General features: G+C 67.1%; 48 protein-coding genes and 2 pseudogenes (1 of these 50 only partly in view). 23 read left to right on the forward strand and 27 right to left on the reverse strand.

What is annotated here, in order from left to right; translation table 11 throughout:
• Nucleotides 1–106: pseudogene (locus tag AC0Z6F_RS11920) on the forward strand (IS110-like element ISStma4 family transposase); the annotation flags it as partial.
• Nucleotides 107–137: 31 nt separating this feature from the next.
• Here AC0Z6F_RS11920 and AC0Z6F_RS11925 read toward each other — a convergent pair.
• The 4 genes from AC0Z6F_RS11925 to AC0Z6F_RS11940 form a co-directional block, all read right to left on the reverse strand.
• Nucleotides 138–2,246, reverse strand: coding sequence for a phosphocholine-specific phospholipase C (locus tag AC0Z6F_RS11925; protein WP_485618598.1), 2,109 nt, complete (start codon nt 2,244–2,246; stop codon nt 138–140).
• Nucleotides 2,247–2,254: 8 nt separating this feature from the next.
• On the reverse strand, nt 2,255–4,633 hold the full coding sequence (locus AC0Z6F_RS11930) for a TonB-dependent receptor domain-containing protein (RefSeq protein ID WP_485618596.1): 2,379 nt from the start codon (nt 4,631–4,633) through the stop codon (nt 2,255–2,257).
• 118 nt (nt 4,634–4,751) lie between these two features.
• The gene (locus AC0Z6F_RS11935; protein ID WP_012510683.1) at nt 4,752–5,678 is read right to left on the reverse strand and encodes a c-type cytochrome; all 927 of its coding nucleotides are present in this window, start codon (nt 5,676–5,678) and stop codon (nt 4,752–4,754) included.
• Complete coding sequence (locus AC0Z6F_RS11940; protein WP_485618594.1) at nt 5,675–7,021, reverse strand: c-type cytochrome; 1,347 nt, start codon at nt 7,019–7,021, stop codon at nt 5,675–5,677. Before AC0Z6F_RS11940 ends, AC0Z6F_RS11935 begins: the two co-directional genes overlap by 4 nt.
• Nucleotides 7,022–7,206: 185 nt before the next feature.
• Between AC0Z6F_RS11940 and AC0Z6F_RS11945 the strand changes: the two genes are divergently transcribed.
• Nucleotides 7,207–8,325, forward strand: a complete 1,119-nt coding sequence (locus AC0Z6F_RS11945) for an alpha/beta fold hydrolase (protein WP_065723155.1) — start codon at nt 7,207–7,209, stop codon at nt 8,323–8,325.
• Nucleotides 8,326–8,406: 81 nt separating this feature from the next.
• On the opposite strand, the gene AC0Z6F_RS11950 is transcribed toward AC0Z6F_RS11945, so the two are convergent.
• Nucleotides 8,407–9,546, reverse strand: a complete 1,140-nt coding sequence (locus tag AC0Z6F_RS11950) for an MFS transporter (RefSeq protein WP_485618600.1) — start codon at nt 9,544–9,546, stop codon at nt 8,407–8,409.
• A 184-nt stretch (nt 9,547–9,730) separates the two neighbouring features.
• On the opposite strand from AC0Z6F_RS11950, the gene AC0Z6F_RS11955 reads away from it, so the two are divergent.
• Nucleotides 9,731–10,426, forward strand: coding sequence for an alpha/beta hydrolase (locus AC0Z6F_RS11955; RefSeq protein WP_012510687.1), 696 nt, complete (start codon nt 9,731–9,733; stop codon nt 10,424–10,426).
• 147 nt (nt 10,427–10,573) lie between these two features.
• Complete coding sequence (locus AC0Z6F_RS11960; protein ID WP_448122793.1) at nt 10,574–12,772, forward strand: TonB-dependent siderophore receptor; 2,199 nt, start codon at nt 10,574–10,576, stop codon at nt 12,770–12,772.
• A 114-nt stretch (nt 12,773–12,886) separates the two neighbouring features.
• On the opposite strand, the gene AC0Z6F_RS11965 is transcribed toward AC0Z6F_RS11960, so the two are convergent.
• Complete coding sequence (locus tag AC0Z6F_RS11965) at nt 12,887–13,588, reverse strand: pirin family protein (protein WP_065723158.1); 702 nt, start codon at nt 13,586–13,588, stop codon at nt 12,887–12,889.
• A gap of 140 nt (nt 13,589–13,728) precedes the next feature.
• Here AC0Z6F_RS11965 and AC0Z6F_RS11970 point away from each other — a divergent pair, with 140 nt between their 5' ends.
• A complete protein-coding gene (locus AC0Z6F_RS11970) occupies nt 13,729–14,649 on the forward strand; it encodes a LysR family transcriptional regulator (RefSeq protein ID WP_485618590.1) in 921 nt (306 codons plus the stop codon).
• A gap of 529 nt (nt 14,650–15,178) precedes the next feature.
• Here AC0Z6F_RS11970 and AC0Z6F_RS11975 read toward each other — a convergent pair.
• Together AC0Z6F_RS11975 and AC0Z6F_RS11980 are read right to left on the reverse strand one after the other, a co-directional pair.
• The gene (locus tag AC0Z6F_RS11975; RefSeq protein WP_006384687.1) at nt 15,179–16,003 is read right to left on the reverse strand and encodes a helix-turn-helix transcriptional regulator; all 825 of its coding nucleotides are present in this window, start codon (nt 16,001–16,003) and stop codon (nt 15,179–15,181) included.
• Nucleotides 16,000–16,704, reverse strand: a complete 705-nt coding sequence (locus AC0Z6F_RS11980; RefSeq protein ID WP_006384686.1) for a VIT1/CCC1 transporter family protein — start codon at nt 16,702–16,704, stop codon at nt 16,000–16,002. Before AC0Z6F_RS11980 ends, AC0Z6F_RS11975 begins: the two co-directional genes overlap by 4 nt.
• Before the next feature lie 152 nt (nt 16,705–16,856).
• Between AC0Z6F_RS11980 and AC0Z6F_RS11985 the strand changes: the two genes are divergently transcribed.
• Nucleotides 16,857–18,221: a glutamate--cysteine ligase gene (locus AC0Z6F_RS11985; RefSeq protein WP_032972191.1), complete on the forward strand. Its 1,365-nt coding sequence runs from the start codon at nt 16,857–16,859 to the stop codon at nt 18,219–18,221.
• Between the two features lie 45 nt (nt 18,222–18,266).
• Here the strand turns inward: AC0Z6F_RS11985 and AC0Z6F_RS11990 are convergent, their stop codons facing one another.
• From AC0Z6F_RS11990 to AC0Z6F_RS12000, 3 genes are all read right to left on the reverse strand, one after another.
• The gene (locus AC0Z6F_RS11990; protein ID WP_032972196.1) at nt 18,267–18,863 is read right to left on the reverse strand and encodes a GrpB family protein; all 597 of its coding nucleotides are present in this window, start codon (nt 18,861–18,863) and stop codon (nt 18,267–18,269) included.
• A gap of 31 nt (nt 18,864–18,894) precedes the next feature.
• On the reverse strand, nt 18,895–20,151 hold the full coding sequence (locus AC0Z6F_RS11995; RefSeq protein WP_006384683.1) for an NnrS family protein: 1,257 nt from the start codon (nt 20,149–20,151) through the stop codon (nt 18,895–18,897).
• Nucleotides 20,152–20,267: 116 nt separating this feature from the next.
• Nucleotides 20,268–21,326: an NAD(P)-dependent alcohol dehydrogenase gene (locus tag AC0Z6F_RS12000; RefSeq protein ID WP_006384682.1), complete on the reverse strand. Its 1,059-nt coding sequence runs from the start codon at nt 21,324–21,326 to the stop codon at nt 20,268–20,270.
• Between the two features lie 106 nt (nt 21,327–21,432).
• On the opposite strand from AC0Z6F_RS12000, the gene AC0Z6F_RS12005 reads away from it, so the two are divergent.
• Entirely contained in the window at nt 21,433–22,317 is an 885-nt protein-coding gene (locus AC0Z6F_RS12005; RefSeq protein WP_006384681.1) for a LysR family transcriptional regulator, read from the forward strand.
• A 72-nt stretch (nt 22,318–22,389) separates the two neighbouring features.
• On the opposite strand, the gene AC0Z6F_RS12010 is transcribed toward AC0Z6F_RS12005, so the two are convergent.
• Nucleotides 22,390–23,052 carry a TetR/AcrR family transcriptional regulator gene (locus AC0Z6F_RS12010; RefSeq protein ID WP_032972190.1) on the reverse strand — a complete coding sequence of 221 codons (663 nt, stop codon included), beginning with the start codon at nt 23,050–23,052 and terminating at the stop codon, nt 22,390–22,392.
• 75 nt (nt 23,053–23,127) lie between these two features.
• On the opposite strand from AC0Z6F_RS12010, the gene AC0Z6F_RS12015 reads away from it, so the two are divergent.
• The gene (locus AC0Z6F_RS12015; protein WP_006384679.1) at nt 23,128–23,823 is read left to right on the forward strand and encodes a DAPG hydrolase family protein; all 696 of its coding nucleotides are present in this window, start codon (nt 23,128–23,130) and stop codon (nt 23,821–23,823) included.
• Between the two features lie 12 nt (nt 23,824–23,835).
• Here AC0Z6F_RS12015 and AC0Z6F_RS12020 read toward each other — a convergent pair whose 3' ends face one another.
• Complete coding sequence (locus AC0Z6F_RS12020; RefSeq protein ID WP_032972188.1) at nt 23,836–24,252, reverse strand: VOC family protein; 417 nt, start codon at nt 24,250–24,252, stop codon at nt 23,836–23,838.
• 74 nt (nt 24,253–24,326) lie between these two features.
• Nucleotides 24,327–25,430, reverse strand: a complete 1,104-nt coding sequence (locus AC0Z6F_RS12025) for an alkene reductase (RefSeq protein WP_485616902.1) — start codon at nt 25,428–25,430, stop codon at nt 24,327–24,329.
• Between the two features lie 128 nt (nt 25,431–25,558).
• Between AC0Z6F_RS12025 and AC0Z6F_RS12030 the strand changes: the two genes are divergently transcribed.
• Nucleotides 25,559–26,464: a LysR family transcriptional regulator gene (locus tag AC0Z6F_RS12030; RefSeq protein ID WP_485616903.1), complete on the forward strand. Its 906-nt coding sequence runs from the start codon at nt 25,559–25,561 to the stop codon at nt 26,462–26,464.
• Nucleotides 26,465–26,512: 48 nt separating this feature from the next.
• Here the strand turns inward: AC0Z6F_RS12030 and AC0Z6F_RS12035 are convergent, their stop codons facing one another.
• Nucleotides 26,513–29,605, reverse strand: coding sequence for a TonB-dependent receptor domain-containing protein (locus AC0Z6F_RS12035; RefSeq protein ID WP_485616904.1), 3,093 nt, complete (start codon nt 29,603–29,605; stop codon nt 26,513–26,515).
• Nucleotides 29,606–29,817: 212 nt separating this feature from the next.
• On the opposite strand from AC0Z6F_RS12035, the gene frmR reads away from it, so the two are divergent.
• The 5 genes and pseudogenes from frmR to AC0Z6F_RS12060 all read left to right on the forward strand — a co-directional run bounded on the left by frmR (nt 29,818) and on the right by AC0Z6F_RS12060 (nt 34,146).
• Nucleotides 29,818–30,093 carry a formaldehyde-responsive transcriptional repressor FrmR gene (gene frmR, locus AC0Z6F_RS12040; protein WP_005411009.1) on the forward strand — a complete coding sequence of 92 codons (276 nt, stop codon included), beginning with the start codon at nt 29,818–29,820 and terminating at the stop codon, nt 30,091–30,093.
• A 66-nt stretch (nt 30,094–30,159) separates the two neighbouring features.
• The gene (locus AC0Z6F_RS12045) at nt 30,160–31,269 is read left to right on the forward strand and encodes an S-(hydroxymethyl)glutathione dehydrogenase/class III alcohol dehydrogenase (RefSeq protein WP_012512082.1); all 1,110 of its coding nucleotides are present in this window, start codon (nt 30,160–30,162) and stop codon (nt 31,267–31,269) included.
• An 8-nt stretch (nt 31,270–31,277) separates the two neighbouring features.
• A pseudogene (locus tag AC0Z6F_RS12050) lies at nt 31,278–31,634 on the forward strand (YqcC family protein); the annotation flags it as partial.
• A 49-nt stretch (nt 31,635–31,683) separates the two neighbouring features.
• Entirely contained in the window at nt 31,684–32,514 is an 831-nt protein-coding gene (gene fghA, locus AC0Z6F_RS12055; protein WP_485616908.1) for an S-formylglutathione hydrolase, read from the forward strand.
• 186 nt (nt 32,515–32,700) lie between these two features.
• Complete coding sequence (locus tag AC0Z6F_RS12060; RefSeq protein WP_012512079.1) at nt 32,701–34,146, forward strand: GGDEF domain-containing protein; 1,446 nt, start codon at nt 32,701–32,703, stop codon at nt 34,144–34,146.
• Nucleotides 34,147–34,200: 54 nt separating this feature from the next.
• On the opposite strand, the gene AC0Z6F_RS12065 is transcribed toward AC0Z6F_RS12060, so the two are convergent.
• Entirely contained in the window at nt 34,201–34,671 is a 471-nt protein-coding gene (locus AC0Z6F_RS12065; RefSeq protein ID WP_012512078.1) for a hypothetical protein, read from the reverse strand.
• 5 nt (nt 34,672–34,676) lie between these two features.
• On the reverse strand, nt 34,677–35,123 hold the full coding sequence (locus AC0Z6F_RS12070; RefSeq protein WP_012512077.1) for a universal stress protein: 447 nt from the start codon (nt 35,121–35,123) through the stop codon (nt 34,677–34,679).
• Nucleotides 35,124–35,264: 141 nt separating this feature from the next.
• On the opposite strand from AC0Z6F_RS12070, the gene AC0Z6F_RS12075 reads away from it, so the two are divergent.
• The 4 genes from AC0Z6F_RS12075 (at nt 35,265) to AC0Z6F_RS12090 (ending at nt 40,379) form a co-directional block, all read left to right on the forward strand.
• Entirely contained in the window at nt 35,265–36,182 is a 918-nt protein-coding gene (locus tag AC0Z6F_RS12075) for a LysR family transcriptional regulator (protein WP_485616910.1), read from the forward strand.
• Between the two features lie 154 nt (nt 36,183–36,336).
• Nucleotides 36,337–37,866 (forward strand): MFS transporter, encoded by a 1,530-nt coding sequence (locus tag AC0Z6F_RS12080; protein ID WP_100435252.1) that lies wholly within the window; start codon nt 36,337–36,339, stop codon nt 37,864–37,866.
• Nucleotides 37,867–37,887: 21 nt separating this feature from the next.
• A complete protein-coding gene (locus AC0Z6F_RS12085) occupies nt 37,888–38,970 on the forward strand; it encodes an HlyD family secretion protein (protein ID WP_485616912.1) in 1,083 nt (360 codons plus the stop codon).
• Complete coding sequence (locus tag AC0Z6F_RS12090; protein WP_485616913.1) at nt 38,967–40,379, forward strand: efflux transporter outer membrane subunit; 1,413 nt, start codon at nt 38,967–38,969, stop codon at nt 40,377–40,379. The genes AC0Z6F_RS12085 and AC0Z6F_RS12090 overlap by 4 nt, the downstream gene beginning before the upstream one ends.
• A gap of 210 nt (nt 40,380–40,589) precedes the next feature.
• Here AC0Z6F_RS12090 and AC0Z6F_RS12095 read toward each other — a convergent pair whose 3' ends face one another.
• From AC0Z6F_RS12095 to AC0Z6F_RS12115, 5 genes are all read right to left on the reverse strand, one after another.
• Nucleotides 40,590–40,928: a hypothetical protein gene (locus AC0Z6F_RS12095; protein ID WP_012512073.1), complete on the reverse strand. Its 339-nt coding sequence runs from the start codon at nt 40,926–40,928 to the stop codon at nt 40,590–40,592.
• Between the two features lie 77 nt (nt 40,929–41,005).
• On the reverse strand, nt 41,006–41,947 hold the full coding sequence (locus tag AC0Z6F_RS12100) for a DegV family protein (RefSeq protein ID WP_006384416.1): 942 nt from the start codon (nt 41,945–41,947) through the stop codon (nt 41,006–41,008).
• Nucleotides 41,948–42,042: 95 nt separating this feature from the next.
• Nucleotides 42,043–42,675 (reverse strand): 2-hydroxychromene-2-carboxylate isomerase, encoded by a 633-nt coding sequence (locus tag AC0Z6F_RS12105; RefSeq protein ID WP_012512071.1) that lies wholly within the window; start codon nt 42,673–42,675, stop codon nt 42,043–42,045.
• A 20-nt stretch (nt 42,676–42,695) separates the two neighbouring features.
• Entirely contained in the window at nt 42,696–43,958 is a 1,263-nt protein-coding gene (locus AC0Z6F_RS12110; protein ID WP_485616914.1) for an amidohydrolase family protein, read from the reverse strand.
• Entirely contained in the window at nt 43,958–45,367 is a 1,410-nt protein-coding gene (locus AC0Z6F_RS12115; RefSeq protein WP_197584874.1) for an amidohydrolase, read from the reverse strand. Before AC0Z6F_RS12115 ends, AC0Z6F_RS12110 begins: the two co-directional genes overlap by 1 nt.
• 153 nt (nt 45,368–45,520) lie before the next feature.
• Between AC0Z6F_RS12115 and AC0Z6F_RS12120 the strand changes: the two genes are divergently transcribed.
• Together AC0Z6F_RS12120 and AC0Z6F_RS12125 are read left to right on the forward strand one after the other, a co-directional pair.
• Nucleotides 45,521–46,297: an AMP nucleosidase gene (locus tag AC0Z6F_RS12120; RefSeq protein WP_005414446.1), complete on the forward strand. Its 777-nt coding sequence runs from the start codon at nt 45,521–45,523 to the stop codon at nt 46,295–46,297.
• A 43-nt stretch (nt 46,298–46,340) separates the two neighbouring features.
• Nucleotides 46,341–46,880, forward strand: coding sequence for a DUF924 family protein (locus tag AC0Z6F_RS12125; RefSeq protein ID WP_049421811.1), 540 nt, complete (start codon nt 46,341–46,343; stop codon nt 46,878–46,880).
• 77 nt (nt 46,881–46,957) lie between these two features.
• Here AC0Z6F_RS12125 and grxD read toward each other — a convergent pair whose 3' ends face one another.
• On the reverse strand, nt 46,958–47,884 hold the full coding sequence (gene grxD, locus AC0Z6F_RS12130) for a Grx4 family monothiol glutaredoxin (protein WP_012512068.1): 927 nt from the start codon (nt 47,882–47,884) through the stop codon (nt 46,958–46,960).
• Nucleotides 47,885–47,943: 59 nt separating this feature from the next.
• Here grxD and AC0Z6F_RS12135 point away from each other — a divergent pair, with 59 nt between their 5' ends.
• Entirely contained in the window at nt 47,944–48,723 is a 780-nt protein-coding gene (locus tag AC0Z6F_RS12135; RefSeq protein ID WP_485616916.1) for a polysaccharide deacetylase family protein, read from the forward strand.
• Between the two features lie 68 nt (nt 48,724–48,791).
• Here the strand turns inward: AC0Z6F_RS12135 and AC0Z6F_RS12140 are convergent, their stop codons facing one another.
• The 3 genes from AC0Z6F_RS12140 to AC0Z6F_RS12150 are packed head-to-tail and all read right to left on the reverse strand — an operon-like array spanning nt 48,792 to nt 51,408.
• Nucleotides 48,792–49,508 carry a class I SAM-dependent methyltransferase gene (locus tag AC0Z6F_RS12140; RefSeq protein WP_012512066.1) on the reverse strand — a complete coding sequence of 239 codons (717 nt, stop codon included), beginning with the start codon at nt 49,506–49,508 and terminating at the stop codon, nt 48,792–48,794.
• A gap of 4 nt (nt 49,509–49,512) precedes the next feature.
• Nucleotides 49,513–50,130 carry an SGNH/GDSL hydrolase family protein gene (locus AC0Z6F_RS12145; RefSeq protein ID WP_012512065.1) on the reverse strand — a complete coding sequence of 206 codons (618 nt, stop codon included), beginning with the start codon at nt 50,128–50,130 and terminating at the stop codon, nt 49,513–49,515.
• A gap of 3 nt (nt 50,131–50,133) precedes the next feature.
• Entirely contained in the window at nt 50,134–51,408 is a 1,275-nt protein-coding gene (locus AC0Z6F_RS12150) for a pyridoxal phosphate-dependent aminotransferase (RefSeq protein WP_485616917.1), read from the reverse strand.
• A gap of 114 nt (nt 51,409–51,522) precedes the next feature.
• Here AC0Z6F_RS12150 and rsgA point away from each other — a divergent pair, with 114 nt between their 5' ends.
• Nucleotides 51,523–52,632 carry a ribosome small subunit-dependent GTPase A gene (rsgA, locus tag AC0Z6F_RS12155; RefSeq protein ID WP_065724714.1) on the forward strand — a complete coding sequence of 370 codons (1,110 nt, stop codon included), beginning with the start codon at nt 51,523–51,525 and terminating at the stop codon, nt 52,630–52,632.
• A 210-nt stretch (nt 52,633–52,842) separates the two neighbouring features.
• Nucleotides 52,843–54,096: a flavohemoglobin expression-modulating QEGLA motif protein gene (locus AC0Z6F_RS12160; protein WP_012512063.1), complete on the forward strand. Its 1,254-nt coding sequence runs from the start codon at nt 52,843–52,845 to the stop codon at nt 54,094–54,096.
• Between the two features lie 428 nt (nt 54,097–54,524).
• Here AC0Z6F_RS12160 and AC0Z6F_RS12165 read toward each other — a convergent pair whose 3' ends face one another.
• Nucleotides 54,525–56,313, reverse strand: the 3' portion of a protein-coding gene (locus tag AC0Z6F_RS12165) for a TonB-dependent receptor (RefSeq protein ID WP_100435260.1). The gene runs 509 nt beyond the window's last position; 1,789 of the gene's 2,298 nt are visible here — the last part of the coding sequence; its start codon lies beyond the right edge, outside the window; its stop codon occupies nt 54,525–54,527.

The raw sequence follows: 56,313 nt of genomic DNA on the forward strand, positions 1-56,313 counted from the left end.
GCCCTTCAAGGTCGTCATGTGTGCAGTGATGCGCAAGCTCATCCATCTGATTTGGGGCGTACTGAGAAGTGGCCGACCCTTTGAGCCTGACGTCGTCCTTGCCTAGGCGAGGGCGACACGGTATCTACAGAGATCCTTCAATCGTGCTCGAACCGCAATGGCTCGCTGCCCATCGCCGGGTCGCTGGTGCCTGGGCGTCCGTCCTCGGCACGCCCGGCCAGACGCAGCATGCTCTCACCCGCGCCGACCTGCAGGTCATACCAGCCCGCGGTAGGCGCTGCATCCCACGCCAGTGCGGTCTCTGCATGCGCCGGCAGCGCCAGCGTCTGTTCCGGCATGTGCCCGGCATAGGCGCCGGCATGCACGCGCAGCTGCTGTGCGGCATCGCTGAGATTGCGCAGGTGCAGCCGCAGCTGGCCGTCGGCGCACTCGACCGACGCCTGCACGACGGGCCCTTTGGCAGCACCCTGGAAGTGACGGTGGAAGCCGTTCGGGCCAAGCAGCCACAGGTCGTAACGCCCCTGTGCATCCAGCGCCCAGCGTTCGCGCAGCGGCGTGCCCGGTACCAGCGTATAGCGGCGTGGCACCGCACCCAGCCGCAGTCGGTCGTACACATGCAGCACCGCCGCTGCACCTTCGCAGGACAACGTCAGATCCACGCCCGATGCGTCGAGGGCGGCGATCGATGCCTGCGGCCGATAGGGCAGGGCACGCGCCGGGCGTACGCCGCTTTCCTGTTTCGCCGGCTTCAGTCCCTCCGGCAATGCCGGCACGGTGCGTCCCGGCAGGGCGGCAGCACGTGCGGCAACGGCGCTCACGTCGGGCAGGCCGCGTACGAACGGGCGGGTATCACGCTGGGCGAAGTCGAAGGCATTGCTGAGGTCACCGCAGACCGCGCGGCGCCACGGCGAGATGTCCGCGGCGGCCACGCCGAAGCGGCGTTCGATCAGGCGTATGACCGAGGTGTGGTCGTACACCTGCGAATCGACCCAGCCACCGCGGCTCCAGGGCGAGATCACGTACAGCGGCACGCGCGGCCCCAGCCCATACGGGCGACCGCGCAGTTCTGCGGCGTCGTACTTCTCATCCCCCGGTGCCGGATGACGGTGATACTCGCCTTGGGTACTGACCGAAGACACACCCGCCCAGCCACCGTTTTCCGGTGAAGGCGGTGCCGGTGGCGGCATGTGGTCGAAGAAGCCGTCGTTCTCGTCGAACATCAGCAGCAGGGCGGTGCGGCTCCAGACCTCCGGATCGGCGGTCAGTGCATCCAGCACGCGAGCGGTATAGGCCGCGCCCTGGGCCGGGCTGGAAGGGCCGGGATGCTCGCTGCCGACCGCGTCGGCGATGATGAAGCTGACCTGCGGCAGGCGCCCATCGACCACGTCGTGGCGCAGGTGTGCCAGCCCACGCGTGCTGACCCCACGCGCGCGCAGCTGCGGGTCATGCCCCGGCGCAGCACGGTAGGCCTGGCGGAAAGACTCGAAGCCGGCCAGTGGGTTGTCGGTGAAGTTGTCAGCCATGTCCTGGTAGATCTGCCAGGACACCCCGGCCTTCTGCAGGCGTTCGACATAGCTGCTCCATCGGTACGACGCCGGATGCCCGCCATGTTCCGGGAAGTTGTCGTGCGAGTTGGCGATCACCGGGCCACCGGCGCGCGCGGCCGCATCGTTGTGGCCGGTCCACAGGAACACCCGGTTCGGGTTGGTCCCGGCCTGCATCGCGCAGTGGTAGGCGTCGCAGATCGTGAAGGCATCGGCCAGGGCAAACTGGAAGGGCAGGTCGCTGCGCTGGAAGTAGCCCATCGAGTGGTTCTGCTTGGCTTTCGGCCATTGCCCCATGCGTCCATGGTCCCAGGCGCGCTGTGCATCGGGCCAGGTATGCGGCGTGCCCTCCACCCGCATGTAGCCGAAGTGCGCAGCGGTATCCAGCGGGAACGGTGCGATCGCGCGCTGGCCGCTGGCATCGGGCTGCAGCCACAGGCTGCGCGCGCGGCCACCGGCCTGTAGCGCAGCGGCCGGGGCCACGAAGCGGTCGCCGAAGCCACGTACCCCCGGCAGCGTGCCGAAGTAGTGGTCGAACGAACGGTTCTCCTGCATGAACACCACGATGTGCTGCAGGTCTTCCAGGCTGCGTGTCTGCGCGGCAGGTGCGATCGCAGCGGCCCGGGCGATGCTGGGCAGCAGCGGGGAAAGGCCGGCGGCAGCGCCGGCCTGCAACAACCGGCGTCGGCCGATATCGGTCACGGGTTCACTCACAGGTCCACACGGAAGGAGATGCCGACGGTACGCGGTGCGCCGATGAAGGCGTTGTCGCGGCCATCCACCCCTGCAAGATACCGCTTGTCGGTGAGATTGCTCACCACCAGGTTGGCGCCCATACCCTTCAGGCGCGGCGACAGGCCCTGCAGGTCGAAGCCGATATTGGCGTTGAACACGGTGGCCGAGGGCAGCTTGTTGGCGTTGGCGGCATCGAGGTAGCGCGTGCCCAGGTAGCGGCCGGACAGGCCGAAGTTCCAGTTTTCGCCCTGCCAGTCGGCCGACAGCACCAGGGTCTGTTCGGGCTGTCCGATCACCTTGGCGCCGTCGACGATGCCCAGCTGGGTATCGCGCGCGGCATCGCCGCTGCCCAGGTACTTGGAGCGGTTGTATGTGTAGGCAGCGTTGAGTCGCCAGCCATTGTCCCAGCCGTAGCCGAAGGCGGCTTCCAGGCCGTTGCTCTCAACGCCGCCGAAGTTCTCGTAGACGCCGTCGGTCTCGCCCAGGTAGTCGATGCCGCTGACAAAGCCGGCCGGCAGGTAGACGATGCGATTGTCGAACTTGATGTTGTACAGGGTGACCGACGCGGTCAGCGGCCAGCGGCTGATGCGCATGCCGACTTCGATGTTGTCGGCGGTTTCCGGTTCCACATTGCGGAAGCGCTGCGGATCGGTCTCGCCGAGCACGCCGGAAGGAATGGCGGCGAAGTTCTGCGAGAAGCCGGCAAACAATTCCATGCCTTCCACGCCCGGTGCCCAGGTGAAGCCGGTGGACAGCAGCGGATCGGACTTGGAATCGGATTTCACGTGCTCATTGGCACCGATCACGCGGCGGCGCGACTGGTCGACGAAGAACTGCTTCACGCCCAGGCGCGCGCTGAACGGGCCGAAGCGCGCGACATCCTCGACGTAGTACATCTGCTCATCAACCTTGTACTTGTCCTCGAACTGCACCCAGTACGGCTGGTGGTCGAAGGCGATGTCCTGGCCGACGTTGAGCAGGCGGTGCCAGTCGCGGCGCGCCGAGCGGTCCAGCTTCTCCACCCACAGGCCGCCACGGATCGTGTTGTCGACGGCACCGAAGGTCTGCCGCCACTCGACGTCGGCGGTCACGCCCTTGCGGTTGTTGTCGTAGTGGGTGTGGCGGTAGGACTGCGCGCCCAGCACGTTGCCGGCGTAGCAGTTCGGGTCGTACTCGGCAGTGAAGCCCAGCCGTGGGGTGCAGCTGGCCAGGCGCTGTGCGGCGCTGCCATCGGGATTGACGAAGAAGATCTGGCCGCGGTTGCTGCCGCCGTACACGGTCTTTCCACCGATGTACTCCGACTCCGGGCGACCGGCACCATCATCGCTGACCTGGGCCAGGTAGGGTGGCAGCCAGTCGCCACGACCCTCCATGCGGTGCCCGTAAGCCGCCACCGAGGCCTTGAAGCCGTTGCCGCCGTCGAAGGCCGCGCGCAGGTAGCCGAAGGTGTTCTCGCGCAGCGCACGCGAGCCGGAGCGGTAGTTCTGGTCCAGGTACGGAATGCCGGTGAGGGTGCCGACCAGGTTGTCGCGGTCCGGGTTGGTGGCGAAGCCCTTCGGCGAGACGCTGGTGTACTCCGGCTCGTCGGCATCGTTGTAGGACAGGTAGCCGGTCAGCGTCCAGCGATCCAGCTCGGTGATGAACTTGCCGGCGATGTGGTCGTTGCTGGTCTTGCCGCTGCCGTCGATCCAGTCGTGCACGCGCGCGGAGGAAGCGCTGACCCAGGCGCGGGTGTGGCCACCAAGCAGGCCGGTGTCGTAGCGCACGTAGTACTTGCGGGCCTCGTTGTCACCGGCGCCCACCACGAAACGCAGGCGGCTGTCCTGCAGCGGATCGCTGGTGAGGAAGTTGAGGGTGCCGCCCAGCGCCTCGTTCGAGCGCGAGGAGATGTCGGCGGTGCCCTGGCTGACTTCCACCGTTTCCAGATCGAGGGTGTCGATGTAGCGGTTGGCCAGCGAGCCGCCGCCGTAGCCCGAGCCGCCATTGGGCAGGCCATCGATGGTGGTGCCGATCTGCTGCGTATCGCGATTGGTGACGAAACCGCGCATGCTGATCTGCGTGCCCCACACCGACGAACCGGTGGCGTCGGCTTCACTGACCACCACCCCGGGTACTTCATTGAGTGCGTCGTTGACGCTGCTCATCACGGTCTGCCGGTTCAACGTTTCCGCACGTACCGAGGTCTTGGCGTAGCTGGTGGCCTGGCCAATCACCTGCACCTGGTCCAGGGTACGGGCATCGCTGCTGCGCGATTCGGCCGCGTCGCCCTGCGGTGCTTCGGCCAGGGCATCCAGTGCGGGGGCGATCAGCAGGGCAAGCAGGGAGACACGGGGAAAGCGCGCAATCGTTCGCATCGAGACCGGACCTTGAGGGGAGTGAAGCCCCGGAGTGTCGGCAGCGCCAATGACATCGGCATGACGCGCAGATGCAGGAACCGTGTTGTGTGACGGCCGGTGCCTGCGGCCGCCTGCCTCAGTAGCGCGCGTCCTTGGGTTTCGGGTCACGCGGCCAGTCCTTGGCCTTGTTGGCGAAATCCGGACGCGGCTGGTTGATGAAGTAGCTGGCGATGTCCACCGCATCCTGGTCGGGCATCACCTGCTGCCCCAGCGGGGGCTCGCGGGTCACCGCCGGTGGCATGTTGTGCTTGACGAAACCGGCGGCCTTGTACAGGCGCGCCATGCCGGCGCCGATGTTGAAGCTGTGGTCACCCCACAGCGGCGGGAAGGCGATATCACCGCTGGCATCACGTCGGCCTTCGCCGTTGTCACCATGACAGGAGGCGCATTGCGCGGCGTACAGCGCCTGGCCGCGGATCGGATCAGGTGTCAGTGAGCTGTCGATCGGCCCTTCGCTGGGTGCCGCCACGCGCGCGCCTTCGGGAACGGGGCGGTTCAACCAGGTCATGTATTCCAGCATGGCGCGCATTTCCGGCGCGTCCTTGGCCAGCGGCTTGCCGTTCATCGAGCGCTGCAGGCAGCCGTTGATGCGCTCGGTCAGCCCGATCACCTTGCCCGGCCGTGGCATGTAGCGTGGGTAGGCACCACCACCCGTGTTGAAGTAGTGGTTGCCGAACGGCCGCTTGCCCTCGGCCATGTGGCACGAATTGCAGTTCAGATCGTTGCCGACGTTGTCCGGCAGCAGCCGCGCGGTCTCGTTGAGGAGGCGGCGGCCGAGCATCACCGACCCGGCATTGCCCAGCCCGGCAATTTCTTCGGCACTGGGGGCGTGGTACTGGCCGACCACCGTGCCCTGCGCATCGAGAATGTCGATCGTGCTGGCCACGGCGGCATCCAGGTCCGGGTACAGATGGCGATAGGCGAGGGTGCCGGCACCGGCCAGCAGCACGACAACGATCGCACTGCCGAGCAGCAGGCGGGAACGTTTGCGCGAACGCTTCATCGTGCAGCCTCCTGCGGAACGTAATGCACCGGCTTGTCACGCACCACCCGGCGCATCCTCGCCACGTCGACCTCGCTGACCGCGCTGGCCTGGTTGCCCCAGCTGTTGCGGATGAAGGTCAGGATCTGTGCCAGTTGTGCATTCGGCAGCTGCTCGAAACCGGGCATGGTGAACGCCATGCGGTCGTGCGGGGTATGCGGGGTGCGGCCCCCGATCAGGGTCACCTGCACCAGCGAACTGGGATCATCGGCGAACACGATCGAGTTGCCGGCCAGCGCCGGGTAGACCCGTGGCATGCCGCGGCCGTCGGCGCGATGGCAGGCCTGGCAATGCTCGGCATAGGCCAGCGAGCCGGCCACGCGATAGTCACCACTGCGCAGCGCGGCGGTGGTGGTGTTGGTACCCGGCGACCACTGTGCGCTGCGGCCCTCGCGCGCCGGCAGCTGTTTCAGGTAGCGGGCCATCGCCAACAGGTCGGCGTCGGACAGGTACTGGGTGCTGTGCTCGACCACATCGGCCATGCCACCGAAGGCCGCCGAGCGATCAGTGCGGCCGGTGCGCAGGAAGTCGACGATCTCGCCCTCGCTCCAACTGGCCAGGCCGGTCGATTCGTTGCGCAGGTTCTTCGCATACCAGCCTTCCAGCACCGAGCCGGACAAGTACTGGCGGCTGCCATCATCGGCCATCGCCTTTTCCTGGAACGCCAGGCCGCGTGGCGTGTGGCAGGCGCCGCAGTGGGCCAGGCCTTCCACCAGTTCGGCGCCGCGCTGCTGGCTGACATCCAGCGACGGATCCGGGTTGAACGTACGCGGGCGTGCAAACAGCAGCTGCCACCAGGCCAGTGGCCAGCGCATGTTGGCCGGCCACGGAATCGTGCTGTCGGCGTTGTCCTGCTTCACCGGCTGCACCGAGCCCATGAAATAGGCGTACAGCGCCTTGATCTCGGCGTCGCTGGCGATCACGTACGAGGCGTATGGCATCGCCGGATACAGCGGCTGGCCATCGTGGCGGATGCCCCGGCGCACCGCGCGTTCGAAGTCGGCGTAATCGTAGGCACCGATGCCGGTGTCCGCATCGGGCGTGATGTTGGTCGAGTAGATCGTGCCCATCGGCGTCTGCATGCCCAGGCCACCGGCGAACGGCTTGCCGCCCGGCGCTGTGTGGCAGGCCGCGCAGTCGGCAGCACGCGACAGGTATTGCCCCTGCGCGATCAGCGCCGGATCGTGGATGTCGACCTGCGCCGCCTGTCGCGGTGCGAACCAGTAGGGCGTGGTGCGGGCGATGCCGTAGGCGGCGGCCACGGTGGCGGCCAGGGCAATGGCGAGCTTGAACGAGGTGCGCATGGCGGCACTGTGGGCAATCGCGCACGCGCGTTCATTGATCCGGATCAATGACTGAACGGATACAGCTTGTACACCAAGCTGAATCGTTCCTGCGTTGTCATCAAGCCGTCATCCGCGCGCGATAGATGGCCGGTCTATCGGGGCGTTAACGTCACAACTTGTCTGATTCACCCCTACGACGTGATATGAAGCGCCTGCTGCTGTTGCTGCTGGCGTGCGCCGGCCTGTGGCTGGCTGCATGCTCATCCTCGATCAATGCCTCGTCCACCTCGCTTGCCGATCGGCTGATCGCGCCGGGTGGCGTGTCGACCCTGCTCGATCGTCCGCGCATTGCCGCGGCCATTGCCGAGTTGCCCAATCGCCATGGTTTCGCTGCGGGGCGCGATGGCGTGCCGATCTTCTGGCGCGTGTTCGATCCGGGCAACTATGGTGCGCGCTATCACTACCTGCCGCAGCGCCACGAGAATGGCCTGCCGCTGGATACCGGCTTGAGCCTGGCCGTGCCACAGCCCTTCCACGCGCAGGCACCGCGCGGCACCGTGGTGCTGCTGCACGGCTGGATGATGAATGGTGATTCGATGCTGCCGTGGTCGCTGCAGCTGGCCGAGTCCGGCTACCGCGTGGTCACCCTCGACCTGCGCAACCACGGCCAGTCCGGTGCCGGTCCGTCCGGCTATGGCACCTATGAATCGGATGACGTGGTCGATGTGATCAGCGAGCTGCGTGCACGTGGTGAAGTGACCGGCCCGCTGTACCTGTTCGGCGTGTCCTATGGCGCCGCCACAGCGGTATTCACCGCCGACAAGCTCGGCGACCAGGTGGAAGGCGTGGTAGCGATGGAGTCGTTCGCCAATGCCGGCGTGGCCATCCGCACGATGATCCCGCACCTGATGGGACTGCAGCCGGAAGGGTTGAAGGCGCAGGCGGTAGCCTCCTACGCGCGCTGGCGTTACGGTGGCCAGGACATCGACCAGGTGGTCGCCGCGGCAAGCCGCCGCATCGACGTCGATCTCGACCGTGTGGATGTGGCGCGCGCGCTGGCCGATACCCGCGCCTGCGTACTGCTGCTGCACGGGCAGGGCGACCAGCACATCCCGGTCAGCCAGGGCCGCGAACTGGCGCAGGCCAATCCGCGCGCGCACTACATCGAGATGCGCGGCGAGGACCACATCACCCTGCCGTTGCGGCTGGACCTGCTGGCCGGTGTGGTCGACGACTGGATGGCGCGCGACGAGCACCATCCGCAGAGTGCCTGCCCGGCTCCCCAGCTGCCGGCCCAGGCCGAGTGGCTGACGCGCAGCTGAAAAAAGGGGACGGAGGGGATTAAGTCGTTTGCAGCACACCCAGGGCAGAAACGACTTAATCCCCTCCGTCCCCTTTTTCTGTCAGGGCAGGCGCCGTGCCAGTGAGCGCGCCGACGCGGCTACGCCCAGCAGCAGCGCGGCCACGCACAGGAAGGCGAAGCCGAGGCTGGTGGCGTGTGCCAGTGCACCGATCGCTGCCGGGCCGGCGAGGATGCCGGCGTACCCCAGCGTGGTGACCGCAGTGATGGCGATGCTCTCCGGCATCACCCGCTGTTGGCCGGCCATCGAGAACAGTGCCGGCACGATGTTGGCGCAGCCCAGCCCGACCAGCACGTAGCCGGCCAGCGCCACCGGGAATGACGGCACCAGCGTGGCCAGGGTGAAACCGGCCGCAGCGGTGATGCCACCGAAGACCATGGTGCGGGTGCGGCCCAGGCGCTCGACGATACCGTCGCCGAACAGGCGCATCGCGGTCATCGCCAGGGTGAACAGCGCGAAGCCGGCGCCAGCCTGGTCGCGTGGCACCTGCCGTACTTCGGCCAGGAACACCGCGCTCCAGTCCAGCATCGAACCTTCGCCGAGGAACACCACGAAGGCCAGCACGCCGATGAACAGCACCACGCCATGTGGCAGTGCCAGCAGCGGCCCTTCGTGCAGGATCCGCTGTGGGCGCCAGTGAGGCGCCGACAGCGCCGAGACCAGCAGCAGTGCCGCCACCGACACCAGCGCGGCCAGCCACAGCGGCGTACCCAGGATCAGCAGGCCGGTCATGCAGCCGGCACCGATAAAACCACCGATGCTGTAGAAGGCGTGGAAGCCGGACATCATCGCGCGCCCGGCGTCGCGTTCGACCGCCACCGCCTGCATGTTCACCGTGCAGTCCATCGCGCCCACGCCGGCACCGAATACGAACAGAGCAGCGCCCAGCGCGAAAGGCGAGGGCGCAAGCGCCAGCAGTGGCAATGCCAGCAGCACCATCGCGCAGGTCACCATCAGCAGCCGCCGGCAGCCGAGGCGGCCGGTCAGCGCACCGGCCAACGGCATCGCCAGCAACGAGCCCAGGCCGAGGCACAGCAGTACCGCGCCGAGGCTGGCATCGGACAACCCGGCCTTGGCTTTGGCATAGGGCACCATCGGCGCCCAGGCGGCGGTGGCGAATCCGGGAATGAAGAAGGCGGCACGGGTGGCGTGCTGCTGGGCACGTGGGGATGAGGGCGTCATGCGCGGTGCGAAACTCCAAGGATCATCCATGAAAACGTTTTCAGACGGGATCGGCAAGTGCCATGCGTGACATCGAGCGACGCATACGATTGCAGTGACCCGAATGCGTCACCGCTGATTAACGCCAAAGACGGACAGTAGCGACACGGTCGGCATTCCGCCGGCCGCTGCCGGAGATCCGTACATGAGCACGACACCGACCATCCTCCTCGTCCATGGTTTCTGGGGCGGGGCCGCACACTGGGCCAAAGTGATCCTGGAGCTGCATCGCAACGGCCATGACCGCGTGCAGGCGGTGGAACTGCCACTCACCTCGCTGGCCGATGATGCCGGCCGCACCCAGAAAATGATCCGGCAGATCGACGGGCCGGTGCTGCTGGTCGGCCACTCCTACGGCGGCGCGGTGATCAGCCAGGCCGGCAACGAGGCCAACGTGAAGGGCCTGGTCTACATCGCGGCGTTCGCCCCGGATGCCGGCGAGAGCCCCGGTGGCATCACCCAGCAGCATCTGCCGGAAGCGGCACCGAACCTGGCGCCGGACAGTGATGGTTACCTGTGGCTGCGTGCCGACACGTTCCATGAAAGCTTCTGCCAGGACCTGAGCGACGACGAAGGCCGGGTGATGGCGGTGACCCAGAAGGCACCGCTGGCCAGCACTTTCGGCGATGCAGTGAGCGACCCGGCGTGGAAGCACAAGCCGAGCTGGTACCAGCTGTCCCGCCACGACCGGATGATCGCGCCGGAGAACCAGAAGACCATGGCCGGACGGATGCAGCCCAAGCGCCTGCTGGAGCTGGATGCCAGCCATGCCTCGCTGGCCTCGAAGCCGGCCGAGGTGACCGCGTTGATTCTCGAGGCCTGTGCCGCTGTAGGCGGCTGATCCGGCGCCTTCGCGACGCGCGACAGCACACCTCACGACAGCCGGGGCGCAGGGGAGTAAACTCCTGCGCCTGCGGCCATCCGGCCTCATTCCCATCCCGCCTCCAGCCGCCGCCAGAGGATCCCACCCGATCGTGGAGGTCCCGTCGTGTCGTCTGTGCCTGTCCGTTTTCCGCTCCCGTTTCCACGTCGCCTGCCGCTGTCGCGTGCGCTGGCCCAGGGCCTGCTGCTGCTTGCGCTGAGCGGCGGCACCGCGGCCGCCCAGTCCTCCCAGGACGAGGACAAGGCCAAGCCGGCGCCCGCCTCGCAGACCCTGCAGACCGTACAGGTCACCGCCAACCAGCTCGGCACCATCACCGAAGGCAGCGGCGCCTACACGCCGGGCACCATCGCCACCGCCACCCGGCTGGTGCTGACCCCGCGGCAGACCCCGCAGACCATCAGCGTGATCACCCGCGCACAGATGGACGACTTCGGCCTGGACGGCATCGATGACGTGATGCGGGTGACCCCGGGCATCAGCATCGTGACCTACGACAGCGAGCGCACTGAGTACTACGCACGCGGATTCGCCGTGCAGAACTTCCAGTACGACGGCATCCCGATGTCGCGCGACTCGGCCTACTCGGCCGGCAATACGCTCAGCGACACCGCCATCTACGACCGCATTGAAGTGCTCAAGGGCGCGACCGGCCTGCTCACCGGCATGGGCGATCCCGGCGCGACCATCAACCTGGTACGCAAGAAGCCGGGCAAGGACTTCGCAGGCAGTGCGACGCTGGGTGTGGGCCGCTGGGACGACTATCGTGCCGAGATCGATGTTGGCGGCCCGTTGACCGCCGATGGACGCGTGCGCGGTCGTGCGGTGGGCGCCTGGCAGGACAAGCATTCCAATCTCGACTTCTACCAGCGCACCAGCAAGGTGGGCTACGCGGTGCTGGAAGCAGATCTGGGCGAGCGCACGCTGCTGACCGTGGGTGGCGATGCGATGGACAGCGACCCGAAGGGCTCGACCTGGGGTGGCATCCCTCTTCTGGACAGTGCCGGCAACTTCAATGACATGCCGCGTTCGTTCAACAACGGCACGCGCTGGAGTGGCTGGCGCCAGTATGTGCGCACCGGCTTCGCCACGCTCGAGCACACCTTCGCCAACGACTGGGTGGCCAAGCTGCAGCTCAACCACCAGGTCAACGGCTATGACGCGGCACTGGCCGGTGCCGCCGCCGGCAATCCCGATCCGTTGACCGGCGAGGGCGTCAGCCTGTGGCTCGGCAAGTACGTTGGCAAGACCGTCAGCAATGCGGCCGACTTCTACCTGAGCGGTCATTTCGGCCTGTTCGGCCGCGAGCATGAGCTGGTCGTCGGTGGCAGCGCCTCGCGCAAGCGCTGGACCAACACCGGCTACGGCCCGCAGGCGGGGTTCCCGGATACCGTGCCGGACTACAGAACCTGGAATGGCGACATTCCCGAGCCGGAGTGGCAGCGCAGCTACAGCAACAACGAAGTGACGCGTGAGAACGGCCTGTACGTGGTCGGCCGCTTCGACGTGGCCGATCCGTTGAAGGTGATCGTCGGCAGCCGCCTGGCCAGCTACCGCTCGCCGCAGACGCGCGAAACCGGCGTGTTCGTACCGTATGCCGGCGTGGTCTACGACCTTGGCGAGCACTATTCGGTGTATGCCAGCTACAGCACCATCTTCAAACCGCATAGCGAACGCGACGAGCAGGGCAAGGCACTGGATCCGCTGGAAGGCCGCAGCTACGAGATGGGCCTGAAGGCCGAGTTCCTCGATGGGCGCTTCAACGCCAGTGCGGCGCTGTTCCAGCTCGACCAGGACAACTTCGCCCAGCCCACCGGCGGCAAGACGCCGGACGGGCAGGATGCGTATCGCGCCCTGATGGGCGTGCGTACCAAGGGCTACGAGCTGGAAATGTCGGGCCAGCTGGCCGAGGGCTGGCAGGTGCAGGGTGGGTTCTCGCACAAGATCGCCCGCCAGGCCGGTGCCAAGGTGACCACACTGGAGCCGGAAAACCAGTTCAGCCTGCACACCAGCTATCGCCTGCGTGGCGACTGGAAGGGGCTGACACTGGGCGGTGGTGCACGCTGGCAGGATTCAACGTTCGGTGACATCACCAATCCGGCCACGGGCGCCAAGGTCGTGCATCGTACCCAGCCGTACTGGCTGCTGGATGCGATGGCGCGCTACCAGTTCAACGATCGCCTGTCGGCCACGCTCAACGTCAACAACCTGCTGGACAAGCGCTACTACACGATCTTCAGCTGGTACAGCACCTATACCTGGGGTGAGCCGCGCAACGTGCGGTTGGCGATGACGTACAAGTTCTGACGTCGGTGGTGCTGTAGAGCCGAGCCCGCGCTCGGCTGGCTGTCAAACCGCAGCCGAGCATGGCTCGGCTCTACAAATACGCCGCGATGCTTTTCGGCATCGCGGGCGTTGTCGTTACAGCGGCAGGTCGAACACCAGCACTTCGGCGTCGTTGCCGTTTTCCAGGGTCAGCTGCGCTTCGTCGCTGATCTGCAGTGCATCACCGGCTTCCAGTGTGATGCCATTGACCTGCAGCTGGCCTCGGGCCACCTGCACATAGGCGCCACGACCGTTGCCGAGGGCGTGGTGCAGCTTCTGGCCGCCATCGAGGATGGTGGCGAAGATGCGGGCATCCTGGTGGATGCGCAGCGAACCGTCGGCACCGTCCGGCGAGGCGATCAGGCGCAGCTGGCCGCGCTTGGTTTCCGGGGCGAAGTGGGTCTCTTCGTAGGACGGCGTGATGTTCTCCGCGTCCGGGAAGATCCAGATCTGCAGGAAGTGCACGGTCTCGTCGGCGGAGTGATTGAACTCGCTGTGGCTGACACCGCTGCCGGCACTCATGCGCTGCACGTCGCCGTAACGCAGCACCGAACCGGTGCCCATCGAGTCCTTGTGCTCCAGCGCGCCGCCCAGCACATAGGAAACGATCTCCATGTTGCTGTGGCTGTGGGTGCCGAAGCCCTGGCCGCCGATCACCTTGTCTTCGTTGATCACCCGCAGCGGGCCGAAGCTGACGTAGCGGGGGTCGTAGTAGTTGGCGAAGGAGAAGGTATGGCGCGAGGACAGCCAGCCATGCTCGGCCAGGCCACGGGTAGCGCTCTTGCGGATCTGCAGCATGATGGAATCTCCTTGTTCGATGGTTTCGATGGGGCGGGGTGGGCTGGTAGCCGCTGTGTTTCCCCGTTGGAGAGAAGTATCCGCTTGCGCCCGGGGTTTGAAAAACGGATAGTTTTGACAGCCATCATCGAAAAATTCGAATGCTCAAACTCAGTCTCGATGCCCTGCAGATCCTGGACGCCATCGACCGCCGCGGCTCGTTCGCCGGCGCCGGCAAGGCTCTGCACAAAGTGCCTTCGACCATCTCCTACACCGTGGCCAAGCTGGAGGAGGACCTGGGTGTACAGCTGTTCGACCGGGTCGGCCCGCGCGCCGAGCCGACCGAGGCTGGCCGCGCGCTGCTGGACGAAGGACGGCACCTGCTGCGCGCGGCCCGGGAGCTGGAACTGCGGGTGCGCCGGGTGGCGTCGGGCTGGGAGACCGAACTGACCCTGGCGGTGGACTCGGTGTTCCCGACCTGGCTGCTCGGCCCGGACATCGCCGCGTTTCGTGAGGCCGAGGCACCGACCCGGCTGCGGTTGATCGGCGAAGCCCTGTCCGGTACCTGGGAGGCCTTGCTGGACCGCCGTGCCGACCTGCTGGTCGGTGCGCCGGGCGAGGGTCCCAGCGGCGGCGGTTACGTGGTCGAGCCGCTGGGCACGGTGGAGTTCGTGTTCGCGGTCGCCCCCGACCATCCGTTGGCTGCAGTGCCGGGTGTGCTCGGTCGCGAGCAGCTGGTCGAACACTGCGCGATCGCGGTCTCCGATTCGGCGCGACGGCTGCTGCCGCGCACGGTCGGCCTGTTGATGGGGCAGGAGATGCTGACGGTGCCGGACATGGCCAGCAAGCTGAAGCTGCAGTGCGAAGGCGTGGGCTTCGGTTTCCTGCCCGAGCCGTGCGCGCGCGCGGCGGTGGCGCGTGGCCAGCTGGTGATCCGTGAGGTGGAGGAGCACAAGCCGGAAGAGACCTTCTGGCTGGCCTGGCGCACCGGTGAGGATGGCGCCGCACTGCGCTGGTGGCGCGAGCGCTTGCGCAGGCCGGAGCTGCTGTCGCAGTGGTGGCATTCAATGGCACGGGGTTAGGGGTACGGCAGGGCTGCGCCCTGCACCCGCTACGAGCTGGAGCAACAGCAACAGCAACAGCAACAGCAGAAGCTGGTTTCCTGTGGGGAGGCGGGGTGGGTCCGGTTGCGGGAGACGCCGTAAACCCGTCCATGGGGGCTTGGCCGCGGCATCCATGCCGCGGACACTCCCGCAACCGGACCCACCCCGCCTTCGACAGTTTTCTGCGATCTGTTGGAAATGCTCTTGGGGGTCATATCCGTTTTCCGCAGGAAAACGGATATGACCCCAGAATTTCATTCGATATCTGACAGATGTGTCGACCAAGGTCGACACCTACCAACAGCCGAGTGAACCTGTCGAAGGTGGGGCGGTATCGGAGTGCGGGGTGTCAGCCGCATGGATGCGGCTGCCAAGCCTACAGGGACGTACTTGCGGCGTCCCCGCACTCCGATACCGCCCCCCTATCCCACGGAATGCATGCTGTTGCTGTTGCTTCGGCCGTTGCCGTTGCCTCTGCGGGTGCAGGGCGCAGCCCTGCCGAACACCCTCAAATGTCTGTAGGAGCCAGCCCGTACTGCTCGGCGAAGCGCTTGCTGAAGCTCGCCGCAGACCGGTAGCCCGCGCGTGCGGCCACGGTCTTCAGCGGCAGATCCGTCGTGTACAGCAACGTCATTCCATGTGCCAGCCGCGCCTCGGTCAACAACTGCCGCAGGCTGGTGCGTTCGGCCGCCAGCCGACGTCGCAGGGTCGCCCCGCTCAGCGCGAACTGCTCTTCCACATCGCGTGATTGCCAGTCGCGGGCCGGTTCGGCGGCGATGCGATCGCGGATCTGTTCACCCAGGCTCGGTGCCTGCGGCAGCAGCAGGTTGCCATGGCCCTGCCGGCACAGGGTCAGTACCAGCGAGGCCAGGGCCAGCCGTGCGTCGCTGTAACGGCCGTCCTGCAGCGATTGCCGCCACTGTCGCAGCACCGCGCCATGCTCGGTCAATGGCAACCGCCCCATCACCGGGCCGGCGCTGGGCAGCGCTTCGCTCCACAGCGTGCGCGCCGCGGCCAGTACTTCGGCACACAGCGGTACGATGGCACTGAGGTAGCGGCCGGTCCCCGGGTCGGGTGTGTTGACCACATCGATGCGGCAGCGCTGGGTCAGCAGCAGGATGTCGCCGGGGATGAAGTCCAGCGACTGGTGCGCGGTGCGTACCTGCTTGCGGCCTTCCAGCAGGATTGCGAACTGCGGCTGTGGGATTTCCACCGAACTGGCGCCGTGTTCGCGGCGCGCAGTGATGCAGGCATAGCCTTCGGCGCGGTCGCAGCCGGCCAGGCTGGCCATCTCCGCCAGCAGGGCGACGGCCGGTGGCAGCATCGCGGTCATGACACGTGGGCTCCCAGCAGTCTGCCGACACCGGCAGCGGCGGCCATTGCCAGCGCGCCCCAGAACATTACCCGGATCGCACCGCGTGCAGGCGAAGCACCGCCGGCCCGGGCGGCCATTGCGCCGGTCAGGCACAGGCCGAGCAGGGTGCTGGCCGTGGTCATCATCGCCACCTTGTTGGCCGGTGCCAGCAGCGCGGTCAGCACCGGCAGCGCGGCGCCGCAGGTGAAGGCGCCGGCCGAGGCCATCGCCGCCTGCAGCGGGCGTGCGCGCAGTTCTTCGGTGATGCCCAGCTCGTCGCGGGCGTGAGCGCCCAGTGCATCGTGGGCGGTAAGCTGCTCGGCAACCTGCCGCGCAAGCGCCGGTTCCAGTCCGCGGTGACGGTAGATCGCCGCCAGCTCTTCCAGCTCGCTGTGCGGGTCTTCGTGCAGTTCACGCTTCTCCATGGCCAGGTCGGCGTTTTCGGTGTCGGCCTGGGTCTGCACGGAGACATACTCACCGGCAGCCATCGACATCGCACCCGCTACGGTGCCGGCTATGCCGGTGGCGAGGATCGTGCTGGCCGAAGCGCCGCTGGCGGCCACGCCGACGACCAGGCCGGCCACTGATACGATGCCGTCGTTTGCCCCCAGCACGGCGGCACGCAGCCAGCCGACACGGTCGGCGCGGTGCAGCTCAGGGTGTCGTGAATGGCGGCTCATGGCTTCGAGTGTACGAGGGTCAAGAGGGCGTCGGTAGGATGCTGAAACCCGTCACCGTCGCATGACGCAACGGGCCGCCACGCTATAGTGCGCCCTTGCGATGCAAGGCTCCCAGCCCCACATCCCCTGCCACTGTCCAGCGAGTCCTCCCCTTGTCGAGCCCCAGCCACGTCGCCGATACGCCCATTACCGACCGCTCGCAGCTGGTGGCGGAGATCGCCTCCGGCGAGAAGCCCCGCGCGCAGTGGCGCATCGGTACCGAGCACGAGAAGTTCGGGTTCCGCCTGGATGACCTGCGTCCACCGACCTTCGAAGGCGAGCGCGGGATCGAAGCGCTGCTCAATGGCCTGGTGCGGTTCGGCTGGGCACCTGTGCAGGAGAACGGCAATACCATCGCCCTGCTGCGCGATGGCGCCTCGGTGACGCTGGAACCGGCCGGCCAGCTGGAACTGTCCGGCGCGGCGCTGGAGACCATCCACCAGACCTGCGTGGAAACCGGCACCCACCTCAACGAGGTGGCGCAGGTGGCCGGTGAACTGCAGCTGGGCTTCCTCGGTATGGGCTTCCAGCCGAAGTGGAAGCGCGACGAGATGCCGTGGATGCCGAAGGGCCGCTACAAGATCATGCGTTCGTACATGCCCAAGGTCGGCTCGCTGGGCCTGGACATGATGACCCGCACCTGCACGGTGCAGGTGAACCTGGATTACGCCACCGAAGCGGACATGGTGAAGAAGTTCCGCGTGTCGCTGGCGCTGCAGCCGATCGCCACCGCGCTGTTCGCCGATTCGCCGTTCACCGAAGGCAAGCCCAACGGCTACCTGAGCTACCGCTCGCACATCTGGACCGACACCGACGCCGACCGCACCGGCATGCTCGACTTCGTGTTCGAGGATGGCTTCGGTTACGAGCGCTATGTCGATTACCTGCTCGACGTGCCGATGTATTTCTCCTACCGCGATGGCATCTACCACGACGCCAGCGGGCAGAGCTTCCGCGATTTCATGCAGGCCAAGCTGCCGGTGCTGCCGGGCGCGCTGCCGACCATGCGCGACTGGTCGGACCATATGACCACCGCGTTCCCGGAAGTGCGCCTGAAGAAGTACCTGGAAATGCGCGGCGCCGATGGTGGCCCGTGGAGCCGCCTGTGCGCGCTGCCGGCGTTCTGGGTCGGCCTGCTGTACGACGACACCGCTCTGGATGCCGCCTGGGACCTGGTGCGTGACTTCACCCTGGCCGAGCGTCATGCGCTGCGTGACGGCGTGCCGAAGCATGCGATGAACCTGCCGTTCCGCAATGGCAGCGTGCGTGACCTGGCCCGCGAGGCGGTGAAGATTTCCGTGGAAGGCCTCAAGCGCCGCGCGGCGCGCAATGCCGACGGCCAGGACGAGAGCAAGTTTCTGGACGTGCTGCAGGAGATCGTCGAGTCCGGCCTGACCCCGGCCGAACGCAAGCTGGCGCTGTTCCATGGCCGCTGGCACGGCGACGTCGATCCGGTGTTCCGCGAGTTCGCGTACTGACACTGTTCCGGCGGGTGCCAACCGGGGCCGGCACCTGCCGTTGCGTCACCACCCGCGCGCTGCGAACAGGCGCGCGTAGATGCCGCGAACCACATCCTGCTTGCTGCGGTTGTAGGCCTGCACGTTGGCATTGCCCTGCAGTGCTGCCTGCTTGGCCTGTGCATAGCGCCTGCGGTCATCTTCATGGCTGCGCAGCCAATCGCGGAACAAGCAGTGGCGGAGGTGCTCGGCGCAACCAGGTGCGAACACGTGCAGGTTCACGCGCGGCACGTCCAGTCGCAGCATGCGGTGCTGGTACCACGAGGGTTCGCGGATGGTCAGCACGTAGCCCAGTGCCTGCAGCGCTGGCAGCCAGGCCGCTTCGTCGGCGGGATCGGCAACCAGCAGGTCGATGTCCAGTACCGGTTTGGCCGGCAGGCCCGGCACCGCGGTGGAGCCGACATGTTCAATGCCCAGCGCGGTGTTGCCGAGTGTCGCCTGCAGCTGCGTGCGCTGCTGCTCGAACTGGTCGGCCCACAGCGTGGACCAGGGCACCACCTGCAGCGCTTCCGGCTGCGGCGCGCCGAGAACCCAGGGATTCTCCTCAGGGTCGCCATCGGCGAAGGTGGTGATTGCGGTGGGATCGAGCGGGATATCGGACATGCCCACCATGGTGCCATGCCCGGCGGTGATGTCAGCCCGGCTTGCCATCCCGCCGCGGGCTCAGATAGATCCAGCCCAGCCGCGCCACCCACGGTGCCAAGGCCAGCAACCAGCCGATGGCTGCGGCGAAATGCCACGCATAGGCGTCGGGCATCAGTTCGGCAGCGATGCGCATGATCGCCACCGCCTGCAGCGCGACGAACGCAAACCAGGCCACTGCCGGCATCACCAGCGGTCGGCCGGAATGGCCCTGGGTGACCCGGGTCACCATCGCCACCAGCAGGCTGCCGAACAGGCCCACGGCGAGGGCATGCAGCGGCGCGCGGCCGAGCAGTTGCGGATGGCCCAGCATCTGGCCGATGTCCTGCAGCAGATACAACGCGAAGCTGATCGGCAGCCACGCCAGCGCCAGGAACAGCGCGGCAAGCAGGCCGGGCATCGGCCCGCGCGGCCACCAGTGCCACAGCGCCTGGATCGACAGCGCCAACAGCGGTGCGTCGGCCAGCCATAGCCAGGCCTCGGCCTGCAGGATCATCAACAACAGGCGCAACAGCATCAGCGCCCACATCACGGCCAGCCAGCGCAGCGGCCGCCACGGCACGTAGCCGGTCACCACGTTGTTGGCGAAGAACGGAATCATGCGGTGGGCGACGGTGAGATAGATCGGCAGCAACAAACCAAACGTTCCCAACGCCACATGCACAGGCATCAGCGTGGCACGGCCGCAGGCTACGGCCATGAACGCGAGCAGGCCCAGCCAGCCGAGCAGCAACGCCGCGAAGCAGGCACGTGCATGCCAGTTACGGTTGGGGCCGGCGGCCTTGAGTACGTGGCCGAGCACGATCAATCCGGCGCTCCAGCCGGCCAGTGCCAGCAGCAGGCCGGGCCAGAGCCCGGGTGTCCATCCGCAGGCGGCGGCAATCAGCAGCGCCTGCCCGCCGAACAGGCCGAGCCCCACCGGTGCATAGCGGCTGCGCGGCAGCTCGGGCTGGTTCATCCAGCGCGGAAACACGGTAAGCAGGAAGCCGAAGATGAAACTGGGCAGCACCAGGTACTGCATCAGCAGCGCGTGCAGCCAGGCTGGTGGCAGCGATGGTGGCTGTGGCGTCCACAGGCCACGCAGCGCACCCAGCCACAGCGTCCACCACAGCATCGCCAGCAACAGGTTGCTGGCACCGATGAAGAACAGCAGCCGATGCGGTGCACGCATCAGCATCGCAGGGGAGGGTAGGCGGGCCATGCAGTGAGTCTGCGCCCCGCGTGTGGCGGGGGCCTTGACCTTCGTCATGCCCAAGGAGGCAGGCAACCGCTTCGCTCGCCGGGCATGGCCCGGCGGACGGGCCGTGCAACGCAAACAAGAAACCCCGGCAGTGCCGGGGTTCTTCGTTCACAGTCGCCGATCGATCAGGCGGCGTTCTTCATCGTCGCCATGTCGATCACGAAGCGATAGCGCACATCGTTCTTCGCCATGCGCTCCCAGGCTTCGTTGACGTCCTTCATGTCGATCACTTCGACGTCGCTGACGATGCCGTGCTCGGCACAGAAGTCCATCATTTCCTGGGTTTCGGCCATGCCGCCGATTGCCGAACCGGTCAGGTGCTTGCGGCCGAAGATCACGCTTCCACCGGTCAGCGGCGGGTCCAGTTCGGTCAACACGCCGACCAGGCACATGGTGGCTTCGCGCTTGAGCAGGCCCATGTACGGATTGGTGTCATGGCCGACCGGGATGGTGTTGAGCAGGAAGTCGAAGCTGCCGGCGTGTGCCTTCATCTGCGCGGCATCGCGCGAGACCAGTACTTCATCGGCGCCCAGGCGCTTGGCATCGGCACCCTTTTCCGGCGTGGTGGTGATCATCACCACGTGCGCGCCGAGCGCCTTGGCGAACTTCACGCCCATGTGGCCGAGGCCACCGAGGCCGATTACGCCGACCTTCTGGCCCGGGCCGACCTTCCAGTGACGCAGCGGCGACCAGGTGGTAATGCCGGCGCACAGCAGCGGCGCGGCCGCCTTCAGGTCAAGGGTGTCGGACACCTTCACCACGAAGCGCTGCTCGACCACCACGTGGTCGGAATAGCCACCGTAGGTCGGCGCACCGTCCGCGCGCTCGCGGCCGTTGTAGGTCCAGGTCGCGCCTTCGGCGCAGTACTGTTCCAGGTCGTGTTCGCAGGCATCGCAATGGCGGCAGGAATCGACCATGCAGCCGACGCCGGCGTGGTCGCCCACCTTGAAACGGGTGACCTCGCTGCCGACTTCGGTGACCCGGCCGATGATCTCGTGGCCCGGCACCATCGGGTAGATCGAACCACCCCAGTCGTCACGGGCCTGGTGCAGGTCCGAATGGCAGATGCCGCTGTAGAGGATCTCGATGCGCACGTCGTTCGGGCCGACGGCGCGGCGCTCGAATTCGAACGGCACCAGCGGGTCGGTATGGGTATGGGCGGCGTAACCACGGGCGAGGGACATGGGGAATCCTTGGCGGGTTTGTCGAAAGGCGTTTTACAATACGCGGCGTAACCCGGGGTAAGAAGCCCGGATATCGGCATGATTCATCAAGGCAGACTGCACAATCATGGCCACTGACAATCTCTCGCACCTGGCCGCGTTCGCGGCGGTTGCCCGTCACCGAAGCTTCCGCCGCGCCGGCGCCGAGCTGGCCCTGTCGACTTCGGCGGTGAGCTATGCGATCCGCGCGCTGGAAGAGCGGCTGGGCGTGGGGCTGTTCCACCGCACCACCCGCAGCGTGGCCCTGACCGAGGCCGGCCAGCGCCTGCTGGAGCGCCTGCAGCCGGCGCTGGGCCAGGTGCATGACGCGCTGGAGGAGATGAACCAGTTCCGTGCCGCACCGGCGGGACTGCTGCGCATCAACGCCACCCGCGCGGCGGTACCGACCCAGCTGGGACCGCGGCTGGCGCGCTTCCTGCACGCGCATCCGGACATTCGGGTGGAGCTGACCGAAAACGACGGCCTGGTCGACATCGTCGCCGAAGGCTACGACGCCGGCGTGCGCCTGCACGAGTTCGTGCCCGAGGACATGGTGGCGGTGCCGATGGGGCCACCACTGCGTGGTCTGATCGTCGGCGCGCCGGACTACCTGCGGCGACACCCCGCGCCCCGGCACCCGCGCGATCTGGCCGCGCATGAATGCATCCGCTTCCGCTTCGCCAGCGGCCATCTGTACAAGTGGCAGTTCGAGCGCGAGGGGCAGGCGCTGGAGATCGATGTGCCGGGGCGGCTGACCCTGGGCGAGCAGGGCACCGTGGTCAGTGCCGTGCTCGATGGCATCGGCCTGGCCTATGTGCTGGAAGATACCGCGCGGCCGTACATCGACTCCGGGCAGATGGTGGCGGTGCTGGAAGACTGGAGCGAACCGTTCGCCGGTTTCGCGCTGTACTACCCGAAGCAGCGGCAGATGCCGGCAGCGTTGCGCGCGTTCGTGGATATGTTGCGGGAGTGAGTTGCAGTAGCTGATGCAGTGCCGGCCAACGGTCGGCACCCACCAGTATCGGCCATGCGCGGATGGGTTCTGCTACGGCGCCTGCAACACCGGCGCCAACAACGCCATGCACTCACGCAGATGCACCTCTACCGGCGCATCCTCGGCCACCACGCCGATCACACGTTCGCGTAGTGGCTCGGCCACCGCCATCGCCAGGATCAGCCGTGCCATGCACGCGGCATCTCCCTCGCGCAGCAGCCCACGTTGCTGCTGCCGCGCCAGCCAGTCGGCCAGCAGCGCCCGGCAGCGCTCGATGCCGTTGTCCAGGTAGGCCTGCAGCAGCGCGTCCTTGCCGGGAAAGTCGGTCGCCAGCAGGCGGAACACCTGCACCGCCTGCGGCGAAAGCGCCTGTGCACACACTGCCTGCAGGATGACCTGCAGCAGCGGCAGTACCTCGTCACTGTCGTGCGCGTCCCGCTGCAGCTGCGGCGCGAAGCCGTCCGTCCACTCGCGCACCGCCAGCCCGACCAGCGCTTCGCGGTTGCTGGCATGGCGGTACACAGTCTTCTTCGCCACCCCGGCGTGCGCCGCTACGGCCTCGATGGTGGTGGCCTCGTACCCCTGGACCAGCAGCAGTTCCAGGGTGGCCTGCAGCACCGCATGGCGGACCTCGGCTTCTGGTCGCGCTGGACGGCCGCGGCGGCGGGTCGGCGTTGAGGGCTCGGGCAGGGTGGTGCTGTTCATTGCGCCCATCTTACCGCATACGCGTAATTGCGAAACGAATAGCGTTTCCGTATTGTCGAAGCTCCCAACCCAAAGGAGACGCCGATGGATACCGCTGTGAACGCCCGCGCCTGGCTGGACCACCACGATCTGCTCGACCCGGCGCCGATGCATCTGGAAACCGGCATCCAGCGCCGCGAAGACGGCACCTTGCTGGTGGCGGTGCGCACTGACCTGCACGGTTGCAAGGGCCGCATGCTGGACTGGTGGTTCACCTTCTTCGAGACCACCCAGCACATCCGCTGGTGGCATCCGGTCGACCATGTCGAGCACCGCGGCTGGGACGAGGCCTGGCAGCGCGGACGCAGCTACCACGGCGCCAGCATCCATGCGGTGGAATCGCTGGCCGACATTCCGCCGGTGGCGGCGCGTTTGAAGTTCCATGACCCGCACACGCTGCTGGTGCCAGAGCGCCTGCAGGCGGCACTGGATGCAGGCGATGTATCGGCGGTGATCGCCGCGCGCATCGGCTTCGGTGATCACGTGCGACTGGATGCGCACGGTGATCCCTGTGACGGGCAGATGCTGCATGTGGCACGCGATACGCCGTTCGGCTGCGTGCTGCGCAGCCGCTTCGTGCTTGGCCTGGACAGCACCGATCCGCAGCATGATGCCAGCGATGCGGTTGGCCTGGGCCTGCTCAAGCACTGCTACACCGAGTTCAGTTTCCTCTCGCGTCTGCTGCCATCGCTGTACTACGGCGAGCGCGCCAACGGCGAGGCGGTGCCGTTGCCGTGGTGAGAGGCGCATCGGTCATTCGACCAGCGCGTCGTAGCCTTCGCCACTGAACTGGATCAGGCAGAAGCCGTGGCCGAACGGATCGGCCAGCACGGCGATGCGCCCCCAGCGTCGCTCGCGCACGGACTGCTCGAGTGTCGCTCCCGCGGAAACCGCACGCGCCAGTGCGGTCTCGATGTCATCCACCACCCAGTCCAGGTGCAGCGGCGTCCAATGGCGCTCGTAATCGCGCACGTCGCCGTCCTCGGTGGCGGCGCTGCCGGCCTCGTTCTGCAGCAGGTACAACGGCGTTGGTCCACCGAGCAGTTCCACGGCGCCCGGGCCGAGGCGGCGGCCGATCCGTAGGCCGAAGGCTTCGGTGTAGAAGCCTTCAGCCACTGCAAGATCGGGAACGTCGAGATTGACGATGAATGATGCGGTGGGCGTATCCATGGGCGCATCCAGCGAATCCGGGCGGGCAGTGTACGCCCGCCGTGCGGGTACGGCCGCATCCACGCAGCATGGATCTACTGCGCGCGCGGGTAATCGAGGTAGCCTGCCTCGCCGCCACCGTAATAGGTATTGCGGTCGGGCGTGGCCAGCGCGTCGTCGCGTTGCAGGCGCTCGACCAGATCCGGGTTGGCGATGAACGGTTGGCCGAATGCGGCCAGGTCGATGATGCCGGTCTCGACCAGTTGCAGGGCACGTTCGCGGGTCATGCCGCCGGCCAGGATCAACGTGCCACCGTAGGCCTGCTTGAACTGCTGCAGGAACGCCTCGCCCAGCACCGACTGCCCCGCCTGCAGGTTGTCATTGAGGTGCACATAGGCCAAGCCGCGCTTGCCCAATTCCTCGGCCAGGTACAGATAGGTGGCTTCGTTGTCGGGGTAGAACGGCATGTCGAAGGTGAGGTTGTTCGGTGCCAGGCGCACGCCGATGCGGTGGGCGCCGATGCGCTGGGCCATCGCGTCGACGGTCTCCAGGATCAGCCGTGCGCGGTTGGGCAGCGAGCCACCGTAGCGGTCCTCGCGTACATTGATGAGCGGGTTGAGGAACTGCTCGAACAGGTAGCCGTTGGCCGCATGCAGTTCGATGCCGTCGAAACCGGCGGCGATGGCGTTGTCGGCGCCCCGTGCGAAGTCGGCAATGATGCCCGGGATCTCTTCGGTGGCCAGTGCACGTGCCGGGGTGGGATCAGCATGGCCACGGCTGCCATCGTCCAGATACACGAACGAGGTGTTCTTCGGTGCGCTGGCGACCGGGCGGGTACCGGCGCTGACCGGTTGCCCACCCCCGGGCTGCAGCGAGGCATGCGACATGCGGCCGACGTGCCAGAGCTGGGCGAAGATCCTGCCCTGCTCGGCGTGTACGGCCTCGGTGACGAGCTTCCACCCGGCCACCTGTTCGGCCGACCAGATGCCCGGCACGTCGATGTAGCCCTGGCCCTGCGGCGAGACCGGTGTGCCTTCACTGATGATCAGGCCGGCGCTGGCACGCTGCCGGTAGTACTGCGCGGTCAGTTCGTTGGCTACGACGCCGGGGTTGCGGGCGCGGGTCATCGGGGCCATCGCGATGCGGTTGCGCAGAGCGGTTCCTGACAGGTTGAAGGGGCGGAAGAGGGCGGCGGTCATGTCGGTCATCTCGGTGCGGGGGAGGCGCCAGCGGCGCGATGCACACAGGATGGAGTTGACATGCGAGCGCATAAAGCGCTTCGATCTCCCTTGGTTCGGGACTATTTGTCCCCAATGGAGTGAGAGCGATGCTGCCTCTGGAATCCTTGAATGGCCTGGTCACGTTCGTCACTACCGCACGCTCGGGCAGCTTCACCGAGGCGGCAGACGCGCTGGGCATCTCGCGCTCGGCCGTGGGCAAGGCCATCGCCCGGCTGGAAGCGCGGCTGGGCGTGCGACTGTTCCATCGCACTACGCGGCGCATCGCACTGACCACCGATGGCGAGGCGTACTACGCCTCCTGTGCGGCCGCGCTGGAAGAAATCTCCGCGGCCGAGGCCTGCCTGGGGTCGGCTGGCCTGCCCAGTGGACGGCTGCGCATCGACATGCCGTCCTCGTTCGGGCGGCTGGTGGTGCTGCCGGTGCTGCTGCGGTTGTGCCGGCAGTACCCGGACCTGCAGTTGACGATGACCTTCACCGATCACTTCGTCGATCCCGTCGAAGAGGGCATCGATCTGCTGATCCGTTTTGGTGGGCTGCACCATGCCGAGCATCTGGTCGCACGCCGGCTGGGGCGCCAGCGGCTGGTTACCTGCGCAGCGCCGGCGTACCTGCAGGCACATGGCGTGCCGCGCGCGGTGGAGGAACTGGCGCAGCACCGCAGCATCGTCGGCTTCCGCCACGGGCAACCGATCTGGTGGCGGATCGGCAGCGAGGAGGACGAGGGAACGTTCATTCCCAGTGCGCCCTATCAACTCAATGATGGCGACGCGGTGATCGAAGCGGCCATCGCCGGGCTCGGTATCTGCCAGATGCCGGTTTCACTGGTGCGTCGCCATATGGACTCCGGCGCGCTGCAATCGGTGCTGGACGAGCACATGCAGCGGCACATCGACATCCATGCGCTGTGGCCACCGACGCGCCACCTGCGGCCCAAGGTGCGCTATGTGGTGGATGAGCTGACCCGGCTGGCGGGTGAGGGATTGTTCGATTGAGCGGGGCCTGGAATCCAGGCCCCGCCTTTGCAACCAGCTGCGCTGGGCCTACTTGAAGTTGTAGCGCAGGCTGGCCATGTAGCGACGGCCCAGTGAATCCAGCACATACGGGAACGGCCCGATGTCATCGCCCACGTTGATCACCGACAACGTCACGCGCGCGGCATCGGTGATGCGGTAGGTGACGTTGGCGTCCCAGGTGGTCCAGCTGTCTCGATAGAAGTACTGACGGCTTTCCGGGGTATCGGTCATGGTGTACTGGGCCCGGCTGGTGTAGTTGGAGGCCACGCCGTAGTTCCAGTTGCCGATGCGGTGCTGGGCGGTCCAGCGGAACTGGCGCTTGGGCTCGTTGAAGCTGCCCGCCTGTTCGACGAACGGCACGTCCCGGTTCGCGGCCTGGCCACGGTTCTTCGGCATGTAGCCGTAGAAGTCCAGGTCCAGCACGCCGAAGCGCGACAGGTCCCAGCGGTAGCCGACTTCGGCAGTCCAGCCGCGGAACATCAGCACCGGGCCGTTGCCATATTCGGTCTTGATGTCGGTGGCCACGCCGGTGTTCGGATCACGCGTCACCAGACCGCAGAAGCGGTTGGCATTGGGCACGTTGGCGGCATTGAAGTCGGCGTTGTCGAAGCAACCGGTGATGATGTCGTTGGCGCTCAGCGAGGTGATCACGTTGTTGATCTTGATGTCGTACCAGTCGGCAGCGACGCGCAGGCCGGGGATCCACTCGGGTGCGAACACGATGCCGGCCGTCCACGACTTCGCCGTTTCGTTCTGAAGGCGGGTGCTGCCGTTGGTCGAGCCCAGCGTGTTGGTCGGCTGCTGGCGGAAAGTGTTCGGATCAGCACCCGGGTAAGCGGCGAAGAACGCCTGGCAGTTGCGGCGACGCACCGCCGGAATGGAGCCGCCGCTGATGTTGTCCAGCGAGCACACTTCCGGGATGTTGTAGTAGGCCGGCTGCTGTGTGGTGTAGAGCTCGGCGATGGAGGGCGCGCGCAGTGACTGGGTCTTGTTGCCGCGCAGCTGCAGGCCGGCGATCGGTTCGTACTGGATGCCGTAGGTGAACGCATTGAACGCGCCGGCGACGGAATTGTCGACGCGGCGGAACTTGGCGGTCAGGTCCAGGCGATGCAGGCCCGGGAGGTCCCAGTCGGGATTGAACAGTGGCGCCAGCACTTCGGCGAACACTTCGTTGGTGTGGTACTTGCCCTCGGCCGCCTGGGTCGGCACCGAGCGGCCCTGGCCCAGGCGCTGGTACTCGCTGGGGGTGAAGGAACCTTCTTCGCGGCGGTGTTCGAAGCCGGCTGCAACGGAAAGCTCACCACCGGGAAGATCGAACAGACCGCCGGACAGCGAAGTGTTGATCACGGTCTGACGGGTCTGCGCCTTGGCCACGGTTCGGGTGGAGACATAGTCCAGGGCTTCGCGCGATGCCTGGTTTTCGCCGAACAGGTTCAGCGGGCGGCAGTTCGCATCGGCCGTGGTGCCTGGGCGGGTGGCATCGCATATGATGCGGCCGCTGGCATCGGTGGTCACATTGATCGCATTGATGAAGTTCTGCTGGATCAGGCCGGTGCCGAGGTAGTCGAAGTCACCACGGCCGTGGGTGACGCTGGCTTCCCAGTTGAAGTTGCGTTGTCCAACATTGAACGCACCGCTCAGGCCAAGCACCGCACGGGTCAGGCGGGTTTCGGTGCTGGCGTTGTTCATCGACAGGTCGCGCGAAGAACGCGACAGCCGGAACGAGGTGATACCGTTGTCGGCGAGGATCTTGCGGGTTTCCGCACTGAGGAACGGATTGCTGGCACTGAAGGTCAGCGCGCCGCTGGCTGTACCGCCACCGTCCAGGCGCGCATTGCCGAAGGAGACGGCGTTGTAGACATTCTGATCCAGGGTTTCGCGGGCGGTCGCTTCGTATCGCGAAAGCTCGAAGAAGCCGCGCACATTGTCGGTGAAGTCGAAGCTGCCGGTGGAGAACACCGAGCGTCGTTCGAGGTCGGCGATCAACGGCACCGTCTCAAACAGGTTCAGGCCGTCACCGCCGGAAGCATTGCCGCCCGCGTAGCTGATGCCCGGGTTGAACTCGACCAGCTTGCCCTCGTTGTTGAACTGCCACAGTTTGTCTTTGTTCGGGCCGAAGCCAAGGATGTCACCCAGGCCGTTGCGCGTGTAGCTGCCGGTGGCCGGCATCACCAGGCCACCGAAGGTCATGCTGGCAATGCGCCGGTTGCGGATCCAGACCTGGTCGGGAATGCCGTCGGCCGGCCCGGTGTTGAACGGAATGCTGCCGTCGATGCGACCGTCATTGCCCGGCTGGCGCCAAGGCTGGAAGTTACGGGCGTTGGCGGCGGTCGGGTTAGCCTGCAGGCTGTAACCCTGGCGGTAGAAATCACGTTGCAGCGCGTTCACGCCGTCGGCGTTGTCCAGCTCGGCGGCCACCACGATGTGGCCGCGCCCATCAGCGAAGTCGGTACCGAAGATGGCCGACCAGGAGTAGCGCTCGTTGTCGTTCTTGCTGGTCCTGCCGTAGCCGAGCTCGACTTCGGCGCCATCGAACTTGTCGCGCAGGATGATGTTGTTGACGCCGGAGATTGCGTCCGAGCCATAGGTGGGGGCACCGCCCACGCTCAGGCTTTCAATGCGTTGCACCATGACGCTGGGAATGGCGTTCATGTCGACCTGGATGCCGGAGCCGCCGCCGGCTCCGAAGATGGTGGGCGGTGTAGAGGTGACGAAGCGGCGTCCATTGACCAGTGTCAGCAGGCGATTGCTGCCCAGGCCGAACTTGCTGGCGAAGTTGACGCCTGCACCGAAGCCTGCCTGGTCGCCGCGCGAACTGACGCCGGCACTGACCCCGGGAATCCGGGTCACCGCGTCGATGAGGTTGGTGTCGCCATAGTTCTCGATCGATTCACGGCTGACCACCGCGGCCGGCTCGAGCGTGTCGAAACCGGCGCGGTAGATGCGCGAGCCGGTGACGGTCATCCGGTCCAGCTGCACGGGGGTCTTGCTGCTGGCGGACTCGGCCTTCTGTTCCTGCGTGGCGGCCTGCTGCGCCATGGCCGGTGCGGCGGCCACCAGCACCAATGCCGAACCCAGCGCGACAGACAAGCGACTGCGGGCGAACAACGGTCGGTACATGATTTCTCCCTGGTCACGCCAATGTGACTCAGGGGTAAACGCAGGGGCGAATGCGACACCCTACGTCATGAAAAAGTAACAAATGAATCTATTTATTGTTCATTCATATTCTGGGCTGATCTGTCCCTGGGGCATGCCTCGGCAGCACCAGATGGCTTCATTCGCCCCTGTGTGTATACTATCCCCCAGTATAGTTCCGAGGTGGCCCCGCCATGCCGCACTCCCCCGAAGAGAAGAAGAAGGTCCTGGCCCGCGTGCGCCGCATCCGCGGCCAGTGCGATGCGCTGGATCGCGCGCTGGAAGCCGGTGCCGACTGCGGGCCGGTGCTGCAGCAGATCGCCGCCATCCGTGGCGCGGTCAACGGCCTGATGTCCGAGGTGATGGAGGCCCATCTGCGCGAGGAGTTCGGGCAACCCGCGGCCTCCGACGAACAACGCGCCGAACGCGTGCGCGACATGAGCGCGTTGATCCGCTCGTACCTGAAATAAGCATCGGCGCCATATCGCGCCGATCCTCCTGCCATTCCCTTTCCGCCTGATCCTGGAGAAGCCACCATGAAGTCCCGTGCCGCCGTCGCCTTTGGTCCCGGCCAGCCGCTGCAGATCGTCGAGATCGACGTCGCCCCGCCGAAGAAGGGCGAAGTGCTGGTCAAGATCACCCACACCGGTGTCTGCCACACCGATGCATTCACCCTGTCCGGCGATGATCCGGAAGGCCTGTTCCCGGTGGTGCTGGGCCATGAAGGCGCCGGCATCGTGGTGGAAGTGGGCGAGGGCGTGACCAGCGTCAAGCCGGGCGACCACGTCATTCCGCTGTACACCGCCGAGTGCGGCGAGTGCCTGTTCTGCAAGAGCGGCAAGACCAATCTGTGCGTGTCGGTGCGTGCCACCCAGGGCAAGGGCGTGATGCCTGACGGCACCAGCCGCTTCAGCTACAACGGCGAGCCGCTGTACCACTACATGGGTTGCTCGACCTTCAGCGAGTACACCGTGGTGGCCGAAGTCTCGCTGGCGAAGATCAATCCGGACGCGAACCCGGAGCACGTCTGCCTGCTCGGTTGTGGCGTCACCACCGGCATCGGCGCGGTGCACAACACCGCCAAGGTGCAGGAAGGCGACAGCGTGGCGGTGTTCGGCCTGGGTGGCATCGGCCTGGCGGTGATCCAGGGTGCGCGCCAGGCCAAGGCCGGCCGCATCATCGCGGTGGACACCAACCCGTCCAAGTTCGAGCTGGCCCGCGAATTCGGCGCCACCGACTGCATCAACCCGAAGGACTACGACAAGCCGATCCAGCAGGTCATCGTCGAGATGACCACCTGGGGCGTGGACCACAGCTTCGAGTGCATCGGCAACGTCAACGTGATGCGCGCGGCGCTGGAATGCGCGCATCGTGGCTGGGGCCAGAGCGTGGTGATCGGCGTGGCCGGTTCGGGCCAGGAGATCTCCACCCGTCCGTTCCAGCTGGTGACCGGCCGCAAGTGGATGGGTACTGCTTTCGGTGGCGTGAAGGGCCGCAGCCAGCTACCGGGCATGGTGGAAGACGCGATGAAAGGCGATATCGAACTGGCCCCGTTCGTCACCCATACCATGGACCTGGACAAGATCAACGAAGCCTTCGACCTGATGCACGAAGGCAAGTCGATCCGGTCGGTGGTCCACTACTGAGCCGCGTCATGGGCTGGCTGGATGCCCTGCGCCGGCCGCGTGCGGAAGACCCGCGCGCGGCCCTGGTGGTTCCGATCGAGCAGGCGTTGCGTGCGCTGGGCTGGGTAGTGGGGGAGGTGGGGCCACCGCGTGCGGTGACCTCGGCCTTCGGCAGCGACGATGGCATGCCGTTCGAGCAGTGGCTTGCGCAGGTATTCCTGCCGAGCCTTCATGAGGCGCGCGCGGCCGGGCAGTGGCCGCCGCGCAGCGATGTAGCCGTGGCGGCCTGGCGCAATCTTGATGGCCAGCCTGGCGTCGAATCGTTGCTGCGCCTGCTGGCGCAGCTGGATGAACGGATCAACAAAGGCATCCACGCCGCGCGTGGAAGGTCGGCATCTACCAGAAGCGCGCTGACGCGCCGCGCAGGAGAGCACCATGGAACGCATTGAACACCGCGCCTGTTTCGGCGGCTGGCAGGACGTCTACCGCCATCACTCCACCACGCTGGGCTGCGACATGCAGTTCGCCGTGTACCTGCCGCCGCAGGCGGAAACGCAGAAACTGCCGGTACTGTACTGGCTGAGCGGGCTGACCTGCACCGAGCAGAATTTCATCACCAAGGCCGGCGCACAGCGCTACGCGGCCGAGCACGGCGTGGTCATCGTCGCGCCCGACACCAGCCCGCGCGGCGATGACGTGGCCGATGCCGAGGGCTATGACCTGGGCAAGGGGGCGGGGTTCTACCTCAATGCCACCCGCGCACCGTGGGCGAAGCACTACCGCATGCACGACTACGTGGCGCAGGAACTGCCGGCACTGATCGAGGCGGATTTCCCGGTCACCGATGCGCGTGGCATCAGCGGCCACTCGATGGGCGGTCACGGTGCGCTGGTGATCGCACTGCGCAACCCGGGGCGCTACCGCAGCGTGTCGGCGTTCTCGCCGATCGTCGCGCCCAGCCACGTGCCGTGGGGGCAGAAGGCCTTCCACGCCTACCTGGGCGACAACCCGGCGGACTGGGCGCTGTGGGATGCCAGCGAACTGGTCGCCGTGGCCACTGAGCGCCTGCCGTTGCTGGTCGACCAGGGCGAGGCGGACGAATTCCTGCAGACCCAACTGCAACCGCAGCGCCTGCAGCAGGCCTGTGATGCCGCCGGCCATCCGCTGACCCTGCGCCTGCAGCCGGGCTACGACCACAGCTACTACTTCATCGCCAGTTTCATCGGCGAGCACATCGCCCACCACGCCCACGCCCTGCACGGCTGACGGCTTTCCGGTAGTGCCGGCCGCTGGCCGGCAACCTGCAGCCCTGTGATTCCCTGGGATTGCCGGCCAGCGGCCGGCACTACCATGGCGGGGCACGCGAAGTGTCGTATTGCCGTATTGGATCACGTGGCCGTGGCGCGGGCGGGGCTATCGTGCGTCCATACGGCCTTGCGGATCGGGGGATGCATGCCGGTAGTGCTGGCGCTGCTGTATGTGCTGTGCCACGGCCTGGTCGTGGCCCTGTGGCCGGGTCCCGCCGGTGCGGGTTCCTTCGGGTTCCTCACGGGTGCCCCGTTGCTGGCGGCGGCGGCCTGCCTGTGGCGGGCGCGCCGCGACCGTGCCGCACTCGGCTGGCGCGCTACCGCTCTGGCGCTGCTGCTCTGGGCGGGTGGCATGGCCGTCAACATGATCGACGCGCTCGGTGCCGGCCGTGCCGATGTCACGCCGCAGGCCAGCCTGTTCCTGTATGTGCTGTACGGCGTGCCGCTGGTGTTCATCCTGGCCCGTGCACGCCGCGAGCGGCTGAGCATCAGCCTGATCGATGCGGCGATGGCCGCATTGCTGGGCGTGCTGTTCTTCGTGCATGCGCAGTCGTTCGCCGCGCGCGTCGACATCGACGACCACGCGTTGTCCAACATGCAGCGCATGTTCGATATCCAGAATCTGTGCATTGCCGGGTTTGCGGTGGTGCGCTGGCTGGTGGGCGACGTTCCGGAGCGGCGCAACTTCTTCCGCGCGCTGGCGATCTACGCGGTGGGCTACCTGATGGTGGCGTACTACATCAACCACTACACCTCGGAACAGTCCTTCGGTGCCTACAACGATCTGCTGATCGACCTGCCGTTCCTGCTGCTGGCGTTGCTGGCGATGAGCCAGGCGCCTGCGCCGACGTTCGTGATGCACCCGAGGCTGGGCAGAACGGTGCAGGCGGCGGGGCCGATGATCCTGCCATTGCTGCTGCTGGTGGTCGGTACCCTGGTGGTCGACCATGCGCGGCCGCTGGCGGTCACCGGCTTCGTGGTGGCAACGCTGGGCTTCGGCGTGCGCAGCATCCTGCTGCAGGTGGACCTGATGGAACGGCAAGCATCGCTGGACCAGCTCGCTCGGCAGGATGGCCTGACCGGTGTGGCCAACCGGCGCGAGTTCGATGCACTGCTGCTGGCGGAATGGAACCGCGCGCGGCGCAGCGGCAGCGAGCTGGGGCTGCTGTTGCTGGACATCGACCATTTCAAGGTCTTCAACGACCGCCACGGACATCCGGCCGGGGACCGCTGCCTGCAGGCCGTGGCCACGGTCCTGAAGATCAGTGCCGGCCGTGCCGGTGACAGTGTTGCCCGTTACGGCGGCGAGGAATTTGCGGTGATCGTGCCCGGAAGCCCGCTGTCGGGCGTGCTGGCGCTGGCCGAGCGCCTGCGTGAGGCGGTGGCGGCGCTGCCACTGCCCGAAGGGTCGGTCAGTATCAGCATCGGCGTGGGCTACCTGCACCCACCGGCTCTGGCCAGCGCCGATCAGTTGCTGGCGGATGCCGATGCCGGCCTGTACGCCGCCAAGCGTGCCGGTCGCAACCAGGTGATCCTGCATGCGCACGTGCTCGACGACGAAGGCAGTGCGCACGGCAGGATGGATTGCTGAGCGCGCCGGGTGCCCGGTCCCCGTGCGTGATTGCGCACGGGCGGCGCGGCCGGGTCAGCGCTGCCGCAACCAGCCGGTGGGATCGAGCAACCTCAGCCCGACCGGTGACAACGAGCGCTGGCGCAACGGCAGGTTTGCCGCCTGCACGGCCATCGCACAGCGCGCCAGCTGCTGGCGCAGCGGAGCCAGTGCGTCATCTTCGCGCGGGCGGGCATGCCGCCATTGTGCGATGCGCAGGAGGCAGACCAGCAGGTCCAGTTCGCTGGCCGCGATGAACGGTGAGCCGGCGGGCAGCAGGTCGATCGGGGCGGTGGGCGTGGCCAGCAGCGGCAGCAGGCCGACGAACGCGTCGCAGCCTTCGGGATCAATACCGAGGCTGCTCAGCTGGGCGAGTCCATCGGCCTGTTGATCAGGATCGTGCAGCTGGCGTATCGCCGCCAGCAGTGCCTGTTCGCCGCGGCCGAACTGGCGGCCGAAGGCGCGGTAGTTGACGCGGGTGGGAAACAACGGGGAACGGGAGGCCATGGTTGCTAGGGTTGTGGGTCGCGGGTTTCCACCAGCACGGGACAGGGCGCGTGGTCGATGGTCCATTGCCCGATCGAGGGTTCGAACAGGCGTTCCAGGCGGGACAGGTGGCGGTGGCCGATGACGATCAGATCGCACTTCAGGCGCCGGGCCTGCTCGCTGATCACTTCGCCCGGGTCACCCGAGGGAATCTGCGCGATGGCGTCGACGCCGCGCTCGCGCAGCTCGGCCAGGGCTTCGGCCAGCACCGCTTCGGCCCGCGAGCGCTGGCGGGCGGCTTCCGGGTACTCGATGCGGTCGGCTTCGCTGGCATCGGCCGCCAGCGCGAATTCGGGGTCGAGCACGCACAGCAGGTGCAGGCGGCTGCGGGGGCCGGCAATGGCGGCGGCCAGGTCCAGCACGCGTGCGTGCTGGGGGCCACCGTCGAGGGCGACCAGCAGGGTAGTGAACATGGATGTCTCCTTTGCAGGACGGGGATGGTCGCCGATGTCACCGCGCGCACCCATGCCGTGCGCGGCAGTCAATGAATGCGTCAAACGCACTCCATGCCGGTAACGAGTGTCGTAGAGTCATCTGATTTACTGGAGACTGTCATGCCCCTGCCGGACCTGAACCTGTTGTTGGCACTGGACGTGCTGATCGACGAATGCAGCGTGACCGCCGCCGCGCGGCGGATGAACCTGAGCGCGCCGGCGATGAGCCGTACCCTCGGCCGGATCCGGACCGCGCTTGGCGACCCGGTGCTGGTGCGCGCCGGCCGCGGCCTGGCCCCCACCCCGCGCGCGCTGGAACTGCGCGAGCAGGTCCGCGACGTCATCGAGCAGGCGCACCGCGTGTTCAATGCCGGTCGTGAAGTGGACATGGCAACCCTGGAACGGACCTTCAGCGTGCGCGCCAACGATGTGTTCATCGGCAGCTACGGTGGGCGGCTGCGCGAGGTGTTCCGCCAGCAGGCACCGGGCTGCATGCTGCGCTTCGTACCCGAGGGCGATACCGATGATGATGCGATGGTGCAGGGGCGAATCGACCTGTACATCAGCACCGCTGGCAAGCACAGCCCGGAAACCAAGGTGCAGCACCTGTTCACCACCTCGCTGCTGGGTGCGGCGCGCGCCGACCATCCCTTGTTCGATGGCGATATCAGCGCCGAACGTTTCGCTGCCTGCGATCACATCGCGGTGTCCCGGCGCGGCCTGGCGCACGGACCGATCGACGAGGAGCTGGCAGCGCTGGGCCTGCAGCGGCGGGTGGCGGTGGTGATTCCCACCTTCCATGGTGCGATCTTCGCCGCTGCCGATTCGGACCTGGTGCTGCCGCAGATGCCGAGTGTGATGCTCGACCGCATCGCCCACATGGGCCTGCCGCTGCGCATGTTCCCGTTGCCGGTACCGGTGCGTACCGTTGCGCTGGTGCAGGCCTGGCACCCGCGGATGGACAACGATCCGGCCCACCAGTGGCTGCGGCGGGCGATCAAGAGCATGTGCGATTCGGTCGAGGCGGCTCGCCACTGATTGGCGGCAGGCGTGCGCCGGACGCACGCCTGGGATGCCGGCCGCGCCATTTTTCGCAGGGTACCGTCTCCCTAGACTGCGCTCCCCGGAGTTTCACTGAGCGCATTCCAATGACCCCCAATATGCCGTGCACTGCACGGATCGGTGCCCGGCGATGAGTACGCCGGCCGCCGCTGTCCCGGCCGCTGCAGCGCCCCGTCCTGCCGCCGCCCCCGGGCTCGACCGCCGCGTTCTGGTCGGCCTGTGTGGCGTGCTGCTGGCGGTGCTGGTGTCGGGCTTCAACGAGAACATCACCAAGGTCGCCCTGGCTGACATCCGCGGTGCGATGGGTTTCAGCGTCGACGACGGCAGCTGGATCGTCGCCCTCTACAGCGCGATGTCGGTCAGCGCGATGGCCTTCGCCCCGTGGTGTGCCGCCACCTTCTCGCTGCGCCGCTTCGCGCTGGTGATGATTGGTGGCTTCATGGTGCTGGGCGTGCTCTGCCCGCTTGCCCCGAACCTGCAGGTGTTCCTGCTGCTGCGCGCGCTGCAGGGGCTGTGTGGTGGTGCGCTGCCGCCGCTGCTGATGAGCGTGGCACTGCGCTTCCTGCCGCCGGGCATCAAGCTGTATGGCCTGGCGGGTTACGCGTTGACCGCCACCTTCGGCCCGAGCATGGGCACGCCGCTGGCCGCGTTCTGGGTCGAGCAGGTGGGCTGGCACTGGGCGTTCTGGCAGATCGTGCCGTACTGCCTGGCCGCCATGGCGATGGTCAGCTGGGGCCTGCCACAGGACCCGCTGCGGCTGGAGCGTTTTGCCCAGTTCGATGGCGTGGGCCTGGCGCTGGGCCTGCCGGCGCTGGTGCTGCTGGTGCTGGGCCTGGTGCAGGGCCCGCGCCTGAACTGGTTCGACTCGCCGATGATCACCCTGATGATCGGTGGCGGCGCCGGCCTGATGGTGCTGTTCATGATCAATGAATGGTTCCACCCGCTGCCATTCTTCAAGCTGCAGCTGCTGGCCAACCGCAACCTCAGCTACTCGCTGGTGACCCTGGGCGGCGTGCTGTTCGTGCTGCTGGCGGTGATCTCGATTCCCTCCGGTTTCCTGGCCAGCGTTCAGGGCTACCGGCCATTGCAGACCGCACCGATGCTGCTGTGGGTGGCGCTGCCACAAGCGATCGCACTGCCGTTGGTGGCGGCGTTGCTGAACATCCGTGCAGTGGATTGCCGCTGGGTGCAGGCCACCGGCCTGGCGATGCTGGCCTTGGCCTGCTGGCTGGGCTCGCATCTGGATGTGGCCTGGATCCGCGACAACTTCCTGTGGGTACAGCTGCTGCAGGTATTCGCCCAGCCGATGGCGGTGTTGCCGCTGCTGATGCTGGCCACTGGCGGGCTGGCACCGCAGGACGGTCCGTTCGCCTCGGCGTGGTTCAACACGGTCAAGGGCTTTGCTGCCGTGCTCGCCAGCGGCGTGCTGGATGCCGTCGCCCAGGGCCGCCGTCATTTCCATTCCACCGTGCTGGTCGACCGCCTTGGCGAGCAGCCGTGGCTGGCCGAGGGCCCGCAGCTGGGGGCGCGCCTGCATGCGCAGGTGCAGGCGCTGACCTCGGCCGACCTGTACTGGCTGGTCGCGCTGGTGGCGCTGGCCTTCATTCCCCTCATTGCCTGGATGCCCACCCGCATCCATCCGCCACGTGCCGTGGCCTGAACCTTTCGCAGGAGCCCCCTCATGACGATCAATCGAACCACTCTCAATACCGGCCTGGGCCTGGGCGTGCTGGCCCTGGCCATCGGTGCCTGGCTGCTGCTGCGCGACGGCGGTCACCAGACCACCAACAATGCCTATGTCGTTGCCGACTACACGCTGGTTGCGCCGAAGATTCCCGGCTTCGTCAGTGCCGTGGAAGTAGAGGACAACCAGTCGGTGAAGGCGGGCGACGTGCTTGCCCGCATCGACGACCGCGACTACCAGGTGGCCCTGCAGGCGGCCCGTGCCGACCTCGCCAATGCCCGTGCACAGCTGGCCAACGCGCAGGCCGCACTTGCCCAGCAGGACTCGCTGATTGAACAGGCCAGGGCCAGTGTCGATGTCAGCCGTTCCGAACTGACCCTGGCCAGCGCCGACCAGCAGCGTTACCGCGAACTGGCCCGTGATGGCGCCGGCACCGTGCAGAACGCCCAGCAGGCGCAGTCGAAGCAGGCCGTGGCCAGTGCGCATCTGCAGCAGGGCCAGGCCGCACTGTCGACCGCACGCCAGCGCACCGACATCCTCAGCGCTGGCGTGCAGGCCGCGCAGGCGGCGGTACAGCGTGCAGAAGCGGCGCAGGCGCGTGCCGAACTGGACCTGTCGCACACCGTGCTGCGCGCGCCGATCGACGGCATGGTCGGCCGCCGCGCTGTGCGCATGGGCGCCTACCTCACCCCAGGTACGCCGGTGGCTGCGGTGGTGCCGCTGAAGCGCGCCTTCGTGGTCGCCAACTTCCAGGAAACGCAGATGACCCGCATGCAGGCCGGCCAGCAGGTCGAACTGAAGGTGGACGTGTTCCCGGGCAAGCCGCTGCGCGGGCACATCGACAGCATCGCACCGGCCACCGGCGTCACCTTCGCCGCCGTCGCACCGGAAAACGCCACCGGCAACTTCACCAAGGTGGTGCAGCGCATTCCGGTCAAGATCGTGCTGGAACCCGGCCAGCCACTGCTGGACCAGTTGCGTGCCGGCATGTCGGTGGAAGCCAGTGTTGACCTGGGCAGCCGCGCCCGCGCGCAGAGCGTGCAGCACAGTCCGGGCCACAAGAGCGGGGAGGGTGCATGAGCGCAGTCACCCTGTTCCGCACCTTCGTTGCGGCCAGCCTGTGCACGGCCCTGGCTGCCTGCACGATGGGTCCGGACTTCGTACGCCCGCAGGCGGAACTGCCCAGCCACTGGCAGGGTGAGGCGGTCGCCGGCAACGCCATCGACCAGGACGCGGCCTGGTGGGCCGGCTTCGACGATCCACTGCTGGGGCAGCTTGCCGGCCAGGTGCTCGCGGCCAACCTGGACCTGCAGCTGGCCGCCAACCGCGTGCAGCAGAGCCGCGCCGCACGTGGCATCACCGTCGCCGATCGCCTGCCCAGCGTCAGCGCGAGCGCCAGTGGCGTGCGTGCACGCAACAGCGAGGTGGGCCTGAATGATCCGTCCGGCAACGGCGGCCGTGATGACTACGGGCTGTTCCAGGCCGGCATCGGCCTGAGCTGGGAACTGGACCTGTGGGGGCGTGTGCGCCGCCAGGTGGAAGCGGCCGACGCACGCGTGCAGATGGCCGAGGAGGATGCACACGCGGTGCGCATCGCGCTGCTGGCGGAAACCGCGCGTGATTACCTGCAGCTGCGCGCGACGCGGCAGCTGCTGGCGATCACCGAGGACAACCTCAGCATCGCCCTCGACATGAAGCGCCTGACCGAGGCACGCCAGCAACAGGGCGTGGCCAGCACGCTGCAGGTGTCCAGCGCGTCCGCGCAGGTGGCATCGCTGCAGGCACGCATCGCGCCGCTGCGGCATCGTGAATCGCAGCTGCGCAATGCGCTGGCGTTCCTGCTGGCGCAGCCGCCGCAGGCGCTGGACGCGCAGCTGCAGGATGCACGCCGTGACTGGCCGGCGTTGCCGGCCGTAGCGGTGGGGGTGCCCAGCGAACTGGCCGAGCGTCGCCCGGACATCCGTCGTGCCGAAGCGGCACTGCATGCGGCAACCGCCGGCATCGGCGTGGCCAAGGCCAGTTTCCTGCCGCGCATCACCTTGAATGGCGACGCTGGGTTCCAGGCCAAGCAGCTGGATGATCTGGATGGGTGGAACGCGCACCGCTTCAGCATCGGCCCGTCGATCAGCGTACCGATCTTCCAGGGCGGGCGGCTGAAGGCCAATCTCGCGCTGAGCAGGCTGCAGCAGCAACAGTCGGCGCTGCAGTTCCGCCGTACCGTGTTGCAGGCCTGGCATGAAGTGGACGACGCCATCGATGGCTATGCCGCCGAGCAGCAGCGCACGGTGCAGCTGCATGTGGCGGTGGACGAGAGCGAGAGCGCACTGGGCGCGGCGCGCCGGCAGTACCAGGCTGGCGTGGTCGACATGCTGGATGTGCTGACCACCCAGCGCATCGCGCTGGACAACCAGGCCGCGCTGGCCAACAGCCAGGCCACGGCTGCGATCGCGCGGGTGGAGCTGTACCGCGCGCTGGGCGGTGGCTGGTAGGGAAATGGAAACGCCGGGCATGGCCCGGTGCTATCCATCGTGTCGGTAGCGCCGGGCCATGCCCTGCGGCTTGGTAGTTGCCAACCTTGGTTGGCAGCCGTTTGTGCAAGCGCCAACCAAGGTTGGCATCTACCAGAGCACGCCCATCGGCGCCGGGCCGATCACGACGTGCGGGCGGTAGCGCCGGGCCATGCCCGGCGGGCGGTTGCCTCAGCGCACGTCGCGCAGCTCCCAATGGCTGCCGGCCAGAAGGCGCAGGCGCTGCTTGAACACGTCACTGTCAATACGGGTGGTGGCCACCAGGTTGATGCGCAGGTCCTTCTGTTCGCCGGTAACGGTGGCGTCCGGGTCGGTTACGCCCCACTGCGGTTCCACCGCGTCCGGGTCAGGCTGCTTGGCCTTCCAGCGCTCGAACAGGCTGCCATTGCGCAGCGCATCCTGCAGCTCTTCGGCGAAACCGGCGGCGCCCTGCGAATGGAAGGACAGGTCAGGGTCATTGCCGCGGGCCTTGGACGGGTCGGGCAGGCTGATGTGGTACTGCGCAGGCATGGAGTTCTCCTTGAAGTGCGGGAAGACTGGCACAACCGCGGTGGAATCGATGTGCAGATCCGCGCCGCGTTGGGGCCTCACTCGAACCGATGCGGCCCATCGGCGAAGCCCACGGTGACCGCGCCCTTGCCGACATTGACCATGCCGGTCAGGCTCATCACCGATTCGTACACGGTCACGCCATGGGTGGCGCAGACCTCTTTCAGCTGTGCATAGCCGGGCAGGGTGCGCAGCTCGTCCAGCTCACCGCCGTAGCTGACGCACACCGTCGGTGTCATCAGCCCGGCGCGCACGCGCTGGCCAACCACCGCGAACAGCTTCTGCACGGCGTTGTCGAAGCCCTTGATCTTGGCCACCGGCCCGGTCTCGCCGCGGTAACCGTGCAGCACCGGCTTGATGTCCAGCGCACTGCCCAGTGCGGCGCTGAGCAGGCCGACGCTGCGATCGCCCTTGTGCCGTGCGCGCGCACGCATGTAGTACAGGTCGCGGGTGACCATGTAGCCGTGTACGTTGCCGGCCAGTTCTTCCAGCCGCTCGCGGATCTGCTGCACGCTGGCGTTGCTGTCGCGCAGGCGCACCGCTTCCACCGCGGTCACTGCCTGCGCGGCGAACAGGTTCTGGGTGTCGAGCACGCGCAGCGCGAACGGCGAGTTGTAGCCCGCTGCCTGCCGCACCGGCTTGTAGTCGTTGAGGATGGCGAAACTGGCCTGCAGCGCGTTGTCGTGGATCGGGCTGCGGGTCTTGGTGATGGTCATGCAGAACACGTGGTCGTAATCGATCACCAGCTGCTGCAGGAACAGGTCGCGGATCTGGTTGACGCTGAAGGCAATGGTTTCCGCTTCAGCACCGTGTTCGGCAACGTGCGCGTGCAGGAAGCTCAGCGTGGCCTGCTCATCGCGATGATCGGCCAGCACCGCTTCGCCGATGCGTACGGTGATCGGCAGCAGCACGATGTTGTGTTCGGCAATGAAGGCCTGCGGCAGGTCGCAGGCCGAGTCGACGACGATTCCGATGCGCATCCGCGGCTCCCCCTCCAGGGCGGTTGTAGGTTCGGAAACGTGAAATCTATCTCAAATCCCAGGCAGGCGCGCGAGGGAAACGCGCCACGCCCTGTTCAGCGACTGCGCTGCACCGCCACCGGCAGGGTGGCCAGGCGCTGCCATTCGGGCTGCCGCAGCAGGCCCGGATCGGCCAGCACCGCCGCCATCAGCGGGTGGGCGTCGTTGCCCCAGAACAGCTCCCCGTCGATGGCCAGGGTCGGCACACCGAACACGCCGGCGCTGATCGCGGCTTCGGTATTGCGCCGCAACTGCTCCTTGACCGCCGGTTCGGCGATGGCCGTGGCGACATCATCGATGCCGAGCCGGGCGCCGGGCTCGCGCAGCGCCTCGGCGCTGTCGGCGGCATTGCCGTCGCGCCAGATCCAGTCGAACAGCGCGTCCACCGCCTGCATGCTGGCACCGGCGGCCAGGCACAGGCGCAGGGCGGACAACGGGTTGAACGGATGGCCCGGCGGGAAGCGCAGCGGCGTGCCCTCGGCCTGCGCGGTCCACAGCAGCTGGCGGTAGATGAAGCGCCGCTTGGCCGGAATCTCCGCCGGACCGAGATTGCCAAGGTGATGCAGCACCGCACCGAAGGCGATCGGCACGGTCTGGATCTGTGCGAACTGCGGCAGCTGCTTCAGCTTCTGCCAGTGCAGGTAGGAGTACGGAGAGATGAAGTCGAAGTACCAGCGCAGTGTCGCCATCGGTGTGTCCTCGTGTGCGGTCAGGGCTGCGCGTTGCGCTGCAGGTAGCGGTCACGCAGTTCGGTCTGGCGCGAGCGCATCGGCATCGCACGGCCGCCCAGCCAGACCTGCTCGGCATAGTGCGCCACGTCCAGCGGATCGCCTTCCCACAGCACCAGGTCGGCGCGCTTGCCGGGCTCGATGCTGCCGATCTGGTCGGCCACCCCGAACGCCTGTGCAGGCACCCGGGTCAGCCCGGCCAGGCCATCGGCCCACGGCAGGCCGTTGGCCACCGCGTTGCCGGCCAGCTGGCGCATCTTGCGCGCGTTGTGGGTGGCGTCGCCGCGCTGCACGAAGGAGACTGCTACGCCAGCACGCTGCAGGCGCGCAGCGTTTTCCAGGGTGGCACCGATCTGGTCGAAGCTGGCGGGCAGATTGGCCAGCACGTCGACGAACACCGGCACGTGCGCAGCGGCCAGTTCCGGGGCCACCTGCCAGGCTTCGCTGGCGCCGGCGATGGCAATCTTCACTTTCTCGCGGGCGGCCCAGCGCAGCAGCTGGCGGATGTCGGCGGCACGGTCCACTTCCACCACGACGCGGCCCTGGCCGGCCAGGTAACGGCTGAGCGTGCGGCGCCCGGCCGGGGTCAGCAACGCATGCGGCGAGTCCGCAGCCACCTGGCCACGCGCCTCGTCGATCATCTGCTGCAGCAGCATCCACTGTGCGGCGCGCGAATGGCCGGTCAGTTCTGAGGCCGCTGCGCCGATGCGCAGGAACAGCGCGCGCGGACCGATCGGATCGATGCTGCCATCCAGCCGCATCACGCCGCCCTGGCCGGCCACGAAGCCACCGCCGGTGGCGGCGCCCAGCGCAGTGAAGCCGATGCCTTCCAGCCGCGTTACCGGAATCAGCACTGAAGCCGGGTTGTAGGCGAGGGTGACGTCGAATTCCGGCCGCAGCGGTTGCTCGCCGATCTTCAGAGAACTGTCCACCGTGCTCGATTCACCGGAAACTTCTTCGATGCCAGTCTCGGTGATGCCACCGAACAGTGCCGGTGTCAGGGGACGGCCATTGGCCTCGACCACGGTGGCGCCGGCCGGCGCCGACAGGCCGTTGCCCACCGCGCGGATGATGCCGCCCTGCACCAGCACATCGGCGTTCTGCAGGCTGCCACGCGTGCTGGCGGTGTGCACCGTTGCGTTGCGCACCAGCAGGTCCTGCGCCGATGCCGTGGTTGCCAGCAACAGCAACGCCACCACGGTAGCGCCGGGCCATGCCCGGCGACTCTTGTTCAACACGCCCATCAGCGCACCTCCTGGCCAAGCTGGAAATCGGAACGCGGCGTCGCTTGCGGCGTGCTGCGGTCGTACAACCTGCGGCCATCAATGAAGACCTGCTCGGCCAGCGCATACGAACTGAAGGGATTGCCATTCCACACCACCACGTCGGCCATCTTGCCGGCCTCCAGGGTGCCGGTCTGGCCTTCGATGCCCAGCGCCTTGGCGGCGTTGGCGGTCATCCAGGTGATGGCATGTTCGGGCGTGATCTCCGGCATGCGTGCGCGTCGCGCGGAGGCCATCACCTTGGCGGCTTCCTGGTTCAGGCGCTGGATGCCCTCGGGTGAATCGGAGTGGACGATGGCGCAGCTGTTCTTCGGGCGGTCGACCAGCGCGATGTTCTCCGGGATACCGTCGAAGGCTTCCATCTTGAAGCCCCACCAGTCGGCCCACAACGCGCCGCAGACGCCGTCGGCGGCCAGCCGGTCGGCCAGCTTGTAGGCCTCCACGCCATGGTGGAACGCAGCGACCTTGAAGCCGAATTCCTTGGCCAGGTCGAGCATGGTGGCCATTTCGTCGGCGCGGTAGCAGTGGATGTGCACGCGGATGTCGCCTTCGATCGCACCGGCCAGGGTGTCCAGCTTGAGATCGCGCTTGCCGCCGGCATCACCGGCACTGTCGCCCTTGTCGTTGCCGAACCAGCCCTTGCGCTTGGCCGGCTTGGGTTTGTTCTTGGCGATGTAGTCGGCGGCATCGATGAAGGCCGCGCGATAGCCGGCCACGTTGCCCATGCGCGTGGCCGGCGTCACACCCTTGCCTTCGCCGTAGACCCGCTTGGGATTCTCACCGCAGGCCATTTTCAGGCCCCAGGGCGCACCGGGGAACTTCATCGCCTGGTAGGTCACCGCGGGTACGTTCTTGAGGGTCACGCCGCGGCCCCCCACCAGGTTGGCCGAGCCCGGCAGCACCTGCATGCTGGTCACGCCGCCGGCCAGCGCGGTGGCGAAGCCCGGGTCCTGCGGCCACACCGAGTGTTCGGCCCAGACATTGGCGGTGACCGGTGCGGTCATCTCGTTGCCGTCGCTGTGCGCGCCAACACCGGGGCTGGGGTACACGCCCAGATGCGAGTGCACGTCGATCAGGCCCGGGGTCACCCACTTGCCCTGCGCGTCGATGCGGGCGATGCCGGGGTCAGCCTGCAGCTGGCGGCCGACCGCGACGATGCGACCATCGCGCAGCAGCACGTCGGCGTTGTCCAGCCGCTGGCCGGTGCCAGTCAGCACGGTAGCGTTCTGGATCAGCACTGGCGCATCGGGATGCGCCTGGTAGGTGCTGGGATAGGGATCGGCGACGAAGCGCGAGGCGCCCACTGCCGGTGCCGTGCTCAATGAAAGCAGCGCCAGTGCCACCCCGGCGCGCAACAACGTCGATGCCATGCAGTTCCCCTCGCGGCGTAGTCCAAGCCGCCGACGCTAGCCGGGTGGTGGCGTGCTTGCCAAGTGACCTTCTTCACATGGTGGCGTGCGGCTGCTCGACGGCATCGCCCGGCTGGCCGAAAATAGCCGGTCCCCCGCCGTACCGGACCGTCCATGAAGAGCAAGCAGGAAATCGTCGACAACTGGCTGCCGCGCTATACCGGCGTACCGCTGGACCAGTTCGGCCAGCACATCCTGCTGACCAACTTCGGCGGCTACCTGCATACGTTCTCGGAGCTGACCGGTGCGCCGGTCATCGGCCTGGACCGGCCGATGGCCAGTGCCACCATCGATGGCATCACCATGATCAACTTCGGCATGGGCAGTCCCAATGCCGCGATCATCATGGACCTGCTGTCGGCGGTGATGCCCAAGGCGGTGTTGTTCCTGGGCAAGTGCGGCGGCCTCAAGCGCAAGAACCAGCTGGGCGACCTGGTGCTCCCGATCGCGGCGATCCGCGGCGAGGGCACCTCGGGCGACTACCTGCCACCGGAAGTACCGGCGCTGCCGGCCTTCGCGCTGCAGCGTGCGGTTTCGACCATGATCCGCGACCTCGGCCACGATTACTGGACCGGCACCGTCTACACCACCAACCGCCGGGTCTGGGAGCACGACGAGGCCTTCAAGGAGCGGCTGCGGGCAATGCGCTGCATGGCCATCGACATGGAAACGGCTACGGTGTTCGCCGCCGGCTTCGCCAACCACATCCCCAGCGGCGCGCTGCTGCTGGTTTCGGACCAGCCGATGATCCCGGACGGGGTCAAGACCGAGGCCTCCGATGCCAAGGTCAGCTCCCAGTTCGTGGAAAACCATATCCAGATCGGCATCGAGGCGCTTAAGCTTATCCGGCGCAACGGCAAGTCGGTCCGCCACCTGCGCTTCGACGAATGATGATGAAGGCCGGACGCGGGGCGTCCGGGCCTGGGAGTAGGTAATGGACGTTGCCGCGCAAGTGGTGGAATTCTGGAAGGAGGCGGGCCCTGCGAAGTGGTTCGCCCGCGACGACGCGTTCGACGCGCAGTTCCGCCAGTTGTTTCTGGATGAGCATTTCGCAGCGGCGTCGCGCGCGCGCGAACATTGGCTGGGCAGTGCCGAAGGGGCGCTGGCCCTGATGCTGCTGTTGGACCAGTTCCCGCGCAACTGCTTCCGTGGTACCGCGCATTCCTATGCGACCGACGGCTTGGCGCGGCATTACGCCATGCGTGCCATCGAGGAAGGCCTGGACCTGCAGCTGGTGCCCAAGCTGCGCGCCTTCATCTATCTGCCGTTCGAACATTCCGAGGATCCGCTGGACCAGGACCGTTCGGTGGCGATGTTCGACGTGCTGGGTGACAAGGAATACCTGCAGTACGCCGAACTGCACCGCGACATCATCCGCCGCTTCGGTCGCTTCCCGCATCGCAACGCCGTGCTGGGCCGCATCCCCACGCCGGAAGAACTGGATTACCTGGCCGAAGGCGGGTTCGCCGGCTAAGAAAAAGGGGACGGAGGGGATTAAGTCGTTTGAGGCACAAACGACTTAATCCCCTCCGTCCCCTTTTTCAGTGCCGATCAGTACTTCGGCACGCCGTTGTCCACGTCTTCCGACCAGGCGTTGATGCCGCCGGTGACGTTGAACACCTTGGTGAAGCCCAGGGCGCGGAACTGCTCGGCGGCCTGCGCACTGCGGCCACCGTGGTGGCACATGAAGGCCAGCGCGGTGTCCTTGGGCAGGGCTTCCAGCTCGGCGCGGCCGTTGCCGTCGAAGCTCTTGAACGGCACGCCGACCGCGGCGATGGCGCGCTCGTCGGCCGGGCGTACGTCCACCAGGGTGATGTTGCCGGCACGCACCAGGTCGTCGGCATCACGCACGCTGATTTCCTGTACCGGCTTGGGCGCGTTCGGGTTGTCGATCGCCAGGCCCTTGCCGCGGATGTCGTCCACCCAGTCGATGGTGATGCCATTGGCGCGACGGGCGCTGGCCAGGTCGAACTGCACGCGCAGGCCGTTGGACTCGGCGGCGATCGCGCCTTCGTCGTGCGGGGCCAGCTGGAAGTTCGGCTGGAAGCCGGCGTCGATGCTCAGCTGCAGGGCGGCGCCCGGGGCGTCGGCCAACGCGCCCTTGAGCATTTCCACGGCGGCCGGGGTGACGGTGATGCTCGGCGGGGTGCGGTCCGGTGCGGCCAGGCCGAGCACGCTGCTCAGCTCGCCGCTGGCGGCCATCTGCAGCACGATGTCGCTGCCGCCGACCAGTTCGCCGTCGATGTACAGCTGCGGGATCGTCGGCCAGTCGCCATAGGCCTTGATGCCCTCACGGATTTCCTGGTCGGCCAGCACGTTGACATGGGCGAACTCGACGCCGAGGTCCTGCAGGGCACCCACGGCCTTGGCCGAGAAACCACACTGCGGCATCGACGGCTGGCCCTTCATGAACAGCACGACGCGGTTGTCGTTGAGGATGGTTTCGATGCGCGAACGCAGGGCGGGATCGAGGGACATGGACGTCGGGGTTCCGGGAATTCGAATCGCCAATTCTAACCCCCATGGCATCATGGGGGATGAGCAACACAGGAACATTGCATCGCTTCCCGGCCCGCCCCTGGCGCTGGCTGCCTTGGCTGGTGGCGTCGCAGCTGGTCGTGATCCTGGTATGGGGGCTGGCCGGTTGGTATTGGGGCCTGCCGCTGATGGTGGCCAGCCATGCGCTGTTCATGGTGCCGGTGTTCCTGCCCAACAGCCGCTTCTATGCGCCGGTGCTGAGCCGGGTTCCGGATGCTGGCAACACGGTCTGGCTCACCATTGATGACGGTCCTGGCCCGGAAACCCGTGCCGTGCTTGACCTGCTGGACCGCCACCAGGCACGTGCAACCTTCTTCCTGGTGGGGGAACGAGCGCTGGCGCAGCCGGAACTGGTGACCGAGATCCTGCGCCGTGGCCACGACCTGGGCAATCACAGTCACAGCCACCCGCAGGCGCGCTTCTGGCGGCTGGGCCCGGCCGCGATGCGCGCCGAGATCGAGGGCTGCCAGCACGCACTGCAGGCGCTGGGTGGCCAGCCGGTGCGCTGGTACCGCTCTGTGGTGGGCATGACCAATCCGTTCGTAGCGCCGGTGCTGCAGCGGTTGGGCCTGGTCCGGGTGGGCTGGAGCGCGCGCGGCTTCGACGGGGTCGGCTGCACGCCGGATGGCGTGCTGGCACGGCTGCTGCCGGACCTGCGCCCGGGCGCCATCGTGCTGCTGCATGAAGGTGCGGTGCACGGCCACAACCTGGCCATCATCGAGCGCGTGCTGCAGGCGTTGGACGAGCGTGGGTTGAAGGCGCAGCTGCCGGCCGGATAACCGGTAGCGCCGGGCCACGCCCGGCGAGCGCAGCGGCATGGATGGAATCCGCCGGGCATGGCCCGGCGCTACCGGATGCGGTGCGCCACCAGCAGCCAGCTGTTGAAGGGGGTACGCCCGTGCAGCGGCCGGGGCGACGTCACCTGCAATCCGGCCTCGATCAATGTCGCCTGCAGCACCTGCGGATCCGGATAGTGGCGCGGTCGCGTGCCCATCCAGCCGACCAGCCAGGCCAGCCTGTCCGCCACCCGCGTGGTGCGGTCGCGGCCATCGCCGGTGGCCAGCGGTGTACGCAGCAGCAGGCAGCCGCCGTGGGCCACCTGCGCGCTGGCCGCGCGCAGCAGGGCCTGCTGTGGGCCCGCATCCAGGTACTGAAGCACATCCAGCAGCAGGACGTGCCCGGCCTGCGCCGGCAGCGGCGCCTGTACATCCAGGCAGTCGAAGTGCACATCGTGCAGGTGGGCGGCGGCGCGTTGCGCGCGGGTGATCTTGCCGGCATCCACGTCCACCCCCAGATAGCGCTGGCTGCCGCCGCGCTGGCGCAGCACATGGGCGAACAGGCCCAGCCCGCAACCGAGGTCCAGCAGCGGCTGCCCGTCGTCAGGCAGATGCTGCAGCACGCCGTCGTACAACGGGTCGCTGCCGAGCTTGCCGCGGGTGTAGTAGTAGTCGCGGCGGCTGCCCCAGGCCTGTGCTGGGCGGAACGCCTCGGCGATCGCGCGGGCCTGCGGGGCGGTCAGGGGCGTGCAGGGCAGGGGCGGGCCGTTCCGTGGCGTGCCGTCCATCGCCTCAGTCCGTGCCGCCAAGCAGGTGCGCGGCCACCGGCAGGGCGCGCGCGCTCCACAGCGCGTACATCCGCGCCGAAGGATGCAGGCCGTCCTCGGCAATCATCGTCGGGTCTTCGCCCTGCGCGCGGCTGATATCGGTGATATCGACGAAGGCCACGCCCAGCCGGGTGCTGATCACCTCGGCGGCCGCGTTGAACTCGTCGGTCTCGATCTCGATCGCGGCCAGGTCACGGCCACTACCGGCGCCGAACGGGGTTGCGCCCCAGTCGGGGAAGGACAGCACCAATACACGCTCGGGGTGACCACCGGCAAAGCCAATCGCACGTTGCAGCAGCGCCTGGAACTGGACGCGGTATTCGTCCAGCGGACGCCCGCGGTACTGGTTGTTGACGCCGATCAGCAGGCTGACGAAATCGAACGGGCCCTGTGGCGCGGCCGCATCGATGCCAGCATCGAGTTCGTCGGTGGTCCAGCCGGTAGTCGCAATGGTCTGCGGATCGGACAGCTCAATGCCCTGTGCACGCAGCGCGGCGGCCAGCTGGTGCGGCCAGCGGCCTTCGACTGCAACCGCTTCACCGATGGTGTACGAATCGCCCAGCGCCAGGTAGGACAGGGTCACAGCTCAGGCCACCGAACGGCGTGGCTTCAACGGCACGACCTTGGTCGCGTCTTCGGCGCGGCGGGCCAGCACGCGGTCGATGCGCGCGAACACATCGCGCATCACCGAGGCTTCCGGCAGCAGGGTCACGCGGAAATGATGGCGGTAGGGCACGTTGAAGCTGGAGCCCGGCACCACCAGCACGCCTTCGTTGTTCATCAGGTCCAGCGCGAAGTTGTGGTCGTCAAAGCCCTTGGCGGCGGCACCGACCACGGCCGGGAACGCGTACAGCGCACCGGCAGGCGCGACCAGCGACAGGTGTTCGCTGGCTTCGCAGGCCTCGATCACCGCGCGGCGGGTTTCATACAGGCGGCCACCCGGGGTGCACAGCTCGGAGATGGTGTCCGGGCCATTCACCGCGGCATCGATGGCGTACTGGCCCGGCACGTTTGCGCACAGGCGCAGCGCACCGAGCAGGTCCAGTGCTGCGCGGAAGTCACCCAGGCGCGCATCGTCGCCGCTGAGGTGGGCCCAGCCCACGCGCCAGCCGCAGGCGCGGTGCACCTTGCTAAGGCCACTGAAGGTCAGGCACGGGTGGTCGCCGGCCAGCGGCGCGACCGGCTGGAACACCGCGTCGTCGTACAGGATCTGGTCGTAGATCTCATCGACCAGCAGCAGCAGGTTGTGGCGGCGCGCGATCTCGACCACGCGTTCCAGCAGCTCGCGTGGGTAGCTGGCGCCGCTGGGATTGTTCGGGTTGATCAGCACGATGGCGCGGGTGCGCGAGGACACCAGCGTCTCGATTTCGCTCGGGTCCGGCTGGAAGCCGTTCTCCGGCGCACAGCGGTAGTACACCGGGCGGCCGTCATTGAGGATGGTCGAGGCCGACCACAGCGGATAGTCCGGCGAGGGCACCAGCACTTCGTCGCCCGGGTTGAGCAGGGCGCGCAGCGACAGGTCGATCAACTCGCTGACGCCGTTGCCGACGAACACGCGGTCCGGGTGTGCATCGGGCGCACCGCGACGGGCGTAGGCCGCGGCAATGGCTTCACGCGCTTCCGGCAGGCCCTGCTGGTGGGTATAGGGATCGGTGCGGCCCATGTCATCGGCGATCGCGCGCTGCAGGTGTTCCGGTGCACGGAAGCCGAACGCACCGGGGTTGCCGATGTTGAGCTTGATCAGCTTGCGGCCCTGCGCTTCCAGCTCCCGCGCTCGCCGTGCCAGTTCTCCGCGGATTTCGTAGCGCACTTCGGAGAGGCGCTCGCGGATGACCAGGGGCTTGGGCGAGGGGGTGGACATGGGCGGTGGGCCGTCGAATGGCATGGGGCTTCCATGGTAGCGGAATTGCTGCAGCGCATGGCAAGGCCCCAGGGCCTGCCGTTGTTGGGCTGGCGGGGCACTGGCACAGGTAGAATGGCGGCGATGACCCAGACTCCCGATTTCACCGCCCTGCAGACCATCGGCTGGCCCTGGCCGGGCCCGGCGCAGCAGGCCGACTGGCAGGCTGTGATGGCCGCCCACCCGCAGGCCCGCCCGGCGCGGGTGATCGAACAGCACCGAACGCACTATGTCGTGGCCGATGGCCCGGATGCGGCAATCAAGGCCGAATCACTGCCGGAATGGCAGCGCCCGCGCTTCCCCAGCCACGAACGGCCGGCGGTGGGCGACTGGGTCCTGCTGGATGGCATCCGCATCGTTGCCCTGCTGCCACGGCGTACCGCGATCAAGCGTGGCGCGGCCGGCGAGCATTACCACCAGCAGGTGATCGCGGCCAACATCGATACGGTGTTCATCGTCTGTGGCCTGGATGCCGACTTCAACCCGCGCCGCATCGAGCGTTACCTGCTGCTGGTCGGCGGTGGCGGCGCCGAACCGGTGGTGGTGCTGACCAAGGCCGACCAGACCGAATACAGCGAGGATGCGCTGGCGGTGCTGGAAGAGCTGGAGATGCAGGGCATCGCCCTGCATGCGATCAACGGCCTGGATGCCGACAGCGTGGCGGTGCTGGAACCATGGCTGGGCCCGGGCCGCACGGTGGTGCTGGTGGGGTCTTCCGGTGCCGGCAAGTCGACGCTGACCAACACGCTGCTGGGCGAGCAACGGATGAAGACCAATACGGTGCGCGCCAACGATTCGCGTGGTCGCCACACCACCACCCACCGCGCGCTGATGCCGTTGCCGATGGGTGCCTGCCTGATCGACACCCCCGGCATGCGCGAACTGAAGCCGACCGGTGAAGAGACGCTGGCCGAAGGCGGTTTCGCCGATATCGAAGCGCTGGCGGCGCAGTGCCGCTTCAACGACTGCATGCATCAACAGGAACCGGGCTGTGCCGTACGCGCAGCGATCGACGCAGGTGAGATTGAAGAAAGCCGGCTGCTGAACTACTTCAAGCTGAAGGAAGAAGTGGCCGCAGCTGCGGCAAAGCTGGCCGTGCGCCAGGCCGAAACCGCGCAGGAGCGTGGCGGCAAGAAGGGCAAGGGCCAGCAGTTCCGCCCGGCCGGCAAGCCGCGCAGGCGCTGATCGGTATCGCGGGGTCGGATCCCATTGCACCGCAATGGGCTCTGACCCCTGCAATGAAACCCGCCTCTGCCTGCTTCGGGTGGATGCCAACTGCCCGCTCCTGGTAGGTGCCAACCTTGGTTGGCACGGATCTGTCCGCAGCCCGCCTTCGGCGGATGCCAACCCAGGTTGGCACCTACCAACGTGCGGGCAGGGCGCTATAGTCCGCGCATGGAACCGACTGCGACGCTGGACCGTGACGTGGCCCACCATGCAGCGCTCGATGCGCGCCTGGTCGAGGCCGTGGGAGGCATCCGCCTGCTGGGCCTGACCAGCTGGCCGGCGACGCTGCAGGCACCGTTCCTGGCCAGCGTGGCACGCGGCCAGCCGGTACTGCCGAAGGTGGACTACCCGAAGCTGGATTTCAGCGAGGAACGTCGTGCGCTGGCCGCGATTGCCGCCGACTGCGACGACAGCCATCCACTGGGTCACTACGTGCGGCAGTCAGCACAGAGCTGGGACCTGGCCGCGCAGCTGCTGGAAGGACTGGGCACCGCCGCCGTCGACCGTTGCTCGGTGCAGCTTTTCGGTGCGCCCGAGCAGCCGCTGCCGGGAAATGGCCCAAGTACGCGTGAGGCTGCACGCCACTTCATCCAGATCGCCGCCGAACTGGACCACGAACTGCTGGCGCCGGAAGAACAGGTGCCGGTCTCGGCCATCGCTCTGCAACTGCAGCTGCAGAACGATCTGGACGCGTTCTTCGAATCGCGCATCATCCAGGTGCAGCTGGACCCGGAGCTGGTGTCCAAGGCCGCCGCCGGCCCGACCCGCATCCGCCTGCGCACCAGTGCACGCTTCAGCGCCTACGACCGCGCACAGCTGTTCCACCATGAAGCATTGGTGCATTCGCTGACCGCCCTGAACGGCCGCGAGCAGCCGGTGCTGCCGAGCCTGGCACTGTCCTCGCCGCGGGTGACGGCCACCCAGGAAGGGCTGGCCACCTTCGCCGAGCAGATCACCGGCAGCATCGACATCGAGCGCCTCAAGCGCATCAGCCTGCGTACTGAAGCGATTGCCATGGCACGCGAAGGCGCCGATTTCATCGAAGTGTTCCGCTATTTCTGCGATGCCGGGCAGAACGCTGAAGAAAGTTTCGCTTCGGCGCAGCGCGTGTTCCGTGGGGTACCGCCGAGTGGCGGCCTGGCGTTCACCAAGGACACGGTGTACCTGCGCGGCCTGGTGTCGGTGCACACGTTCTTCCGCCACATGCTGGCCGAGGACCGGTTGCAGGTCTGCCGCTGGTTGTTTGCCGGCAAGATGAGCCTGACCGACGCGATTGCGTTCGCGCCGTTGTTCGAGTCCGGTGTATTGAAGCCACCGCGTTGGCTGCCGCACTGGGTGAGCCGGGCGAACGGCCTGGCCGGCATGCTGGCGTTCTCGCTGTTCGCCAACCGGATACGGATGGACCAGCTGGCGCCGGAATGAAATGCGTTGGCGGACCCGCCAGCGCCTGCCTGCTATCGGTGGGGAGGAGGCGGGGCACCCTGGCCAGGACACGCAAAAGCCCCTCCATGGTGCTCGATGGCGCCATCCATGGCGCCAACGATCCTGGCCAGGGTGCCCCGCCTCCTCCAGACAGTTTTCTGCGGGCGCGGTAGCAGGTCCACCAGAGGGATTGCGCTTGAAAAGCAAAGAGCCGGGCAACGCCCGGCTCTTTGCTTTTGCTCCTCTTTGCCCTCCGCACCGTGGCGCGGGAAACCGTCGAGCAGGGTTGGATGGGCCGGCGCAGGACCGTTGGCGCCATGGATGGCGCCATCGAGCCCCCATGGATGGGTTTACGGCGTGTCCTGCGCCGGCCCATCCGGCCCTGCCCCGCAACGATAATCAAAACGCCGCGGGGCAACGCTTTCGACTTAGAACTCCGCCGCCACCGTCATGAACAGCTGCCGCGGCGCACTCGCATGGATCGCATAGCGCTTGCCCTCCGGATCGGTCGGTGCGAACGAGCTCAGCTGGCCGGCGTAGCGCTTGTTGGTCAGGTTGGTCGCGTTCAACGACACCCGCACGTTGCGCAGGCCCAGGCCCGGGCCGAAGTCGTAGCCCGCACCGGCGTCGAAGGTGGTCACGCCCGGCACCGACTGGTCGTTGGTGTAGGTGTAGTAACGCTTGCCGGTGTACTTGGCACGCAGGCTGGCGAAGAAGCCATCGCGGTTCCAGCTGATCTCACTGGACGCCATGCGCTGCGGCGTATCCACGGTGATCTTGCCGGCTACCGGCACCACCGCGCCGCCGGACAGGTAGTCGTCCTCGTAGGTCGTCTTGTTCCAGGACAGCGCGTTGTACCACTGCAGGCCGTCGATCGGCTTGAGGATGAAGGTCAGCTCCGCGCCGTGGCTCTTCACCGAACCGACGTTGATGAAGCGCGTCACGCACTCCGGACGTGTGCCGACTTCGATGCTTGAGCACGGGTTCAGCGACAGCAGGCGGTTGTCGAACTTCACGTTGTAGGCAGCGATCGACGCCTGGTACTTCTCACCGAAAGTACGGAAACCGGCTTCCAGGCTCTTCGACTTCTCGGGCTCCAGGCCGGCGCTGGCCGCGAACGATTCCGGCGACACCTGCAGCGGGCCGCCGCTGCCACCGCCGACGAAGGCAGCGATGTTTTCGGCATACGAGGCGAACAGCTCGTTGTTGGCGTTGAGCTTGAAGCCCAGGCCCAGCTGCGGCAGCACCGATTCCTTGGCAGTCAGCGTGCCTGAGGCGATGCTGGTTTCCACGCCCGGGTTGGCGGTGGCGCGCATGCGGGTGTTCGGGCTCTTGATGCCCACGTCCACGGTCAGGCGCTGGTCCAGGAAGCGCATGCGGTCCTGCACGTAGAACTGGCGCGTGCGGATGTCGAAGTCCTGGTTGAACAGCAGGCGGTCCGGGTTCTTCAAGTACAGGTCGTCCAGGAACGGACCGCTGATGTAGTAGAAGTTGCGCGAGACGTTATGGTCGTTCTGCTCGTACCACAGGCCGGCTTCCAGTTCGTGGATGCCCACCGTCCACGACAGCGCGGCGGTCAGGCCGTCGCGGTTGATCGTGTAGTTGGTGCTGCGGATCGAGATCGGCAGCATCTTGTCGGTGCCGGGGTAGGACGGCTGGCCCGGTGCCCACCAGTGGCCCTGGCCACGGTTGTCGTGGTGGTAGGCCAGCAGCTTCAGGCGGCCCTGCTCGCCCAGACGCAGGTCGGCATCGATCGAGTACAGGTTGTCGTCACGCAGTGCACGGCTCTGGTAGTACGCATCGTCGATGCTGTTGACGCCACCGCTGAACTTGCACTTGCTGCGGTCCAGCGTGCCCGGCGCGCAGTACGCGGCAGCCACTGCGCGGTCCCAGTCCGGCGCGTAGATGTTCCAGTCATAGCCCAGGCCGCGCGCCAGCATGTCCTTGGACAGGTAAGCGTAGTTGGCCTGGCTGGCACGCGATGTCGCGACGAATGCACCGAAACGATGGTCGCCGACGTTCCACACCGCCTTTGCGTTGAACTGGCGGGTGGTCTGGTTCTGGTACGGCGCGGCCCACATGTCCTGGTCCTGGTGCACGCCGGACACATAGGCCGAGAAGCCGTTGATGTCGCCGGTATCCACGCGCAGGTAGCCACGGCGCTGGCTGTTGTCGCCAACGGTGACGCTGGCGCGACCGCCGAACTCGGTGGAGGGG

The sequence above is a fragment of the Stenotrophomonas sp. 1L-E-5-B-C3 genome (assembly GCF_057292075.1).

Coding starts and splice junctions, on each gene's coding strand:
- AC0Z6F_RS12035 (WP_485616904.1), bottom strand. CDS start 29,605: ATGTACCGACCGTTGTTCGCCCGCAGTCGCTTGTCTGTCGCGCTGGGT.
- AC0Z6F_RS12100 (WP_006384416.1), bottom strand. CDS start 41,947: ATGCGCATCGGAATCGTCGTCGACTCGGCCTGCGACCTGCCGCAGGCC.
- AC0Z6F_RS12025 (WP_485616902.1), bottom strand. CDS start 25,430: ATGACCGCCGCCCTCTTCCGCCCCTTCAACCTGTCAGGAACCGCTCTG.
- rsgA (WP_065724714.1), top strand. CDS start 51,523: ATGGCGGCGATGACCCAGACTCCCGATTTCACCGCCCTGCAGACCATC.
- AC0Z6F_RS12160 (WP_012512063.1), top strand. CDS start 52,843: ATGGAACCGACTGCGACGCTGGACCGTGACGTGGCCCACCATGCAGCG.
- AC0Z6F_RS11995 (WP_006384683.1), bottom strand. CDS start 20,151: ATGACGAAGGTCAAGGCCCCCGCCACACGCGGGGCGCAGACTCACTGC.
- AC0Z6F_RS11965 (WP_065723158.1), bottom strand. CDS start 13,588: ATGCTGCAGATCCGCAAGAGCGCTACCCGTGGCCTGGCCGAGCATGGC.
- AC0Z6F_RS12060 (WP_012512079.1), top strand. CDS start 32,701: ATGCCGGTAGTGCTGGCGCTGCTGTATGTGCTGTGCCACGGCCTGGTC.
- AC0Z6F_RS12075 (WP_485616910.1), top strand. CDS start 35,265: ATGCCCCTGCCGGACCTGAACCTGTTGTTGGCACTGGACGTGCTGATC.
- AC0Z6F_RS11935 (WP_012510683.1), bottom strand. CDS start 5,678: ATGAAGCGTTCGCGCAAACGTTCCCGCCTGCTGCTCGGCAGTGCGATC.
- AC0Z6F_RS11945 (WP_065723155.1), top strand. CDS start 7,207: ATGAAGCGCCTGCTGCTGTTGCTGCTGGCGTGCGCCGGCCTGTGGCTG.
- AC0Z6F_RS11930 (WP_485618596.1), bottom strand. CDS start 4,633: ATGCGAACGATTGCGCGCTTTCCCCGTGTCTCCCTGCTTGCCCTGCTG.
- AC0Z6F_RS11940 (WP_485618594.1), bottom strand. CDS start 7,021: ATGCGCACCTCGTTCAAGCTCGCCATTGCCCTGGCCGCCACCGTGGCC.
- AC0Z6F_RS11970 (WP_485618590.1), top strand. CDS start 13,729: ATGCTCAAACTCAGTCTCGATGCCCTGCAGATCCTGGACGCCATCGAC.
- AC0Z6F_RS12110 (WP_485616914.1), bottom strand. CDS start 43,958: ATGGGCGTGTTGAACAAGAGTCGCCGGGCATGGCCCGGCGCTACCGTG.
- AC0Z6F_RS12065 (WP_012512078.1), bottom strand. CDS start 34,671: ATGGCCTCCCGTTCCCCGTTGTTTCCCACCCGCGTCAACTACCGCGCC.
- AC0Z6F_RS12070 (WP_012512077.1), bottom strand. CDS start 35,123: ATGTTCACTACCCTGCTGGTCGCCCTCGACGGTGGCCCCCAGCACGCA.
- AC0Z6F_RS12010 (WP_032972190.1), bottom strand. CDS start 23,052: ATGGGCGCAATGAACAGCACCACCCTGCCCGAGCCCTCAACGCCGACC.
- AC0Z6F_RS11990 (WP_032972196.1), bottom strand. CDS start 18,863: ATGTCCGATATCCCGCTCGATCCCACCGCAATCACCACCTTCGCCGAT.
- AC0Z6F_RS12115 (WP_197584874.1), bottom strand. CDS start 45,367: ATGGCATCGACGTTGTTGCGCGCCGGGGTGGCACTGGCGCTGCTTTCA.
- AC0Z6F_RS12030 (WP_485616903.1), top strand. CDS start 25,559: ATGCTGCCTCTGGAATCCTTGAATGGCCTGGTCACGTTCGTCACTACC.
- AC0Z6F_RS12080 (WP_100435252.1), top strand. CDS start 36,337: ATGAGTACGCCGGCCGCCGCTGTCCCGGCCGCTGCAGCGCCCCGTCCT.
- AC0Z6F_RS12045 (WP_012512082.1), top strand. CDS start 30,160: ATGAAGTCCCGTGCCGCCGTCGCCTTTGGTCCCGGCCAGCCGCTGCAG.
- frmR (WP_005411009.1), top strand. CDS start 29,818: ATGCCGCACTCCCCCGAAGAGAAGAAGAAGGTCCTGGCCCGCGTGCGC.
- AC0Z6F_RS11980 (WP_006384686.1), bottom strand. CDS start 16,704: ATGAGCCGCCATTCACGACACCCTGAGCTGCACCGCGCCGACCGTGTC.
- AC0Z6F_RS11950 (WP_485618600.1), bottom strand. CDS start 9,546: ATGACGCCCTCATCCCCACGTGCCCAGCAGCACGCCACCCGTGCCGCC.
- AC0Z6F_RS12085 (WP_485616912.1), top strand. CDS start 37,888: ATGACGATCAATCGAACCACTCTCAATACCGGCCTGGGCCTGGGCGTG.
- AC0Z6F_RS12150 (WP_485616917.1), bottom strand. CDS start 51,408: ATGTCCACCCCCTCGCCCAAGCCCCTGGTCATCCGCGAGCGCCTCTCC.
- AC0Z6F_RS12005 (WP_006384681.1), top strand. CDS start 21,433: ATGGCCACTGACAATCTCTCGCACCTGGCCGCGTTCGCGGCGGTTGCC.
- AC0Z6F_RS12015 (WP_006384679.1), top strand. CDS start 23,128: ATGGATACCGCTGTGAACGCCCGCGCCTGGCTGGACCACCACGATCTG.
- AC0Z6F_RS12120 (WP_005414446.1), top strand. CDS start 45,521: ATGAAGAGCAAGCAGGAAATCGTCGACAACTGGCTGCCGCGCTATACC.
- AC0Z6F_RS12125 (WP_049421811.1), top strand. CDS start 46,341: ATGGACGTTGCCGCGCAAGTGGTGGAATTCTGGAAGGAGGCGGGCCCT.
- AC0Z6F_RS11975 (WP_006384687.1), bottom strand. CDS start 16,003: ATGACCGCGATGCTGCCACCGGCCGTCGCCCTGCTGGCGGAGATGGCC.
- AC0Z6F_RS12090 (WP_485616913.1), top strand. CDS start 38,967: ATGAGCGCAGTCACCCTGTTCCGCACCTTCGTTGCGGCCAGCCTGTGC.
- AC0Z6F_RS12140 (WP_012512066.1), bottom strand. CDS start 49,508: ATGGACGGCACGCCACGGAACGGCCCGCCCCTGCCCTGCACGCCCCTG.
- grxD (WP_012512068.1), bottom strand. CDS start 47,884: ATGTCCCTCGATCCCGCCCTGCGTTCGCGCATCGAAACCATCCTCAAC.
- AC0Z6F_RS12135 (WP_485616916.1), top strand. CDS start 47,944: ATGAGCAACACAGGAACATTGCATCGCTTCCCGGCCCGCCCCTGGCGC.
- AC0Z6F_RS12095 (WP_012512073.1), bottom strand. CDS start 40,928: ATGCCTGCGCAGTACCACATCAGCCTGCCCGACCCGTCCAAGGCCCGC.
- AC0Z6F_RS11955 (WP_012510687.1), top strand. CDS start 9,731: ATGAGCACGACACCGACCATCCTCCTCGTCCATGGTTTCTGGGGCGGG.
- AC0Z6F_RS12105 (WP_012512071.1), bottom strand. CDS start 42,675: ATGGCGACACTGCGCTGGTACTTCGACTTCATCTCTCCGTACTCCTAC.
- AC0Z6F_RS12000 (WP_006384682.1), bottom strand. CDS start 21,326: ATGTCCCTCGCCCGTGGTTACGCCGCCCATACCCATACCGACCCGCTG.
- AC0Z6F_RS12020 (WP_032972188.1), bottom strand. CDS start 24,252: ATGGATACGCCCACCGCATCATTCATCGTCAATCTCGACGTTCCCGAT.
- fghA (WP_485616908.1), top strand. CDS start 31,684: ATGGAACGCATTGAACACCGCGCCTGTTTCGGCGGCTGGCAGGACGTC.